The organism is Novosphingobium sp. BL-S-21 (genome assembly GCF_055521655.1).
The window spans coordinates 633,676-689,710 of the sequence record NZ_JBVFVP010000003.1; the positions used below are offsets into that span (position 1 = coordinate 633,676).

51 protein-coding genes (2 of these 51 running past the window's edge) are annotated in these 56,035 nt (G+C 64.8%); 24 read left to right on the plus strand and 27 right to left on the minus strand.

The window, feature by feature from the left end:
• The 3 genes in view from ACZ1J6_RS25240 to ACZ1J6_RS25250 are tightly spaced (at most 22 nt apart) and all read left to right on the plus strand, a layout consistent with a single transcriptional unit that may run on beyond the window.
• Positions 1 to 1,259 carry the 3' portion of a hydantoinase B/oxoprolinase family protein gene (locus ACZ1J6_RS25240; RefSeq protein WP_465128453.1) on the plus strand. The gene continues 631 nt to the left of window position 1, outside the view, so the window shows 1,259 of its 1,890 coding nt (coding positions 632-1,890); its start codon lies beyond the left edge, outside the window; the stop codon is at positions 1,257 to 1,259.
• Between the two features lie 22 nt (positions 1,260 to 1,281).
• Entirely contained in the window at positions 1,282 to 2,154 is an 873-nt protein-coding gene (locus ACZ1J6_RS25245; RefSeq protein ID WP_465128454.1) for an isocitrate lyase/PEP mutase family protein, read from the plus strand.
• 3 nt (positions 2,155 to 2,157) lie between these two features.
• On the plus strand, positions 2,158 to 3,276 hold the full coding sequence (locus ACZ1J6_RS25250; protein WP_465128455.1) for an alcohol dehydrogenase catalytic domain-containing protein: 1,119 nt from the start codon (positions 2,158 to 2,160) through the stop codon (positions 3,274 to 3,276).
• A gap of 68 nt (positions 3,277 to 3,344) precedes the next feature.
• On the opposite strand, the gene ACZ1J6_RS25255 is transcribed toward ACZ1J6_RS25250, so the two are convergent.
• Complete coding sequence (locus tag ACZ1J6_RS25255) at positions 3,345 to 3,596, minus strand: hypothetical protein (RefSeq protein ID WP_465128456.1); 252 nt, start codon at positions 3,594 to 3,596, stop codon at positions 3,345 to 3,347.
• On the opposite strand from ACZ1J6_RS25255, the gene ACZ1J6_RS25260 reads away from it, so the two are divergent.
• The gene (locus tag ACZ1J6_RS25260; protein WP_465128457.1) at positions 3,580 to 4,293 is read left to right on the plus strand and encodes an IclR family transcriptional regulator; all 714 of its coding nucleotides are present in this window, start codon (positions 3,580 to 3,582) and stop codon (positions 4,291 to 4,293) included. The two genes, ACZ1J6_RS25255 and ACZ1J6_RS25260, sit on opposite strands and share 17 nt — an antisense overlap.
• 82 nt (positions 4,294 to 4,375) lie before the next feature.
• Here the strand turns inward: ACZ1J6_RS25260 and ACZ1J6_RS25265 are convergent, their stop codons facing one another.
• The 5 genes from ACZ1J6_RS25265 to ACZ1J6_RS25285 form a co-directional block, all read right to left on the minus strand.
• The gene (locus ACZ1J6_RS25265; RefSeq protein ID WP_465128458.1) at positions 4,376 to 5,878 is read right to left on the minus strand and encodes an aldehyde dehydrogenase family protein; all 1,503 of its coding nucleotides are present in this window, start codon (positions 5,876 to 5,878) and stop codon (positions 4,376 to 4,378) included.
• On the minus strand, positions 5,875 to 7,041 hold the full coding sequence (locus ACZ1J6_RS25270) for an FAD-dependent oxidoreductase (RefSeq protein WP_465128459.1): 1,167 nt from the start codon (positions 7,039 to 7,041) through the stop codon (positions 5,875 to 5,877). The genes ACZ1J6_RS25265 and ACZ1J6_RS25270 overlap by 4 nt, the downstream gene beginning before the upstream one ends.
• A gap of 2 nt (positions 7,042 to 7,043) precedes the next feature.
• On the minus strand, positions 7,044 to 7,967 hold the full coding sequence (locus tag ACZ1J6_RS25275; protein WP_465128460.1) for a polysaccharide deacetylase family protein: 924 nt from the start codon (positions 7,965 to 7,967) through the stop codon (positions 7,044 to 7,046).
• Positions 7,968 to 8,107: 140 nt separating this feature from the next.
• Positions 8,108 to 9,574, minus strand: coding sequence for a flavin monoamine oxidase family protein (locus ACZ1J6_RS25280; protein ID WP_465128461.1), 1,467 nt, complete (start codon positions 9,572 to 9,574; stop codon positions 8,108 to 8,110).
• A gap of 152 nt (positions 9,575 to 9,726) precedes the next feature.
• Positions 9,727 to 10,233, minus strand: coding sequence for a VOC family protein (locus tag ACZ1J6_RS25285; protein WP_465128462.1), 507 nt, complete (start codon positions 10,231 to 10,233; stop codon positions 9,727 to 9,729).
• A gap of 169 nt (positions 10,234 to 10,402) precedes the next feature.
• Between ACZ1J6_RS25285 and ACZ1J6_RS25290 the strand changes: the two genes are divergently transcribed.
• The 7 genes from ACZ1J6_RS25290 to ACZ1J6_RS25320 all read left to right on the plus strand — a co-directional run bounded on the left by ACZ1J6_RS25290 (position 10,403) and on the right by ACZ1J6_RS25320 (position 19,573).
• Positions 10,403 to 11,080 carry a hypothetical protein gene (locus ACZ1J6_RS25290; RefSeq protein WP_465128463.1) on the plus strand — a complete coding sequence of 226 codons (678 nt, stop codon included), beginning with the start codon at positions 10,403 to 10,405 and terminating at the stop codon, positions 11,078 to 11,080.
• 109 nt (positions 11,081 to 11,189) lie between these two features.
• Entirely contained in the window at positions 11,190 to 12,047 is an 858-nt protein-coding gene (locus ACZ1J6_RS25295) for an alpha/beta fold hydrolase (protein WP_465128464.1), read from the plus strand.
• A gap of 79 nt (positions 12,048 to 12,126) precedes the next feature.
• Positions 12,127 to 13,128, plus strand: a complete 1,002-nt coding sequence (locus ACZ1J6_RS25300) for an alpha/beta fold hydrolase (protein ID WP_465128465.1) — start codon at positions 12,127 to 12,129, stop codon at positions 13,126 to 13,128.
• Positions 13,129 to 13,213: 85 nt separating this feature from the next.
• Positions 13,214 to 14,620: a 3-isopropylmalate dehydratase large subunit gene (leuC, locus tag ACZ1J6_RS25305; protein WP_465128466.1), complete on the plus strand. Its 1,407-nt coding sequence runs from the start codon at positions 13,214 to 13,216 to the stop codon at positions 14,618 to 14,620.
• On the plus strand, positions 14,620 to 15,249 hold the full coding sequence (leuD, locus tag ACZ1J6_RS25310; RefSeq protein WP_465128467.1) for a 3-isopropylmalate dehydratase small subunit: 630 nt from the start codon (positions 14,620 to 14,622) through the stop codon (positions 15,247 to 15,249). The genes leuC and leuD overlap by 1 nt, the downstream gene beginning before the upstream one ends.
• Entirely contained in the window at positions 15,246 to 15,881 is a 636-nt protein-coding gene (locus ACZ1J6_RS25315) for an isochorismatase family protein (protein WP_465128468.1), read from the plus strand. Before leuD ends, ACZ1J6_RS25315 begins: the two co-directional genes overlap by 4 nt.
• 1,205 nt (positions 15,882 to 17,086) lie before the next feature.
• Positions 17,087 to 19,573, plus strand: a complete 2,487-nt coding sequence (locus ACZ1J6_RS25320; protein ID WP_465128469.1) for a TonB-dependent receptor — start codon at positions 17,087 to 17,089, stop codon at positions 19,571 to 19,573.
• 111 nt (positions 19,574 to 19,684) lie between these two features.
• On the opposite strand, the gene ACZ1J6_RS25325 is transcribed toward ACZ1J6_RS25320, so the two are convergent.
• Positions 19,685 to 20,740, minus strand: a complete 1,056-nt coding sequence (locus ACZ1J6_RS25325) for a Gfo/Idh/MocA family protein (RefSeq protein ID WP_465128470.1) — start codon at positions 20,738 to 20,740, stop codon at positions 19,685 to 19,687.
• 159 nt (positions 20,741 to 20,899) lie between these two features.
• The gene (locus ACZ1J6_RS25330; protein ID WP_465128471.1) at positions 20,900 to 21,931 is read right to left on the minus strand and encodes a DUF1838 family protein; all 1,032 of its coding nucleotides are present in this window, start codon (positions 21,929 to 21,931) and stop codon (positions 20,900 to 20,902) included.
• A gap of 191 nt (positions 21,932 to 22,122) precedes the next feature.
• On the opposite strand from ACZ1J6_RS25330, the gene ACZ1J6_RS25335 reads away from it, so the two are divergent.
• On the plus strand, positions 22,123 to 23,352 hold the full coding sequence (locus ACZ1J6_RS25335) for a class I SAM-dependent methyltransferase (RefSeq protein ID WP_465128472.1): 1,230 nt from the start codon (positions 22,123 to 22,125) through the stop codon (positions 23,350 to 23,352).
• A 5-nt stretch (positions 23,353 to 23,357) separates the two neighbouring features.
• Entirely contained in the window at positions 23,358 to 23,732 is a 375-nt protein-coding gene (locus ACZ1J6_RS25340) for a hypothetical protein (protein ID WP_465128473.1), read from the plus strand.
• Positions 23,733 to 23,805: 73 nt separating this feature from the next.
• Here the strand turns inward: ACZ1J6_RS25340 and ACZ1J6_RS25345 are convergent, their stop codons facing one another.
• The 8 genes from ACZ1J6_RS25345 to ACZ1J6_RS25380 all read right to left on the minus strand — a co-directional run bounded on the left by ACZ1J6_RS25345 (position 23,806) and on the right by ACZ1J6_RS25380 (position 32,534).
• Complete coding sequence (locus ACZ1J6_RS25345) at positions 23,806 to 24,867, minus strand: LLM class flavin-dependent oxidoreductase (protein ID WP_465128474.1); 1,062 nt, start codon at positions 24,865 to 24,867, stop codon at positions 23,806 to 23,808.
• A gap of 30 nt (positions 24,868 to 24,897) precedes the next feature.
• Positions 24,898 to 26,361: an MFS transporter gene (locus ACZ1J6_RS25350; RefSeq protein ID WP_465128475.1), complete on the minus strand. Its 1,464-nt coding sequence runs from the start codon at positions 26,359 to 26,361 to the stop codon at positions 24,898 to 24,900.
• A 118-nt stretch (positions 26,362 to 26,479) separates the two neighbouring features.
• Positions 26,480 to 26,770, minus strand: coding sequence for a DUF1330 domain-containing protein (locus tag ACZ1J6_RS25355; RefSeq protein ID WP_465128476.1), 291 nt, complete (start codon positions 26,768 to 26,770; stop codon positions 26,480 to 26,482).
• Positions 26,771 to 26,820: 50 nt separating this feature from the next.
• Positions 26,821 to 28,029: an FAD-dependent oxidoreductase gene (locus tag ACZ1J6_RS25360; protein ID WP_465128477.1), complete on the minus strand. Its 1,209-nt coding sequence runs from the start codon at positions 28,027 to 28,029 to the stop codon at positions 26,821 to 26,823.
• Positions 28,030 to 28,169: 140 nt separating this feature from the next.
• Positions 28,170 to 29,165 carry an alpha/beta fold hydrolase gene (locus ACZ1J6_RS25365; RefSeq protein ID WP_465128478.1) on the minus strand — a complete coding sequence of 332 codons (996 nt, stop codon included), beginning with the start codon at positions 29,163 to 29,165 and terminating at the stop codon, positions 28,170 to 28,172.
• Positions 29,162 to 30,388 carry an LLM class flavin-dependent oxidoreductase gene (locus tag ACZ1J6_RS25370; RefSeq protein WP_465128479.1) on the minus strand — a complete coding sequence of 409 codons (1,227 nt, stop codon included), beginning with the start codon at positions 30,386 to 30,388 and terminating at the stop codon, positions 29,162 to 29,164. Before ACZ1J6_RS25370 ends, ACZ1J6_RS25365 begins: the two co-directional genes overlap by 4 nt.
• Positions 30,388 to 31,236 (minus strand): LLM class flavin-dependent oxidoreductase, encoded by an 849-nt coding sequence (locus ACZ1J6_RS25375; protein WP_465128480.1) that lies wholly within the window; start codon positions 31,234 to 31,236, stop codon positions 30,388 to 30,390. The genes ACZ1J6_RS25370 and ACZ1J6_RS25375 overlap by 1 nt, the downstream gene beginning before the upstream one ends.
• On the minus strand, positions 31,233 to 32,534 hold the full coding sequence (locus ACZ1J6_RS25380; protein WP_465128481.1) for a M24 family metallopeptidase: 1,302 nt from the start codon (positions 32,532 to 32,534) through the stop codon (positions 31,233 to 31,235). Before ACZ1J6_RS25380 ends, ACZ1J6_RS25375 begins: the two co-directional genes overlap by 4 nt.
• Positions 32,535 to 32,654: 120 nt before the next feature.
• On the opposite strand from ACZ1J6_RS25380, the gene ACZ1J6_RS25385 reads away from it, so the two are divergent.
• The 8 genes from ACZ1J6_RS25385 (at position 32,655) to ACZ1J6_RS25420 (ending at position 40,642) form a co-directional block, all read left to right on the plus strand.
• A complete protein-coding gene (locus ACZ1J6_RS25385) occupies positions 32,655 to 33,527 on the plus strand; it encodes an alpha/beta fold hydrolase (RefSeq protein WP_465128482.1) in 873 nt (290 codons plus the stop codon).
• Positions 33,524 to 34,924, plus strand: a complete 1,401-nt coding sequence (locus ACZ1J6_RS25390; RefSeq protein ID WP_465128483.1) for an MFS transporter — start codon at positions 33,524 to 33,526, stop codon at positions 34,922 to 34,924. The genes ACZ1J6_RS25385 and ACZ1J6_RS25390 overlap by 4 nt, the downstream gene beginning before the upstream one ends.
• 71 nt (positions 34,925 to 34,995) lie before the next feature.
• Positions 34,996 to 35,829, plus strand: a complete 834-nt coding sequence (locus tag ACZ1J6_RS25395) for an alpha/beta fold hydrolase (RefSeq protein WP_465128484.1) — start codon at positions 34,996 to 34,998, stop codon at positions 35,827 to 35,829.
• Positions 35,807 to 36,814, plus strand: coding sequence for a phosphotransferase enzyme family protein (locus tag ACZ1J6_RS25400; RefSeq protein WP_465128485.1), 1,008 nt, complete (start codon positions 35,807 to 35,809; stop codon positions 36,812 to 36,814). The genes ACZ1J6_RS25395 and ACZ1J6_RS25400 overlap by 23 nt, the downstream gene beginning before the upstream one ends.
• Positions 36,815 to 36,816: 2 nt before the next feature.
• Positions 36,817 to 38,232, plus strand: a complete 1,416-nt coding sequence (locus ACZ1J6_RS25405; RefSeq protein ID WP_465128486.1) for an MFS transporter — start codon at positions 36,817 to 36,819, stop codon at positions 38,230 to 38,232.
• A gap of 69 nt (positions 38,233 to 38,301) precedes the next feature.
• Positions 38,302 to 39,282 (plus strand): alpha/beta fold hydrolase, encoded by a 981-nt coding sequence (locus tag ACZ1J6_RS25410; protein WP_465128487.1) that lies wholly within the window; start codon positions 38,302 to 38,304, stop codon positions 39,280 to 39,282.
• Positions 39,279 to 39,680, plus strand: coding sequence for a Cap15 family cyclic dinucleotide receptor domain-containing protein (locus ACZ1J6_RS25415; protein WP_465128488.1), 402 nt, complete (start codon positions 39,279 to 39,281; stop codon positions 39,678 to 39,680). The genes ACZ1J6_RS25410 and ACZ1J6_RS25415 overlap by 4 nt, the downstream gene beginning before the upstream one ends.
• The gene (locus ACZ1J6_RS25420; RefSeq protein WP_465128489.1) at positions 39,677 to 40,642 is read left to right on the plus strand and encodes an alpha/beta fold hydrolase; all 966 of its coding nucleotides are present in this window, start codon (positions 39,677 to 39,679) and stop codon (positions 40,640 to 40,642) included. The genes ACZ1J6_RS25415 and ACZ1J6_RS25420 overlap by 4 nt, the downstream gene beginning before the upstream one ends.
• Positions 40,643 to 40,705: 63 nt before the next feature.
• On the opposite strand, the gene ACZ1J6_RS25425 is transcribed toward ACZ1J6_RS25420, so the two are convergent.
• The 4 genes from ACZ1J6_RS25425 to ACZ1J6_RS25440 all read right to left on the minus strand — a co-directional run bounded on the left by ACZ1J6_RS25425 (position 40,706) and on the right by ACZ1J6_RS25440 (position 44,148).
• Entirely contained in the window at positions 40,706 to 41,800 is a 1,095-nt protein-coding gene (locus ACZ1J6_RS25425; protein ID WP_465128490.1) for an LLM class flavin-dependent oxidoreductase, read from the minus strand.
• Positions 41,801 to 41,922: 122 nt separating this feature from the next.
• Positions 41,923 to 43,107 carry a class I SAM-dependent methyltransferase gene (locus tag ACZ1J6_RS25430; protein ID WP_465128491.1) on the minus strand — a complete coding sequence of 395 codons (1,185 nt, stop codon included), beginning with the start codon at positions 43,105 to 43,107 and terminating at the stop codon, positions 41,923 to 41,925.
• 86 nt (positions 43,108 to 43,193) lie between these two features.
• Entirely contained in the window at positions 43,194 to 43,550 is a 357-nt protein-coding gene (locus tag ACZ1J6_RS25435; protein ID WP_465128859.1) for a hypothetical protein, read from the minus strand.
• A 7-nt stretch (positions 43,551 to 43,557) separates the two neighbouring features.
• Positions 43,558 to 44,148: an ureidoglycolate lyase gene (locus tag ACZ1J6_RS25440; protein ID WP_465128492.1), complete on the minus strand. Its 591-nt coding sequence runs from the start codon at positions 44,146 to 44,148 to the stop codon at positions 43,558 to 43,560.
• Between the two features lie 180 nt (positions 44,149 to 44,328).
• On the opposite strand from ACZ1J6_RS25440, the gene ACZ1J6_RS25445 reads away from it, so the two are divergent.
• Complete coding sequence (locus ACZ1J6_RS25445; protein ID WP_465128493.1) at positions 44,329 to 45,888, plus strand: FAD-binding oxidoreductase; 1,560 nt, start codon at positions 44,329 to 44,331, stop codon at positions 45,886 to 45,888.
• 67 nt (positions 45,889 to 45,955) lie between these two features.
• On the opposite strand, the gene ACZ1J6_RS25450 is transcribed toward ACZ1J6_RS25445, so the two are convergent.
• From ACZ1J6_RS25450 to ACZ1J6_RS25465, 4 genes are all read right to left on the minus strand, one after another.
• Positions 45,956 to 46,852 (minus strand): alpha/beta hydrolase family protein, encoded by an 897-nt coding sequence (locus ACZ1J6_RS25450; protein ID WP_465128494.1) that lies wholly within the window; start codon positions 46,850 to 46,852, stop codon positions 45,956 to 45,958.
• Positions 46,853 to 46,884: 32 nt separating this feature from the next.
• Positions 46,885 to 47,286 (minus strand): c-type cytochrome, encoded by a 402-nt coding sequence (locus ACZ1J6_RS25455; RefSeq protein WP_465128495.1) that lies wholly within the window; start codon positions 47,284 to 47,286, stop codon positions 46,885 to 46,887.
• 188 nt (positions 47,287 to 47,474) lie between these two features.
• Entirely contained in the window at positions 47,475 to 48,524 is a 1,050-nt protein-coding gene (locus ACZ1J6_RS25460) for a DUF3089 domain-containing protein (RefSeq protein ID WP_465128496.1), read from the minus strand.
• 70 nt (positions 48,525 to 48,594) lie between these two features.
• A complete protein-coding gene (locus tag ACZ1J6_RS25465) occupies positions 48,595 to 49,986 on the minus strand; it encodes an MFS transporter (RefSeq protein ID WP_465128497.1) in 1,392 nt (463 codons plus the stop codon).
• Between the two features lie 235 nt (positions 49,987 to 50,221).
• Here ACZ1J6_RS25465 and ACZ1J6_RS25470 point away from each other — a divergent pair, with 235 nt between their 5' ends.
• Complete coding sequence (locus ACZ1J6_RS25470) at positions 50,222 to 52,435, plus strand: beta-glucosidase (RefSeq protein ID WP_465128498.1); 2,214 nt, start codon at positions 50,222 to 50,224, stop codon at positions 52,433 to 52,435.
• 52 nt (positions 52,436 to 52,487) lie between these two features.
• Here ACZ1J6_RS25470 and ACZ1J6_RS25475 read toward each other — a convergent pair whose 3' ends face one another.
• The 3 genes from ACZ1J6_RS25475 to ACZ1J6_RS25485 form a co-directional block, all read right to left on the minus strand.
• A complete protein-coding gene (locus ACZ1J6_RS25475; protein WP_465128499.1) occupies positions 52,488 to 53,708 on the minus strand; it encodes an alpha/beta hydrolase in 1,221 nt (406 codons plus the stop codon).
• Between the two features lie 141 nt (positions 53,709 to 53,849).
• On the minus strand, positions 53,850 to 54,401 hold the full coding sequence (locus ACZ1J6_RS25480; RefSeq protein WP_465128500.1) for a cupin domain-containing protein: 552 nt from the start codon (positions 54,399 to 54,401) through the stop codon (positions 53,850 to 53,852).
• Between the two features lie 15 nt (positions 54,402 to 54,416).
• Positions 54,417 to 55,604, minus strand: coding sequence for an LLM class flavin-dependent oxidoreductase (locus tag ACZ1J6_RS25485; RefSeq protein WP_465128501.1), 1,188 nt, complete (start codon positions 55,602 to 55,604; stop codon positions 54,417 to 54,419).
• Positions 55,605 to 55,768: 164 nt separating this feature from the next.
• Between ACZ1J6_RS25485 and ACZ1J6_RS25490 the strand changes: the two genes are divergently transcribed.
• Positions 55,769 to 56,035, plus strand: the 5' end (the start) of a protein-coding gene (locus ACZ1J6_RS25490; RefSeq protein WP_465128502.1) for a LysR family transcriptional regulator. The gene runs 696 nt beyond the window's last position; the window shows 267 of its 963 coding nt (coding positions 1-267); the start codon lies at positions 55,769 to 55,771; its stop codon lies beyond the right edge, outside the window.

The following is a 56,035-nucleotide window of genomic DNA, read 5'->3' on the forward strand; positions in this document are numbered from 1 at the left end:
GTTTCGGCGACGATGTGTTCGTCTCTGCCACCGACATGCTTCTCGAACGCAACCACCGCGCGATGAAGCACCTGATCGAAACCTCCATCGGCGAGGAAAAGGTCACGTTCGAGGACTACATCTGCGACGATGGCATGGGCTATGGCCCGTACCGAATCAAGTGCACCATGTGGCGCGAAAACGGCCGCGTCGTGCTCGATTTCGACGGCACCGATCCGCAGTCCAAAGCCTCGATCAACATGCTGCTGAACGAGAACATGATGCGCATGTTCTTCGGCATCTACATGATCATGATCTTCGATCCCCAGATCCTCTTCAATGACGGGTATTACGACCTGATCGACGTGCGCATCCCGGAAGGCTCGCTGCTCAAGCCGAAGTTCCCGGCCGCGCTTTCGGGCCGCACCCACGTGCTGGGCCGTCTGTTCGACATCCTGGGCGGCCTGCTCGGCCAGAAGACACCGGAGTTCCTGAACGCCGCCGGCTTCTCGTCGAGCCCGCACCTGTTCTATGCCGGCCATGACAAAGCCGGTAAGTGGTTCCAGCTCTTCCAGATTGGCTTTGGCGGCATCCCCGGCCGCCCGCTCGGCGATGGACCGGACGGACATTCGCTCTTCCCCGGCTTCACCAACGTCCCTAACGAGTTCCTGGAACGCTATTTCCCGCTGGAGATCGTCAAGTACGAAACGGTAGCGGATTCGGGCGGCGCCGGACTGCATCGCGGCGGCAACGGCATCAACATGGTCTACCGCTTCCTCGAAGCGGGCGTGATCGCCATCCATGACGACCGCTGGTTCGTGCCGCCCTGGGGCGTCAACGGCGGCCTTCCAGGCAAGCGGGCGCGCAAGATTCTCACCAAGGCGGACGGCACGCAGATCGTGGTCGGCAACAAGCTGGAAGACTATCCGGTCGAGGCGGGTGACGAGCTTCAGTTCATCACTTGGGGCGGCGGCGGCTGGGGCGATCCGCTCGACCGCGATCCTGCACTGCTGGCCAAGGAACTGAAGCAGGGCCTCGTCACCGTGCAAGGCGCGAAGGACTACGGCGTGGTGCTGGTAGACGGGGCAGTCGACGAAGCCGCCACACAGGCCATGCGCGCCGAAATGCGCAAGGCCCGCGGAGAAATTGGCGTGTTCAACTTCGGCCCCGACATCGAGACACTGCGCGCCAACTGCCTTGCCGAAACCGGCCTGCCCGCGCCCACCCCGCCGCAATGGGCGCATATGCCCGCCGAAGCGCTCGCCGAAGCCGCCGAATAAACAGAACGCAGGAGAGAACCACATGGCCAATCCGATTTTCCGCCAGAAGCTGGAGAGCGGCAAGTTCTTCGTCATACCCGGCATCCAGGACATGATCACCGCGGTGATCGCCAACAAGGTCGGCTTCGACCTTGTCTACGGCACCGGCTACTGGCTTACTGCCTCGGCCTGGGGCCTGCCGGACGCCGGCATCACCACCTATACCGAAATGAAGAACCGCATGGAAACGCTGGTGCGCACCAGCGATGCAGCGGTCATTGCCGATGGCGATACCGGCTACGGCGGGCTGCTCAACGTCCATCACACCGTGAAGGGCTATGAGGCCGCCGGCGTCACCGCAATCCAGCTTGAAGACCAGGAATTTCCCAAAAAGTGCGGTCACACGCCGTTCCGCCGGGTGATCCCGGTCGAGGACATGGTCGAGAAGATCAAGGTGGCGGTCGCCGCCCGCGAGAGCGAGGACTTCCTCGTCATCGCCCGCACTGATGCGCGCCAGAGCGAAGGACTCGACAGCGTGATGCGCCGCCTCGAGGCCTACGACAAGGCTGGCGCGCACGTCCTCTTCCCCGAAGCACTGGAAAGCGAAGAGGAGATGGCCAGGGCCTGTGCGGCCTTCGACAAGCCGTTGATGGCCAATATGGCGAACGGCGGATCGACCCCGATACCGCTCGCTCCGGTGCTGGAAGAGATCGGCTATGCCTATGCCATCTACCCCTCGCTCACTAGCCTCGTTGCCGCCACAGCCATCGAGAAGTGCCTGCGCGACTTAAAGGACCATGGCATCGGTGAGCCTGAGGGCATCTTCAACTTCAAGGAGTTCTGCTCGCTGATCGGCTTCGACGAAGTCTGGGATTTCGAAAAGCAGTGGGCGCCTGCTCCCTCTCAGGTGCAATAAGCGATGAAGCGCCGGATCGCCGCCGCCGTCCTTTCCCGCTCCGGGGACCATCCTCGCCCCTATGCCGAGAACGAGCCGCTGGCGATCCGCCCGCTCGATCTCGACGATCCGCTGCCGGGCGAAGTCCTGGTGCGGATCGACGCGGCCGGGATATGCCACTCGGACCTCTCGGTCATCAACGGCGATCGGCCCCGGCCGATGCCGATGGCACTGGGGCACGAAGCGGCGGCAACCGTCCTGGCACTCGGCGATCCAGACGAGCCGGACCTCGCGGTGGGGGACCGTGTGGTGCTCGTGTTCCTGCCGAGCTGTGGACAATGCGTGCAATGCCTTTCGGGCGAGGGCTATCTCTGCGCGAAAGGCGCCGCCGCCAACGGCAAGGGCGAATTGATACGCGGCGGCAGCCGGCTCTCCTGCGAAGCAGGGACGGTGCACCACCATCTCGGTGTCTCCGCCTTCGCGACGCAGGCCGTCGTTGACCGGCGCTCGCTGGTAAAGGTCGACGCCGACATCCCTTCCGAGACCGCCGCCCTGTTCGGCTGCGCCGTTCTGACCGGTGTAGGCGCGGTGATGAACACGGCAAAAGTTCAGCCGGGCGAGAGCGTGACCGTCATCGGCCTTGGCGGCGTCGGCCTTTCGGCCCTGCTCGGTGCCCTGGCGGCCGGCGCGCAGCCGGTCCATGCTGTCGACCCCTCCCCCGCAAAGCGGGCACTGGCGCTGGAACTTGGCGCCGCAACAGCCTCGCCACCCGGCGAGGACGAGGCGGCCATGGGCAGCGACGTCGTGGTGGAAACGGTGGGCAAGGCGGCCGTGCTCGCCCATGCTTATCGGTCAGCCCGGCGCGGCGGGAGGGTCGTGACGGTAGGCCTTCCCAACCCTTCCGAAGACCTTGCGATAAATGCGCTTTCACTGGTGGCGGACGGCAAGACACTGATGGGCAGCTACCTGGGCTCCTCCATCCCCGCCCGCGACATTCCCCGCTATATCAAGCTCTGGCGCGCGGGACGCTTGCCGGTGGAAAAACTTCTGACCTCGGTAGGCCCGCTCGAGGAGATCAACGAGGCCATGGACAAGCTCGCGTCCGGCGAAGCGATCCGCCAGGTCATCGTGCCAGGGTGGTGACGGCCGGACACTGATTCGCCGTTAGCCAACAAGGCAGCAGCATCAGCGGCAGATTTTTCGCACAACGATCAAAAGAAATGGCGCGAGGTGAAAACTTTGATCGCTCGCGACTCCCGCCTGTCGGCAAAAATATCCGACAGGCGGATATAACCTTGATTATTTCGAGCAAGCGTCATTCTCTTGTCACTCTTCCGATAACACAAAAACGGACGGGGTCTGACAATGGAAAAAGGGGTTCCAATTCGCTCTATCACGCGGTCCATCGCAGCGCTTAAGGCGATCAACCGGCATGGCTCGCTCTCCATGATGGAAATCGCCAAGGCTTCCGAAGTGCCTTATCCGACCGCGTGCCGCATCGTTCAAACTCTGCTATACGAAGGGCTGATCGAACAGGAACCCGCGCGCAAGCGCTACCGCGCGACTGCGATGGTCCAGACACTGGCAACGGGATTCCAGCATGACGACGAGCTCGTCCGGCTCGCCCGGCCGCACATCGTTGGCCTGACCAAGCGGGTCGGTTGGCCGGTCTCCATCGCCATCCGCGTCGGCCGCGAGATGATGCTACGAGACTCCACCCACTCCAACTCGTCGCTGACCTTCGAGCACTATTATCCCGGATTCACTCTGCCGATCCTCGACAGCGCCTCAGGCAAAGTGTCGATGGCCTATGCACCCGATGACGAGCGCGAGATGATCCTGCGTTTCATGCGCGTTTCCCAGGACATCGATCTCAACTACCTCGCCACTGCCGAAGTCAGCCTGGACGTCGACCGCATCCGCGCCGAAGGCTACGCCGTTCAGGGCCGCAATCACTTCAACCTGACGCCGGGCAAGACTTCCTCGGTCTCGGTGCCGATCTTCCGCAACGGGCATTTCGAAGCGGCGATGACCATGGTGTTCTTCGTGGCCGCCATGCGTCTGTCGCAGGCACTCGAACTCTATCTCGACGATCTCAAGGGCACCGCTGCGGCGATCAGCCACGATCTGTCGAACCCCGTGCCAATGGGACATGCCTGAAAAGACCGAGGCCTGAACATAAAACGGGAGGTCCGGCGGACCTCCTGTTAAAGGTCGTACCCACCACGAACATAAGCCAGTTTCAGAGCCGGGCGGTAACCGCCTTGGTCTCGAGGTAGCCGTCTAGTCCTTCCTTTCCGAACTCGCGCCCCCACCCCGACTGGCCATAGCCGCCGAAGGGAATGTTCGTCCCCACCGCGCCGTGGCAGTTGATCGAGACATGGCCCGAGCGGATACGCCGGACCAGCCGATGCGCCGTCGAGATATCCCTCGTCCAGACCGAACCCGAAAGGCCGTAAGGCGTATCGTTGGCCATGGCTGCCAGTTCGTCGAGATCGCTCGTCTCGACTTTCATCACCGCCATGACCGGACCAAAGATCTCCTCCTTCACCAGCGCCATCTCGGGCCGGCAATCGGTATAGATCGTCGGGCGCACGAAGTTGCCCGGACGGTCCAGCCTCTCGCCCCCCGTCACCAGGTTTGCCCCGGCCGCTTCGGCGCCTTCGATATAACTCATGACCTTGGCGGTATGAGCATCCGAAATCATCGGACCCTGCATGGTCGCGGGATCGAGCCCGTGACCGAGTGTCATCGATTCCGCGAAAGCCTTGAGCCCCGCCACCAGTTCGTCATGCACATCGGCATGGGCGAATATCCGGGTGCCGGCCATGCAGTTCTGGCCCTGAAGGAAAAACGTGGCCATTGCCGTGCCCGGCACCGCCAGCGTAAGGTCCGCGTCCGGCATGATCAGGACGGGGCTCTTGCCGCCCAGTTCCAGGCTTACTTTCTTGAGATTGCCCAGCGCTGCCGAGACGATCCGGCGACCGGTCGCCGTCGAGCCGGTAAAGGACACCTTGTCGATCCCCGGATGTGCTGCGATCGCCGCCCCGGCATCGCTGCCCAGACCATTGACGATATTCACCACGCCTGCCGGGAAGCCGGCGTCGAGCACCATCTGCCCCAGCGCCAGCACCGAAAGCGGTGTTTCTTCCGAAGGCTTGACCACGACCGTGCATCCCGCCGCCAGCGCCGGCGCGAGCTTGAGGATTGCGGTCGAGAGCGGCACGTTCCACGGCACGATCTGGCCGACCACGCCCACCGGCTCGCGTAAGGTATAGGTCAGCGCCTCAGTCTCGGCGGCAATGTGCCGTGGGGGGGCCGTGGTGGTGCCCTCGATCCGCATGATCGCGCCGGCATAGTAGTCGACCATCTCGACGCAGTTCGACGTGGTCAACCCGGCGATGAAGCCCGGCATCCCGTTGTCGAGAATGTCGAGTTGGGTAAGCAGCGTGGCATTCTGCTCCATGATCCGTGCCAAACGGTGCATGAGCGCTGTACGCTCGGCCACCGTCATGCGACCCCACGGCCCTTCGAAGGCACGGCGCGCCGCGGCCACCGCAATGTCGACTTCCGCCGCGCCGCCAGTCTGGACGCGGGTGAGTTCGAGGCCCGTCGCCGGGTCGCGGCTGACCAATTCTCCGCTGCCCTCTACCCATTCGCCGCCGATCAGAAGCTGGTGGGTGGCAGCAAGGAAAGCCTCGGTCTCGGGCGCAATGGCATGACCATCGAAACGAAGTGCGCTCATACCGGAACCGTCCTGCAATCGTAGTTGAACAGACCAAGCGATTCCTCGTCCTTGGTACCTTCGAGGCCGAAGAAGTCGGTGTTCTGGCCCTGCATCCGGTCGGCGTTGGCATTGCTTTCGGACTGGATGAAAGTCGCGCGTTCATGGCGCGCGGCTTCGTAACGCTTCAGGCCCTCGCCGATGCTCTCCGACGCCGCCAGCGCGCGGGCGAGAACGATGCCGTCCTCGATGCCGCAGGCCGCACCGTGGCCAAGAAACGGAGTCATCGCATGGGCGGCGTCGCCGATCAGGGTCACGTTGTCGTCGATGATCCAGCCGGGCAGCGCGGTGCGGGCATTGATCGCCCACTTGTACATCGGCTGCTCGCATGCAGCCGCGATGAGCTTCTGGGCATCGTCGCACCACCCTTCATAGGCCTTGCGGACTTCCTCGGGATCGGCGGGCGTGGTCCAGCCCTCCTCGTTCCAGCCGTCCTGACGCAAGAAAAACACCAGGTTCATCGCTGTCGAACCGCGGATGTTGTAGCGCGTGATCATCGCGCCGGGCCCGATGACAATGCCGGGAAAGTCGGAAAGGTCCTGTAATTCCGGCGTCACCGGCACCAGGCAGCGCCAGGCGATGTGGCCGGTGAAGTGCGGCGGCGTGGTCTCGAACCGCTCGCGGATCACCGATTTCACACCGTCGGCGCCGACGATGAGGTCGCCCGTGACCGTGGAACCATCGACCAGCGTCACGGTGTTGCCCTCGCTGGAAACCACGCCCGCTCTGGTGCGCAAGTCCACGCCGGCGCGCCGCGCGGCACCGAGGAGCACCTCATGTAGGTCGGCGCGGTGGATCGTCACGTAAGGCGCGCCGTACTTGTCACGCTGGTCCGAGCGGTCCTTTGCGACGATGGTGCGCCCGTCCTGCCAATGCTGAATGCGCTGGCGGCTGGGCTCCACGCCGGCGCTCGCGGCTTCCTCGCAAACGCCAATGAAATCGAGGCCTTTCATGGCATTCGGGGAAAGCGTAACGCCCGCCCCGATCTCGCCGAATTCGCGCGCGCTTTCGAGCAGGGTGACCTTGAAGCCCTCCTGCGCGAGCGCGGCGGCCGCGGTCATGCCCGCTATTCCGCCGCCCACAACGACGATCGTCTCGGGCCTAGTGGTTTCCCGGCGCACCACGATCAGCCTTTGGGCTCGAGCTGGCCGGGAATGTGGCTCTCATGGTTCTGGAGATACCACTCGGCAATCTCCTCGCGGGTGGCCCACCAGACGTCCGGGAGCGACTTGGCGTGCTCGATGAACTCGCGCAGTGCGCGCACCCTATGGGCGCGCCCCGAGACGTGCGGGTGCAGGCCCACGTTCATGATCCGCCCGGTCTTGGCCCCCTCGGCATAGAGCACGTCGAGTTCTTCGATCAGCGCATCGCGGAACTGGTCGGTGGTGAAGTTCTTGCGGGTGATGAAGGTGAAGTCGTTGATCTCGTTCGAATAGGGGACCGAGACGATAGGGCCGTTAGGCGTGCGCAGCAGGAACGGCTGGTCGTCGTTCATGATGTCGCAGTAGAACGTGCAGCCTTGCTCGGCGAGAATGTCGGCAGTCTGCATCGTGCCGCGCAGGCTCGAGGAAAGCCAGCCCTTCGACTTGCGCCCGGTGTACTTCTCGAACTGTTCAAGGCTGCGCAGGACGATGTCGCGCTCCTTTTCGGGGTGATGCGCGAAGTTGGTCAGCAGTTCACCCTGCTCCCAGTTGTGGGTCAGCAGTTCCCAGCCGCGTTCGAGCACGGCATCGGTCATCGCCTTGCGTCGCTCGAAAGTCACGGCATTGGTCGTGCAGCTTGCCGGTACGCCCAATTCGTCGAACAGGTCGAACAGGCGCCAGATGCCGACGCGTTGGCCGTATTCACGCCAGGTGAAGTTCGGGAAATCCGGCGTATTGCCTGGCAGAACGTCAGGCAGGATCGCAGGGCCGCCTGCGTAATAGGGCTTGTCGGTATCCTTGGTGAGATCCCAGGTTTCCAGGTTGAATGTCAGGATCAGAGCGACCCTCGCGCCGTTCGGCCACTTGAGAGGCTGGCGCTGCGGGAGGGGAACGTAATCATATTCCATGGGGCAATTCTCGCTTGCGACTTGTTACAGGACCCGAACCATAGTCCAGGCATCCATCCCCACCCCCGCGCCGCGAATCTCCGACTTGCGATCAATCACATGTCGGGTTCGGTTAAACCAGGGACGGCACTTCATGGCATTCACATACCAAGGACTTCAAGAGCGACACGCTCGGACGATTCCAAGGCCCCTTCCAGGCCGCGCGCGCCGGTCGCCGTGTGTTCCCCGCAGAAGAACAGGTTGCCGGCCGGTTTTGCCATCTGGTCCATCCAGCCGACCTGCCCCGGCGCGATGTAGGAAAAATCGCCTATGTTGAACTTTTCCTGCGACCAGCTGAAATACGAATGCGCAGCGAGCTTTCCCTTTGCGGCGGGCCTCAGTGTCTCGATCCGGGCGACTACCATCGCTTTGACAGCCTCGGCGCCCATGCGGTCCCAATAATTGGCAAGGTTGGCGCGCGCCTGGACGATGAAGCCAGTGACTTGCTGTGAATCTTCGCCGTAACGCTGGGGGATGACGTTGCCAAGCACACCATCGGTCCACATGCCCGGTGAGAGCCCGTCCTGTTCCCAGAACGGGCTTTCCGCCGTAACAAAGACCATCGAGATAGGCTGATAGCCAAGCTGCGCCACCGCCTGCGCTTGAATGCCTGACAGGCCGGGCTCGACGGTTACGTTGCGCAGGGCCGAGAACGGCAGCGAGCAGATCACCTTGGGCGCCGAGAACGCAGAACCATCGGCGCAGTGGACGGTCACCTTGCCGCTGTCCTGCCGGATCGCCACGATCTCGCGGCCGAGCAACAGGTCGCCTTTCATCTGCTTGGCCAGTGCCATCGGCATCAGCAGGTTGCCGCCCTTGACCGCAAATGACTTCGGCCCCGCAGCGATCTGGGCCTTTACGAAACCGTCGTTGTACTCGCTGAGCAGCGCCGAGACGTCGTAGGCGTTCATGCCGTAATAGGGCGCGATATCGTAAGCGAGGTGGATCGCTTGATCCGACAGTCCCTGCTGACGCAGAAACTCGTGGAGCGAAATGTCGAGCTTCGCATTGACCGGGTCATGCCACGAGTTCCAGTCCGCCAGCCGGGTTTTCTGTGCGACCAGCATCGGCACCAGTTCGCTGGGAAGCACCGACTTCAAAGCCTCGGGGAAAGGATTACCGGGAAACTTCGCCCATTCCTCACGGGTGAGCGCGGTATCGCCGATAAAGAGCAGGCTCGGCGGGCCGATCCGATAGCGCGCGCCCACTTCCTGCATGGCGACACCCGCGCGCGTTGCGATATCGAGACCTCGGCCGTAGCCCTCGCCCATCGAATTGAAGCCCATCTCGGGATAGCCGGGCTGATCCAACAGCGTCATGATCCGCCCGCCGACGCGATTGCGGCCTTCGATGACGGTCACCTTGAGGCCCTGTTCCTCCAGCAGCCACGCCGCCTGGAGCCCGGAAATGCCGGCGCCCAGGATCAGCACGTCTGGTTCACCGGCCCGTGCCGCACCGACCTTCCCGCTCGCCGGCTTCGCGGCGGCCCCCAGCGGCAGGCCGGATGCCATCGCTCCCAAACCGAACACCGCCGCACCCAGCGTGAACTTGCGCCTGTCGATCACCATGCGTGCCTGCTCCTCTTCGTCATCGGCCGGTCCCAGGGCAAGAAGCCGGAATCGGCCGGATCGGCGAACGCTTCATCGATACAGACGGCCACGAGCCTTCGCGACGGATCGGCAGGGATGCCCATCAGGCGGATAGTCCTGTCCGAAAACGCTCAACGTGGAGGCAGTTCGGGACCGGTGCGTTCCTGCTCGGCCGGGTCGGTCTCGACAAGATTGACGAAGACCCCGTCACAATCGCGAATGCAGACTTCAAGCTGCGCGCGGTGTTCCATCGTGAAAAGACTCGGCTCCGGCGCCCAGATCGCGCCCAGGTGCCGCAGTTCGCTCACTGTCGCGGCAATGTTGGCGACGTAGAATACCAGTGCCACCTCGCCGATTCGCGCCGGACCGCTCGCAAGCGGCACTTCTTCGGCCGCGATACCGTCCGCGAGTTGGAACAGGCCGATCATCCCGAAGTTCGGTCCCGGACGCTTGACGATGCGAATGTCGAAAGGGCGCGGATCGTCGAAGCCAAGGATTGCCATCGCCGAAGGATGATCGAGCCGTCCCTCGAAATAGGTCTCCGTCAGGCCGATCGCACGGTAGAACCGGGTCGCGCGGTCAAGATCACGGACGAACAAGGTTGCCCGGATGAGGGCGGAACCGGGATGATCCTGCATAACCGAAAAATCCTCTTTTGCTGGCTCCTCCCGGTCTGACGCGGACAAGTTCGCCGACACAGCCTGGGCAACGCGCATGGCCGACAGGTGGAGAGCAGGCTCACTCATGGCTTGAGTCCGGCATATCCTGCTGCGCAGAACACGTTCCAGGTTGAACGAGGAGTTTTCGATGGTTCGCCGGATAAAGGGCCGGATCTCCTACTTGCGCGAAGGCGTGGAGACAGGACGCGAATGGTTCGAGCGTATCGCGCATGCCGGCACCGATGCGGTGACCCTGCGGGCGTACTGCGAAATGGACGACGTCGGCCTCACCCGCGACGTCACTTATTTCCTCGACAGTGGCTTGCGACCGCTGGACGCCTTCTGCCGGGTCACCACCCATGGCACGGTAACCGGGACTGCCCTGTTCCTTTGCGATGACACGGCCGTCCACTGCGAAGCGCGCACCAATGCGCTTGGGCGCCTCTCCCAGACGTGGCCCTCTAACGGCCCGGCGTCCTATCTCGGCCTTCACCCGCTAGTGGGCGACGCCCTCGTCGCGCCGTGCCGGGGGGCCTCGCGCCACGGCGAATTCCTGCCGGTGCAGGGCGTGACCAATTCGATCTCGCCCAATGGCGATCAGGGGCTTCACGCCATGCCTGTGACGATCGACGCGGCCTGGCTCGGCCGAGAGAACGTGACCGTCCCGGCCGGCACGTTCGACGCGGATCGTTATGCCTTGCGCTGGCATCCCGACTGGCCGCCCGCGAACCTCTGGGTCTGCGGCCCGCAGGCGCTTTTTGTCCAGCTGAGCTGGGACATGGTGGGCGCCCGCTACGAACTCGTTGAGCTTTCCCAGGATACCTGACCGCAGGTCACCGGCAGGCGGACAAAGCCCGGCAATGCGGCAAGGATCTCGCTGGCCTTTGGCAGGCACATGACGCAAGACACGCCCTGCCCCCAAGAGGTGACGACCCATGACCCCCTGCCAGTTCCCCCCCAAGCCCGTGACCCGGCGCGGCTATGCCGACGGGCCGTTTGGGCAGGTGCATTTTCAGAGCTTCGGCGAAGGCATACCGCTACTGCTGCTCCACCAGGCACCGATGACGTCCTCGCAGTTCGATTACGTCTACGAACCGCTCGCCCGGCGGGGCTTGCGCGCCATCGGCGTCGACATGCCCGGCTTCGGCGGTTCCGATCCGACACCGGACACCCCCACTATCGCCGACTATGCGCAAGTGGTGCCGGCCGTGCTCGATGCTCTGGGACTGGAGAAGGCGGCGATCCTGGGCCACCACACCGGCGCGCTCGCCGCGACCGAAGCCGCCGTGCTGTTTCCCTCGCGTGTCAGCGCCCTCGTCATCAACGGTCCTTTGCTGGTCGACGAGGCCGGCCTGCGTGAATTCATGGAAGGCCTCCACAAAAGCGAGAAGGCTTTCCATGCCGAACCGGAAGCGCGCCATATCGTCCATATCTTCAAGGTGCGCGACTGGATGGCAAAAGGCGCGATCCCACCGGAGCGCCTCACCGACTATGCGGTACAGGCGCTGGCTGGCCGGGGTGCCTATTGGTGGGGCCACCACGCGGCTTTCACATACGATCAGGCCGCGCGACTGCCGCTAGTCACCCAGCCCGCGCTGATCCTCACGAATACCGGCGATGTGATCCACGACCACGCGCCTGCCGCCCATGCCCTTCGCCCGGACTTTGCTTACGCGGCCCTCGAAGGCAGCGGAGTGGATATTGTCGATGAGCAACCGGAAGTCTGGGCCGAGGCAGTGGCGGCGTTCCTCGCCTCGCTGGGAAATGGTCTCCTGGCGGATAGTCCGGCCTGATTTACGGACGCCCGAACCCGCGCTGTTACGAGGGAGCCTGGGCTGTCATGCCGCCCCCTGGTGAAAGGACCGAGAAGACGTGCCGTCACTGCGCCGCATTCGCCCCGCCGCTCTTGCAGCGACACTTATTCTCGCGGCGATACCAGCTGCCGCCGCTCAGCCCGCCGCTTCTCCTGCAGCGACCGCGCCGGCCCATCCCTGGCTGACGGTCGCTCAGCTGCGCAAACTCTATTCCGACAATCAGAGCCGCTTCACGACCGTGGGCGGCCTTTCCATCCACTACAAGGACGAAGGCCCGCGCGGCGCGCCGGTGCTGCTCATGGTCCACGGCTCCGAAAGCAGCCTGCGCACCTGGGACCGGATCACGCAAGCGCTCAAGGCCCGCTACCGCGTAATACGCTTCGACCTGCCGGGCTACGGCCTCTCTGATGGGGCCACCGATGCGGCGGCAAAGGCGCTTGTTCCCACCGACGTGCCAATCGCGCTGCTGGATAAGCTGGACATTAAGAAGGTCACTTTCATCGGCGTCTCCAGCGGCGGCACCATGGGCATGTACTTGGCGGCCCGGCGGCCGGATATGGTCGAGCGGCTAATTCTGTCCAACACGCCCTCCGACCCGGTCGACACCAGCCACCTCGTCATGCCCAAGGCTTTTCTCGACGCGCAGGCACGCGCCAAGGAGACCGGCTTTCGGGATCAAGACTTCTGGAACCAGTTCCTGAGCTACTTCGCAGGCGATGCCACCCGCATCTCCGCACAGACGCGCAAGGAATATTACGATTTCTATCGCCGCGTCCCCGAGAAGAACCTGATTGCGCTCATCGCCCGCATCGGCGACGGCAAGCAGGCCGCGATCGAAATGGCCAAGGTCGACAAGCCGACCTTTCTGATCTGGGGCGGCGCCGATCCGCTGCTGCCGGAATCGGCGGTTACCGCGATTACCCGCTATCTCTCGCACGCGCAGATTTCCAAGATCGTCATGCCGGACGTCGGCCATTATCCTCCGCTGGAAGTACCGGACCGCTTCGCCCGGCTCATCGCCGCCTACGTCGAGGCCGGAACACCGAAGCTGGCGCAGTAACCGAAACGGGTGTGCGAATGGCCGCTGTTCGGAGACTGTGCCGCCGCAGGACCTCGCCGCGCTCCATTCAGCCTAAGCGGTGACCATGACCGCACCGCGCACGCTTTACGAAAAGCTGTGGGACAGCCATGTCGTCGCCGAACTGCCCGGCGGCGACAGCCTGCTCTACATCGACCGCCACATCGTCCACGAAGTTTCCAGCCCGCAGGCTTTCGTCGCCATGCGAGAGAGCGGCCGCAAGCTGCGCCGCCCAGAAACCCATCTAGGTGTCGCCGACCACGCAGTGCCGACACGGATGCGCGGCGGCGAGATTCCCGATCCGCAGGCACGCGCGCAAGTGGCCGAGTTGGAAGACAACGTCACCGCGTTCGGCGTGCCTTATGCAGACCTCGATGGACCGGAACAGGGCATCGTCCACGTCATTGGGCCGGAAACCGGCTTCACCCTGCCCGGCACCACGGTGGTCTGCGGCGACAGTCACACGACCACCCACGGTGCCTTCGGCGCGCTCGCCTTCGGAATCGGCGCGAGCGAGCAAGGCACCGTCATGGCGGCTCAGGCCCTCCCGCAAGGCAAGGCGCGGACGATGAAAGTCGAGCTGGTGGGCGAGCGGCACCCGCTGATCGACGCCAAAGACATCGCGCTCGCGCTGATCGCGAAGATCGGAGCGCACGGGGCGGTCGGCCATGCAGTGGAATACGTCGGCCCCGCGATCGCCGGCATGGCCATGTCCGAGCGCATGACCTTGTGCAACATGACCATCGAGGCGGGTAGCCGCATGGGACTGGTGGCACCGGACCTCGTGACTTTCGGCTACCTCGAAGGCCGCCGCCTTGCGCCTAAAGGCGACGTCTGGCATGCCGCCACGGCCTATTGGCGCACACTCGCCAGCGATCCGGGTGCGACTTATGACGCCGTTGTCACGCTCGACCTCGCACGGATCGAACCACAGGTGAGCTGGGGCACCAGTCCCAATCAGACCCTGCCGATCGGCGCGCGTGTTCCCAGCCCTGCCACCATCGCCGACGCCTCCGAGCGGCGCGAGACCGAAAAGGCGCTTGCCTACATGGGCCTAGAGGCAGGCCAGCCGCTGTCCAGCATCGCCATCGATCATGTCTTCATAGGCTCCTGCACCAATGGCCGCATCGAAGACTTGCGCGCCGCCGCCCGCATCGCGCAGGGCCGCAAGGTGGCCGCCGGCGTGCGCGCCCTCGTCGTGCCCGGCTCCGCCGCCACCCGCACGCAAGCCGAAGCCGAAGGACTGGACAAGGTGTTCCGCGATGCCGGGTTCGAGTGGCGCTTCGCCGGCTGTTCGATGTGCGTGGCCATGAACGAGGACCGCCTCGCACCTGGTGAGCGCTGTGCCAGCACTTCCAACCGCAACTTCGAGGGACGGCAGGGCCCTGGCGGACGCACGCACCTGATGAGCCCGGCTATGGCCGCCGCCGCCGCCGTTTCCGGCCATCTTGCCGACGTGAGGGACTTCGCCTGATGCCCCAGCAACCTTTCGCGACCGTCTCGGGCCTTGCCGCCGCGATGCGCGAGGAAAACATCGACACCGACATCATCTTCCCCGCACGCTTCTTGCTGATCACGGCGCGCGCCGGACTCGGCGACTATGCTTTTCATGACCGCCGTTTCGATGCGAGCGGTGTCGAAGTGCCGGGCTACGTGCTCAATGCCGCGCCCTTCCGGGATGCGCCGGTGATTGTGGCAGGCGCCAACTTCGGCTCGGGCTCTAGCCGCGAACAGGCGGTCTGGGCACTCTTGGGGCGCGGCACCCGCGCGGTGATCTCGTCAAGCTTCGGCGAAATTTTCTACTCCAATTGCCTGCGCAACGGCGTGGTCCCGGTCCTGCTGCCCGAAGCGGATGTCTCCCCCCTGATGGACGCGGCGGAGAGTGGCGCCACCTTCACCGTCGACCTCGAAGCGCAGGAACTGCGCGTCGAGGGGCAGCCTCTCTATAGCTTCGAAGTCCCGCCCGAACGCCGCATGGCGATGCTGAAGGGCTGGGACGAGACCGACCAGATCGTCAACCAGTACGGCGCCGATATCGACGCCTTCGAACAGCGCCAGCGCAGCGCGCAACCGTGGCTTTACAAAGAGGAACCCAATCGATGAGCAGCGATGAAGATCTGCTGGCCAACTACCGCAAGGCATACGACAATCGGGTAGGCTTCGGATCCCGCCCCGCGCTCATCCTGATCGACTTCTGCCAGGCCTATTTCGAGCCCGGCAATGCGCTCTATTCCGAAGTGGACGCGGCTTTGGAATCGGCCCTGCGCCTGCGCGCCGCAGCCCGCGCGGCAGCTGTACCGGTGGTGCTCACCAATGTGGTCTACCATCCCACCGGTTTGGACGGCGGCAGGTTCTTCGAGAAGGCCATGCCGCTGAAGAACTTCCTCAAGGGCAGCCCGATGGGCGCCTTTGGGCCGGGGCTTGAACCGTTCGACGACGAACTGGTGGTTTCCAAGCAATATCCCAGCGCCTTCTTCGGCACCTCGCTCGCCTCCACGTTGACGGCGGCGGGGATCGACAGCGTCATCCTGACCGGCCTCACCACCTCCGGCTGCGTGCGGGCAAGCTGTGTCGATGCCATGAGCCATGGTTTCCGCACCGCCGTCGTCGCCGAAGCTTGCGGAGACCGCCATGCCGCCCCGCACGAGGCCAACCTGTTCGACATGAATGCCAAGTATGCCGATGTCGTCAGCGAGGAGGAAGCCCTGGTCTTCATCGACAGCCTGAAAGGCTGACAGGCTCTCCACCGGGTGGACAGAGCGCTGCCCGGCCTGCTCGCGCGGGGATGATTGCCCTTTAGCGTCGGGCCATGACCGAACTCTTTTGCAAGACAGACCGCCTTGCGGGCCGTACCGGCCACGTCACCGGTGCCGGGCTCGGCATCGGCCGCGCCTGCGCCATCCGCTTCGCCTAGGAAGGCGCGCGGCTTGTGCTCACTGACATCGACGCCGACCGCCTCGCCCGTACTCGCGCCATGATCGCGCCCCGCGTGTGAGGTCCGGCTTCATCCCGCCAACGTGACGGACGAGCCTGCCGTCACCACGCTCGCGGCTGCGGTCCATGCCTTCAGGCCGGTAGAAATTCTCGACCAAAATGTGGGCGGCGGGCGGGCGGGGCGGATATGAGCGCTTTCGGTCGAGGACAGGGGTCCCACCATGCGCCTCAGCCTGCGATTGATGTATCTGTGCACCCACGCTTTCCTGACCGGCAGATCGAGCGCGGCTATGGGCAGATCGCCTGCCTCTCGTCCGGCGCGCGCAACGGCGCGGTGTGGAACGCACTGCACATGCGCGCCTGCGCCTATTCCCCCGCTAAAGCCGGCGTCATAGGCTTCGTGCGCGATCTTGCCATCGAACTGGGGACATCGGCGTCACCAGACACGCGGTCGCGCCCGGCCCCATCGATACCGAACTGGCCGGCCCTTTCTTGCGCCGCATGGAGGCGAAGGGTCTTGATTACAGTCCATTTCGGACGGTTCCCATGCGCCGTCCAGGCCTGTGAGCGAGGGTGGCCGGGGCCTTGCCCCACCTCTGCTCGGACGAGGCCAGCTACGTCACCGGCACCACGCTCGACGTTGCGGGCGGCCGCTGAGGCACCCTCCCACATCCGACAGGCGAACACGCATCAAATTCGGCGTCATTCTGACGAGACTCAAGTAAATCTATCACTGACAAAAAAGTCGCAAACCGCCCAAGCGTATAAAAACAAACAAACAAGGGATGAGATTTTTTACGGAAGATTCGCCAAACAAGGGCGATTCAACCGAACACCTACAATATACACGAAATACAAGAAAATAAAATAAAGCGATTTCGGCATCTAATTATAACGAGACGCATACGCGCCTTCCCGATGCCTAAAAAATAACCGTTCAAAGCAGCAGGGACTCAATTTGAAGCGACGCGCCCCGCGCGTCCTTCGATCAGCATTGAGGGAAAACATGACTGGCAATTCTTCAACGATCCGTCTCGCTTCCACGCTTTCCACCATGGCGCTCGTCGCAGGCATGACCTGGGCGACACCGGCCCTCGCCGACGCGCCCGAAGGCGCCGGCGGCGACATCATCGTCACCGCCCGCAAGACCGGCGAGGACATCCTCAAGGTTCCCGTCACGGTGACCGCGATCACTTCGGAGACTCTCGATGCCAAAGGCATCGTCTCGGTCACCGACATGGCCGCCTCAACCCCTGGCATCAACGTCAATAACAGCTCTTCCGGCCACGCCGACCGCTCGTTCCAGCAGGTCGTGATGCGCGGCATGACGCCCTCGACGACACTGGCCACCACGACGTCGATGTTCATCGACGGTGTCGCCGTCTCCTCGCCCTCGCAGCTCAGCGCGATCAGCGATCCCGAGCGCGTCGAGATCATCAAGGGCCCGCAGAGCGCCTACTTCGGCCGCAACACTTTCGCCGGCGCGATCAACGTCGTGACCAAGGTGCCCGGCAACGAGTGGGGCGGCGAAATGCTTGGCATGCTCGGCACACGCGACAACTGGCGTCTGCGCGGATCGATCGAAGGGCCGATCATCGAAGACCTGATCTCGTTCCGGGTAAGCGGCGAGAAATATTCCAAGAACGGCTCGTGGAAGAACCAGGACGGCGTGACGCTGGGTGACCAGTCGACCAAGAGCGGTTCGATCCTCTTTGCGATCACTCCCTCGCCGGACGTCACGATCAAGTTGTTCGGCATGCTTAGCGAGGACAAGGACGGCCCGGCCGCCCAGACCCGCCTCTATGCCTATGACGTGAAGGCAGCCGATGGGTCCACCGTCGTGCAAAGCCAGTCGAACTGCACATTAACCGGCGACACGCGCGGCGTGCTCAACCCCGCGACCGGCCTGCCCGCCGGAGCGCCGGTGCAGAACCCGTACTTCTGCGGCACCATCCCGACCATGGCCAACCCGGTCACAGCAAACGTCACCAACACCGACTTCATTCGCCAGTTCCTCAACATCGGCACCAACCGCATCGTCGATCCGTCCGAGGGCGTCCAGGGCTACGGCCTGCTCCGCCGCACCAAACATGCCCATGCCACGCTGGACTGGGACATCACCGATGGCCTGACCGCCTCCGCGCTCGCCGGCTACAACCGCGAAGTCTGGACCACGCTGATCGATCTGGACGGATACGACGGCACAGCGCTGACCGGCCCTTACGGCCAGGGTTACTTCGACTATCCCTACCTGATCGAGCGCAAGATCGACGACTTTTCCGTCGAAGGGCGCCTGTCCTACACCTCGGGTCGGTTCCGCGGCGTCGCGGGCGTAAGCTACCTCAGCGCCGACCAGCTCCAGGGTCTGGGTGGCGGTACCGGAGCTCTCACTGCGGCAAGTCTGTCGCCGGGTGGCCTCAGCCGCAACAAGACCACGGGGTTCTTCTTCGGTGCGACCTACGACCTTACCGATACGATCTCGGCCAGCTTCGAAGGCCGCTATCAGATCGACCAGCTACAGGCTTTCGCCCGTCCTGCCGGTTTGAACGTGCTTTCCAGCGCCTTCATCCCCTCCGGCTTCTATACCGGCGGCTCCTTGGTCGCGAGCGCGAAGTACAAGAACTTCACTCCGCGCGCGATCGTCAACTGGCAGATCAATCCCGACACGATGGTCTACGCATCCTGGGCCAAGGGTGTGAACCCGGCACAGTTCAACACCAATATCCTGTCGCAGGCCGCATCCGTTCAGCAGGCCGCGGCCGATGCCGGCGGGCAGCTGGCTATCGAGCCGGAAAAGATCACGAACTACGAGATCGGTCTCAAGGGCCGCATCGGATCGACCGTGCGCTACTCCTTCGCTGCCTACTATGCCCAGTGGCGCAACCAGATCAATTCGACCATCATCGTTGCACCCGATGCGACGCAACCGACCGGCTTCAGCTTCGTCACCGCTTCGATGAATGCGGGTTCGGTAAATCTGCGTGGTATCGAGGGTGAAGTGTCCTGGCGCCCAACCGATTTCGTGACGATCGACGCCGCCGGTGCGATCAACGACTCGGACATCAAGTCGTTCGCCAGTTCCACAGTCAGCTCTCTGTCCGGCATCTACGACTATTCCGGCAAGGAGATGAAAAACACCTCCAAGTACTCGGCCAATGTCGGCATCCAGGTCGGTACCGAAATCTCCGGGTGGGACGACGGTAGCTGGTTCGTCCGGGGCGACTGGAACTTCAAGTCGGGCGTCTGGTCGAACGAGGCGAACCTGGCGCGTACGCCCGACCTTCACCTGTTCAACGGTCGCGCAGGCATCAAGCACGGCAACATCTCGCTCGAGGTGTTCGTGAACAACATTTTCAACAACAAGACACCCCTTACGGTTTCGGACAACTACGTCCTTTCGCCCGGCTTCCCTTACTCGGCGCGGACTTCGGCGCTGATGCTGGGTCTGGGTGAGCTGCGCACCGCAGGCGTGCAGGCCAAGATCAGGTTCTGATCCCGAAAAGGGCTGAATGAAAGGAAAAGAGCCGGGTGCGAAAGCACCCGGCTCTTTCTCGTTCGTTCGTAATACGGTGCAAACAACCGGCGGTGACTGTGCAATCCCCGTTCAGGCGGGCGGGGGTGGATCGATCGCATCGGTCGCCGAATTGGCACGGGCGGAGGCCTTGACCCGGTCGATCAGCGCTATCAGCCGGGCCGCGTCGTGCCCGGTCGGGCAGCGATGGGTCTCCCCGCGCACGGCCCGCACGAATTCTACGAGCTGATCCGTGAAATAGTGCCCCAGCGCCCGCCCGCCCATCGCGCGCGGATTGACCAGTACGCCTGCCGGCGGGGTCACGAGCACCTCCCCGTTCCAGCTGAGGATCTCGCCGTGCTCGATCTCCAGCACGCCCTTATCGAAATGGAGCACCTTGCGATCGAGCAGCGAAGGCTGATTGTAAGAAATGTGGACGCTCGCCATGCGGCGGCCAGGATAGGCCATGAGAATCATCGCCTCATCCTCGCCCTGCCAGCTGGACTGGTGACGCGCAGCCTCGGCATGGACACGAACGGGATCATCGTCCCCCATGACAAGCTGAACGAAGTCGAGCGAATGCGGCGCGAAGAGCGAAAGGATCAAGCCTTCCTCGGGCTTGCGCTCTGCCCACCAGGGCGCCTGCGGGCCGTCCCACTTCACGCAGGAAGACACTTCCACTGCGCGCAGGCGGCCGAAGCGCTCGCGGTTGTCAGTGATATGGCGAACGGCAGCGTTATGGCGGAAGGTATGCCCGGCCGCCAGCACCAGCCCCCGCGCCTCGGCCTCGCGCGCCAGCATGGCGGCCTCGTCGCCGGTTTCGGCCACGGGCTTCTCGACGAGGACATGGCGCCCTGCCCACAGCGCCGCAAGCGACTGCTCGGCGTGGAGTGCGTTGGGTGTGGCGATCAGCACCGCGTCCACCTCAGGCAATGCCAAAGCCTGCTCCAGAGAGCGGAGCGCCAATGCGCCAAGCGGCGCAGCAGCGACCTGCGCGGCGGCAAGATCGGCATCCACGGTTGCGACAAGGCGAAGCTGCCCCGGCAGCGCAGCGACAGCGGCAAGATGTGCGCTGGAAATGCGACCACAGCCGATCACGGCGATCCCCAGCGGGGGGAAGTCTCGGGCTGAATTCATCAGGTCGGTCATGCACGCGTTCCGTCGTTTTTTGATGATCCCGCCAGGAGTCCGCCGCAGCTCTCACGATGACACGTGTTGCGAGCATCTGTCCGAAGGTCGGATAAGAAAACGGCCGGCGGGTCATCCCCGCCAGCCGCTTTACGAGCTAGAACGGTCTTGCGCGAACGCCTAGCTTCCTCGCACCAACGCCTTCGGTGCCGGTGGCGGCTTGGGCGGCGTCCAGCCTGCCGGAACCGGCGAGGGCTTCTCTTCACGGGCGTAGTTTTCGAGGCTCGACAGCGAGGGGCCGTAATCCTCGGTCGGGGCATGGAGCCACTTCTCGTCCATCGCACGGGCGGCCGCCACGAGATCGGCAGGGAGCCCCTTCACACCGTCCTCGATGGTCTGGAAATGGGTGAAGTAGTCGACGTGGCCTTCTGCCTGGCCCATCAGCATCCACGGCAGCCAGGGCGTGATACGGCTCCAGGCGCCGATGTGCGGAATATGAGTGAGGCGCGGATTTTCGACATCCTCGCGCTTCACCGTATAGATGAAATGCTCGGACACGCGGTTCATCGGCCCTGAAGATTCGCGCACCCATTTCGCCGGATCGAGCGCATTGGGATATTGCATGTCGATGTCGGTGCGCAGGATCAGCGTGCCGTTGGGGCCTTCCTGCCAGTCTTGAAGGAAAGGCTTGCGCGCCGGTTTATCCTTGTTGAGACCGCCATAGGACGGGGGCTCCGGCGCCCATTGGCCGATCGTGAAGTTGAACGGATCGTTTGCGATCGGCACGACCTTGACGGTCTCGCCGGTATAGGGATTGTTCCAGGTCTTGAGAATTTCCCCGGTTTCCAGATCGCGATAGAACACGATCTCCCGCAGCATGCGGCGGTAGGACCCATCCTCGAGGCGCTTGGTGCGCGTAAAGCTGAAGCCTTCGACGCCGAAAAGCTGTCGCACCGGTTCATTCGGGCGCACGCCATAGGCCTTGCCTTTCAGCCAGCCGCACTTTTCCTTGGTCGGATCAATGTCGGCGTCGATGCGGACGTAGACGTCGCGGTTCCACTCAGGGTCCTTGAAATCGATTTTGGTCTTGAACGCCGGCGTGGCAGCACTGGGAGCGGCCGCGGCCTGGGCCAGCGAGGGCGCGGCCGCCATGCCGGCCGCGAGCCCCGCAAGCCCAAGGCTTTCGCGGCGGGAGAACTTCATGTCGTCCATTCGATGGTCCCCTGTTGGATTCGAATATCCCGGTCGATCCGGCTGATCGGTTTTTTGCGCTTTCGAAAGCCAGCGGCATCGCGCTAGGGTGCGGTGTTCGCCACGCGGATAGCCGGCGGCGCCCGAGTGCCATCGAGGCCCAGACGCCGCAGAAACAAACCCGCGCACAGGATCAAGCCGGAGTTGCACCCATGCTCAACACTTTCCAGCAATCGGCGCATGCCGCCTTGCCCAAGGCCACGGCCGACGAAGCGTCACGCCAGGAATTCGCCAAAAGCTTCAAGGGCTTCATTCAGTCGGGCCTGCTGCCCGGCCTCAGCCCGGTCTTTCAGACCCGTGTCTCGCAGACCTTCGAGAAACAGCACGGCCGCGTTCCTGCCGACCGGCGCGACATTCGCACCGGCATGGTGGGCGACCTCTACTTCCAGCACTATGCCGCCGCGAACCGGATCGCGCAGGAACTGCTGTGGGAATCGGTGAACGGCTCGGTGGACCGCCAACTTCCCGAACTGCTCGAAAAGGCGAAGGAACTTTCCGCATCCACCCCGGCAAAGCTCCAGATTCCCGACGATTTCGTCCCGCCCCGCTATGTCACCGCACTCGACATCCACTGCATGCCCGGCGGCTACTGCTCGGAAGTCTGCGCGCAGGACATTTCGGTGGGCGCGCTCTACGACCGGGGCGTCTACCTCTATGCGATGGGCTACACCGGCCCCGACAACGACGACATGGGCCGCTCGGTGGTCAACTACCTCAAGCGCAACCGGCCTGATTTCAAGCCCCGCCGCATCCTCGACATGGGCTGTACGGTCGGCCATTCGACCCTACCTTACAAGGAACTGTTCCCCGAGGCCGAAGTCTGGGGCATCGACGTCGGCGCGCCAGTTGTGCGCTATGCCCATGCCCGCGCCGCCGCGATGGGACAGGAAGTCAACTTCGCGCAGATGAGCGCCGAGCAGACTACCTTCCCCGATGGCCACTTCGACCTCGTGGTCAGCCATATCTTGCTGCACGAGACCAGCGGCAAGGCCATGCCCAAGATCTTCCAGGAAGCGCACCGCGTGCTCGCTCCAGGCGGGTTGATGATCCACGCGGACCTTCCTCCCTTCGACCTCATGGACCCGTTCACCCAGTTCATTCTCGATAACGAGACCTGGTATAACAACGAGCCGTTCTGGGGCGCCATGCGCGATATGGACCAGATCGCGCTGGCCGAGAAGGCAGGGTTCGACCGCGCAGATGTGCGTTTCGATACCGCGCCGATGGCCGTGATGGAGTTCGCGGCCGCCGCCGAGGGCTACAGCCAGGAAGCCTCCGAGCATGTTGCCGAGCGTGACTTCACTGCCGGCGAATTCGCACCCGGCGGTGGCTGGGAAGTTCTCATTGCCCGCAAGCCCGAAGCAAAGGCCCTCGCCGCGTGAACGACATGACCATGACTGAAGAAACCACCGCCGAACGGCCGCACGTCATCCGCCACGCCACGGGCAAGCGCCCGCAGTTCTACGACACGCCCGGTCTGGATGCGGCCATGTCGATGATAATGGTGCTCGCCAACGAGATGTGCGTCCTGCGCGACCGGTTGGATTCCGCCGAGCGTGTCGCCAAGGCCTCGGGGCTTGACCTTGCCGCCGGGATCGAGGCGCTCCAGTTTGACCAGGATGCCCTGGAAGAGCGTGAGCAGCGCCGCCAGGATTTCCTCCAGCGGTTGTTCTATCTTCAGCTCAAGGATGCCGACGAAGCGGCCAAGGCCCAGACCGAGGCCGCCTATAACCAGACCATCGCCGATATCGCGCAGCAGTAGGGCGCTGTCGGGAGGCACGAAAAAGCCGCCGGTGCCTCACGCATCGGCGGCTTTTTGGTGCCTCCCGTCTGCCTCAATCCGCCAGGCGCCGCAGTTCCGGGCCGATTTCGGTTCCAACGCGGTGTGTGTCGGCCAGCCAATCGAACCCGGTGACGAGGAAATTGTCGATCCCCGCCTCGCGGTAGCGCATCAGGGCCCTCACTAGGGTTCCGGGCGATCCGACAAGGCACATGACCTGAAGGCGACCTTGCGTCGCTTTGGTGAGCCCGGTCCACAGGCATGGGTCCAGCGCGGCATCGTCCGCCTCCACTGCGCGCTCCGCCGCATCCTGTGCCGCACGGCCAAGATCGCGGCCCAGCGCCCCGTACTCGGCCTGCCGCGCCTCGACGCCGCGCAGCAGGTCGCGGGCGCGATCCCATGCCGCCTCGTCGCTGTCCGCCACCACCAGGCGCATCGACATCGAGAAGCGCGGATCGCGGCCGTGGACGTCAGCCTCCCGCTTTATCTTGCCGACCAGTTCGCCGACTTGCGCCACACTGCCCGGCCCGAGCGCGTAGACATCCGCCAGTTCGGCGCCGTAGCGCAAGCCCAGTTCCGAAGTTCCGGCCCAGAACACCGGTACGCCGCCGTTCACCGGGCGCACTTCGCTGCCCGCCTGTTCGAACTGATACCAGTCTCCCTCATGATCGACGGGGTGCTCTCCTGCCCATATCCGGCGCATGACCTGCACATATTCCCGGCTGCGGTTATAGCGCTCCTGCTTGGAGTGGTAATCGCCGTCACAGCGGGTTTCGATGTCGGAAAACGCGGTGATGATGTGGACGCCCGCTCTTCCGCCGGAGAATTGATCAAGCGTCGCGAACGCGCGTGCGGCCATAGTCGGGGCGATGAAACCGGGACGATGCGCGACCATCAGCTTGAGGCGGCTTGTCGCCGCCGCCACCCACGTCGCGGTGACGAGGCTGTCGGCCGACTTTGCGTTCTGGCCGATCAGTACCCGGTCGTAGCCCGCAGCCTCATAGGCGCGCGCGCATTGGGCAACGAAGGCAGGGTCGTAAACGGCGGGTTCGACGCTCGCCTCGCAGCCCCGATAGGGCGAGACGAGGCCGACGAGTTCGATGGGTTTGCGTGACATGGCATGAGTTCCCGGAATGGGGCCTGAAGTTCAGGCTTGCGAATGCTGCCCGTTCTCCAGCGCCTGAAGCTGCGCGGGATCGAGGCGGTAGAAACACAGGGCGACCATGGCACAGAGCATGGCCGCCGCGGGGATCGCGGATTCGCACAGCATGATTGCCAGAATCGCCCGCTCGCCCTGAACGGCCGCCTGTCCGCTGCTCGAAGGAACGTAGTCCATCGCCCCCAGGAACGCCCCCATCGCAGCCAGCGCCGCGGCGGAGGAGAGCTTGTCGAACAGCGTCGTGAAGCCCGCGAACGCGCCCTCCCGCCGCTCGCCGCTCTGCACGTAGTCATAGCGCACGGCATCGGACAGCAGGGCATAGGCGCACAGGATCATGCCGCCGCCCGCAAAGCCGCTGACAAGGCCGCGCGCAGAGACCAGCACCATGCTCTCGCCTGGCGCGGCGGCGAGCCAGCTTAATTGCACCAGTCCGAACAGTGCCAGCGAGGCCATGTAGCAGGCCTTCTTGCCAACCCGGCCGGAAAGCCAGACCCATACGGTCATGCCCAGCACCATCATCACGGTCGCCATCATGAAGTAAGTACCCAGCACTTCATCGCCCAGCCCGAGCACGACACGGGTGAAATAGGCAAGCGCAGCCGACCCGATCGCGGTGCCGAACAGCAGGAAGACATGCGCGATGGCCAGAATGCGGAAAGGTCGGTTGTCCCAGGCGAGCCTGACCTGCCGGCCGAGTGCAACCAGCGGATTGCGACGCACGATCCCAGTGGCGGCACGCGCCTGTGTCCGCGGGGCGTCGCGCAGCAGACGGACCGCCACCACTGTTGCCAGCAGGACCACTAGTCCCACGACCATCGCCAGCAGCAGATGCCCGCCGCGCGTCGGCCCGGTCAGGCCGAGCAGCCACGCAGGAAGCGTCGATCCGATCAAGGTGCCGATGGCATTTCCGTACGTGCGCCAGGCCATGAGCCGGGTACGTTCGTGCGGGTCGGACGAGCTTTCCACCACCATCGCGAAGCCCGGGATCGTCAGCAAGGTATAGCCGGTGGCGTGAATCGCCAGCGCCAGCGTGACGAAGACTTGCGCTAGCAGGATAGAGCCCATGTCCGGCGCCCCGAACAATAGCGCGAGGCCCAGCGGCATGGCGATGCCACCCGCGAAGAGGAACGGCAGGCGGCGCCCCCAGGGCGTCACCGCGCGGTCGCTCCAGGCACCGACCGCCGGATCGAGGAAACCGTCGTAGATCTTGACCAGCGCGAAGATGAGGCCCGCCGCCCCTGCCGAGATGGCAAGGCTGTCGGTCATGAAGCGCAGGCCCAGCACGGTGACGACGTTCTGCCCCGCAGCATGTGCCAGCGGGATCATAAGCGAGCCGAACCGGATGCGCCATGTCCTCGAGCCTGATGGCTTGGAACCGGCAGGCGGAGCGATGGTCTGTGGAATATCGATGGCGCGCGAAATCGTTCCCGCGCCGGTTGGTTCGCTGGTCAAGCCTGCTGCCCTCCTGCCGTGCATCCCAGTCGATGCCGTCCCTTGCGAAGGTGCCTGCGGGCAGCCGCCTGCCGCGCCGTTTCTGCGCAGTCTCCGCAGAGCGGAGAGCCGAGCGGGATCACCCTTCGACGAGTGTCACGCTGACCTCGGCAATGCCATCGCGCAGCTTCTTCACCTCGGCGTATTCGGCCGATTCCCAGAAAGCCATGGCGGTTACGGCATCGGGCCACTCCATGACGACCGCACCGCCGCCCTCATGGCCCTCGCCTTCAAGCACCCGGCCGTTCCGTCCGCGCAGCACATAGCGCGCACCCCATTCCTCGGCGAGCCGGGCAACTGCCGGAGAATAGCCCGACATGAACGCCTCGCGGTCGTGGACTTTCGTAGTGATGACGAACCAGGCAGGCATGTTCTGTCTCCGAAATGAGAACCGGACCGGAAAGTCCGGTTCCACGCCGATCAGCGGATCAAAGCCGCGTCCTCCAGGCTCTGGAACATCGCCTGGCGCATGAGGTAGGCACGCCGGCGTTCATCGTCCTGCTTGATCGCCAGGAACTCGCGCCGGCGCGCATCGTGTGCCGATCCGCGACCACCGCTGATGAAGGCCATGTTCTGCTTGGTCTGGGCCTGGGTGAAGCTATGCGTCACTTCGCGGCGCTGGCGGTCGTAGAGTGCCAGGTTGGGCTCGATCGCCGCCTGTCCCTTCAGCACCGGCAGCAGCTTCTCGAACAAGTTGAAGGCATCGTGGATGCCCGAATTCATGCCGAAGCCGCCGAGCGGATTGTTGAGATGGGCAGCGTCGCCTACCAGCATGACGCGGCCCTCGCGGAATGACTGGGCCACGCGCTGGTGGACCCGGTAAAGCGTGCGGTGATGCGTGACGACCGAGGCGCCGTCGCCCATGAGACGCTCGAAGATCGCCGTCTTGTTGACTTCGGAAGTCAGTTCCGCCTCGTCCACCGCGCCGTTCACCGGCACCAGCACGCGCCAGACGGACGGCACCTTCAGCAGCACCAGCCATTCCTGCGGGTCGGAAACGTAGTTCACCAGCGAAAGGTTGGGAAAGAACTGGCAGAGGTCGGTTTCCGTCGAAAGGGTCAAAAACCGCTCGGGATAAGTGAACCCGTCGAATTGAGTGCCGAGCCACTTGCGCACGATCGAATTCGCGCCGTCCGCGCCGATCAGGAAGTCGGCGCGGATGCGCTCGATACCCATCATCGTCTCAACGGCAAGGTCCACGCCCCTCTCTTCCTGCACGAACGAAAGCAGGCGATTGCCGAAGCGAACATCGGCATTGGAATGATTGTCCAGCCCCGAGGCCAGCGCACGGGAAAGGTGGTACTGCTCGCACTGGATGCGGAAGGGATAGCGGGTGACGTCGTGCAACTCGCTGAGATCGAATTCGATCACTTCACCCGAAGCGCGGTCGCGCCACTGGTACACCGGAGCCTTGAGGCCGGTTTCCAGCAGCATCGGTGTGATGCCGATATCGTCCAGCATTTCGAGCGTCGGCGGGTGGAAGGTCGAAGCGCGCAAATCCTGCGCACAGTCCTGTCCGGCTTCGAGCAGGATCACCGAGATACCCTGCTGCGCCAGCAACGTCGCCATGACCGTGCCGACAGGGCCGGCACCGGCAATCGCTACCTGGCAACGATCTTTCACTGACATTTGCGATGAAACTCCATTCAACGGGGCCGACAGGCCTAAAAGCTGCCGTCCGGGCTTGCGGCGCCGACCGTGACTCTATCCGAGGCACGGTGAGCTGGATCGGGGCTGCGATGTTTAGGGAGACGTTTGGGTGGACCTGTTCAGGACTTCGCGGCCGGAACGGCAGCAGGCGTGACTTTGTCCAGCCAGCGCTTGAGGTCGCGAGTGAACTTCTGCGGATTCTCCCACATCGGGAAATGGCCAAGGTCGGGATATTCGATGAGTTCGACGGGCGCATGCGTAAAGCGGGCGACAGAGGCCTTTGCCCCTTGCGAGATCACGTCGTCATAGCTGCACCATTGCAGCAACACCGGCACGCGCACCGTTTCCGCCACTGCTCCGACATCCGAAGTCGTGAACGCCTTGACGTTGGCCTGGATGTACTGCGCCTGGCGGCCCAGCGCGCCCGGCAGGTTGTTCATGTCGTAAATCTGATCGACCATGCGATCGGTCGGCACGAAGCCAGGAGGAGTAGTGTCCTCCAGCATCAGCTTCCAGAACCAGTGCGAGCGCCAGTTTGGAAGCACTGCCTTGTGGAACGAGAGCATCCACGCCAGTCGCGGATCGACCTTGCGGGTCTGGCTCGGCCGTTCCAGAGGCAGCATCGAGAACGCCATGGCCGTAGCGTGTCCCGGATAGGCGCGGTTGTACTCAAGCGCGACGTTCGATCCGTTGGACGTCGCGACGACCGCGAAGCTGTCATGCCCAAGCTGCTTCATCAGCCCGTCCATCAGCTGAGCGGAGCGCGGCGTGGAATAGACGCCCGAAGGATCGGGGCCGGTCAGCCCGTAAGGCGACCAGTCGAAGCGGACCACCCGGTAGCTGTCCTTGAGCCGCTCGGCGACGCCGTCCCATTCGTGGAGGTTGACGATCGAACCGTGAAGCAGGACCACGACCGGCGCTCGCACCGGGCCTTCCTCGCGTACGTGCACCCGCACACCGTCCACGATGACGAAACGCGAGGGGCCGTCGGCCCAGCGCTTTTCGAGTTTCGCCCGGTCGCTCTCACCGGCTCCTGCCCGCAGGGCCAGTACGCTTCCACCGCCAATCAGTACCAGCGCGCCAAGCGCGCCCAGAAGGATATGGCGCTTTTTCATGCCGCCACCGGCTCTCGTACGGGCAGGCCCAGCGTCTCGCGCAAGGTACTGCCGGGATATTCGGTCCGAAGACGCCCGCGCTGCTGGAGCAGCGGCACGACCTGTTCCACGAAGTCCTCAAGCCCGCCCGGCATATAGCTGGGCTGAAGGGTGAAACCGTCGCAGGCACCGGCATCGCGCCAGGCGATCATCATGTCCGCCATCTGATCGGGCGTGCCGAGGAACACGTTATGACCGCGCGGATGGCGCATGAAATTGGCCGCGAAAGCGCCGAGCGGGGTGCCCTTTTCCTGCGCAGGCGTGATGGCGCGGGCGATGTCGGCCTTGGGCAGGATCGTTCGGTCGAGGATCGTGTCCACCGGGATCGCGCCGGCAGGATCGAAGGCGGTCAGGTCGCAGCCCAGCGATTCCGAGAGATATTCGATGGCCAGTGCATCGTCGGCAAGGTCGAGGATGGCGAGATGGGCGGCGCGCGCCTCTTCCTCGGTGCCGCCCAGTACGCAGGACAGGCCCGGCATGATCCGCACGCCGTCGGGATCGCGGCCCACAGCGGCGATGCGGGTGCGCAAGTCGCTACGGAAATCCACGCCGGCCTCGATATTGGCGGCCGGACAGAAGATCGCCTCGGCCGTGCGCGCCGCGAAATCGCGCCCGTCGGGCGACTGGCCCGCCTGGACGAGGACCGGGCGCCCCTGGGGGAGCATCGGCCCTTCGCGGTCCATCGCCGACCAGAGTTCGCAGGCCTTGGCGACGACTTCCTTGGCGTGGCGATAACGTTCATCCTTCGGCGGGAGGTCGTCTTCGCCGAAATTAGGGGCGGTGTCGGGATGCGCGGTGGTGACGATGTTCCAGCCCGCACGGCCGCCGGAAATACGCTCCATCGTACCGAAGCGCTCGGCGAGCATTTGCGGGGTGTTATATGTCGTTGAAACCGTGGCGACGAGGCCAACATGCTTCGTCACCGCCGCCATCGCGGTCAGCAGGCTGACGGGATCGAGCGTCGGCATTGCCATGCGCTCCGGCGTGCGACCACCCGCCCCGCGCGACTGGAGCTGATCGCCGAAGACGATCGCGTCGAACATGCCCTGTTCGGCTAGTTTCGCAACGCCGGCGTAGTAGTCCATCGAGAACACGCCCGCCGGGTTCGCGCGTTCATGCATCCATCCGCTCGGGAAGAAGCCGATGCCCTGGAGAAAGGCCCAGAGGTGAATTTGCTTGTCCATCATGCGTTCTCCGGGATCACGGCGCCGTCGGGCTGGTTGGATGCGGTGGAAGGGATTGGCAGGCCAAGCCGCGCACGCAGGTCGCCGCTCTCGGCCAAGCGCGCCGAAACGAGAGCGCCGAAACGCGCGCCGATCAGGGGAAGCTGCGACAGGGCCTGGGTAAGGGTAAAGTGCAGGCCGTCGATCTCACCGGCCTCGAAACGGGCTACCGTTTCTGCAAGATCGGCATCCGGCGCAACCTTGAGCAAGCGCTTGCTTGCCGAAGGCACTGGCTGTCCATCGGCAAACAGCGCGATATCGGCATCGGCTACGGCGAGTGGCGCGTCTCCGTCCACCACCAGCAGCGGATGGCCAAGCGGCGGGCGCATGGCGTTGACGGGACCGGCCACCTTAAAGAACGCGCCTGCGTAGTTCGAGGCGGTGACTTTCGACGCATCGAGATAGCGCCCGCTTGCCTTGTCGAGGATCAGCGTATCGCTGCCCCAACCATCCCACAGCGCGCGGGCGGCGGCGACCATGTCCTCGCCCATGCCTTGCGGCGCGCCTTCGGATACCACCGACCAGCCGGTGCGTCCCGCGCTCAGGAAATCGATGGCTGAAAGCGCCCGGGCAACGTGGAAGGGGTGCGCGTTCGACGCTGGAACCGTGGCGACCAGGCCGAGCCGCGAGGTCAGCGGCGCCGCCCATGCCAGCATCACTTGCGCATCGAAGGGACGCGCGCCGGAGCGACCCATGACCAGCAGGTCGAGACCGGCCGCTTCGGCTGCGCGCAGGATCGGCGCGGCGCTTTCGGGAATGGCGAAGGCGGCCTCGGCGATCGAGGCGGAGAGGATGAAAGGTCTGGTCATACGATGATCACCGGTTCATGAAGGGGATGGATGGGTTCGCAACCGGTCTCGGTAATGCGCACGAGGTCTTCGCAATGGGCCGAGCCGCCGATGCCGATATCCAGCGTCGGGCAGTCGACCGAGAGGATCATGCCCGGCTCCAGCACGATGTCCGGCTTGCGCCAGAAACCGCCGTGGACTTCGCCCGGCTCGTCGGTATGGGCCAAGCCGACGCTGTGCGGACCGAAGCCTATGACAGCCTCGTATCCGGCCTTGCGGATGGCCGCTTCGCCCAGCATCGCGATCTCGGAATAGCGCAGGCCCGGCCGCAGCTTCTCACGTACCGCTTGCCAGCCGAAGGCGGCCGCTTGAGCCGCGCGGGCAGCGGCGCGGGTCGGCTCGCCGACGAAGACGGTGCGGGCGAAATCGCCGTGGTAACCAAGGTATTGGCTGACACCGTCAAGCATCAGCGTCTGCCCATCTGCTACCTCGATCCGCGACAGGTCCGAGGAGACGCGGTCGACATTGAGGAAGACCGCCGTATTGCCTCGCGCGGCGGTTTCCATGCGAAACAGGGCCTGCAACTCAGCATGGCCGGCACCGGCACGGATCGCGCGGCCCACGGCATTGAGCGCATCGACATTGGACTTCGCCGCGCGGGCCATCAAGGCGTGCTCCAGGGGCGATTTCACGAGGCGGATCTCGCGCAGGATATTGTCGGCCTGCACCAGTTTGCCGGGATGCTCGCGGCGCAGGGCGACTTCGGCAATGACTGCGTGGTCATAGCCGATCCGTCCCTGCCACAAGCCAAGACCGCGCATGGCCACCGCGATAGCCGCCCCGGCATCCCCGTGCGCCGTCATGGCCCCGGCCTCACGCGCGGAAATTGCCTCGCGATGAGCCTCAGCGCCAGTCAGCGGACTGCTGGTTCGGCGCGGCAGGACGGACGTGTCCGGCACTTGCGCCGGGGTGTCGTCGCCCGCGTCTCCGAGCGCGTCGTAGAGCCAGACGGCCACGTCGCTGCGGGAGCGTCCATCGGCCCAGCTATAGTGATGGAGGAAACGGCTGGTAACGAGGCCCCATTGTCCGGGCCGCTCGCGCGCTAGCAGTGCGAAAGTCCCCGGAGGTTGTCCGGGCCGGGTCCGTCCTATCTGCGGCCAGTGCCCCAACGCGTGGAACACGTTCACCGGATCGCCCAGCACCAGGCCCGCCAGATCGTGTCGTTCCATCACAGCGATCGCACGGGCCAGATTGATCGGCCCCTCGTGCTCGAGCGCCGCCAGAAGCGCGCCGTCGTCAGGAAGGAAGGATGTGTCCATGACGGCGATTATGAACCTGGCCGCTTAGCAATCCGGGGTGGGGGGATAAAACTATTCGCCTGCCGATCAAGTTTGCATGGAGGGGCGGCGCGTGTCCGGCCTGCGATAGCCTCGGCCCTCATGAACGAACCCGAGATTCCCGATACCCTTCAGATCGAGCGTGCCTTCGTCCGGCTCGATGAGGGGCAGGTTCACTTGCGCCGCCTGCCGGCGGCCGACGCCGCGCACCGGCCCTTGCTCCTGCTTCACGCCTCGCCCGCATCTTCATGGTTCATGCAGGACCTGATGACGGCCCTTCGCGCGGCGGGATTCCTTGGCGAGATCGTCGCGCCGGATACGCTCGGCAACGGCGATTCCGCCGCCCCTGGGCCTGCCGAGCCCGACATCGCCTATTTCGCGGATTCCATGGACCGCCTCTGCAACGCGCTGGGCTTCGGGGCGGTCGATGCGTACGGCACTCACACCGGCGCCCGCATCGCCTGCGAGCTTGCCGCCGGCTATCCCGCCCGCGTGCGCTGCCTCGTGCTGGATGGCATTACCGAATACGAGGACGAGCTGCGCGAAACGGTGATCGCCAATTACGCCCCGGTGGTCGAGCCGGACGAGTATGGCCGCCACTTGGTCTGGGCGTTCAACTTTTGCCGCGACCAGGCGCTGTTCTTTCCGCATTTCCTGAAAGACGCCGAGCACCGGCTTTCCGTGCCGATGCCGCCGCCGCAGGTGCTGCACCGGATCACGCTGGACGTACTCAAGGCGCTCGACACTTATCCCAAGCCCTACATCGCCGCGTTCCGCTACCGCGCTTTCGAGCGCATGGCCCTGATCACCGCGCCCACGCTGCTGCTCAAGCCCGAGACCGAACTCGCCCTGCTCAATGCTTCGGTGAAGACCGCACTCGGCCTGCTGGCCAACGGGCACGAGGCGGTTACCGGTGGATCGCCCGCAGCCAAGGCCGCCGCCATGGCCAAATTCCTCAAGAGGCAGATAGCATGAAAATGTCGGTTTCGAAGGATGGCCGGGCCGATGCCCGGTTGAGCGTCAGGACCTGCCTCGGCTTCGGGATCGGTACGGTGGGCGTGTCGATCATGCTCAACACCGTCACGACATATTTTCCCGCGCTGATGTCCACGGTGCTGGGCCAGTCGCCCGAGATCGCCGGTTACCTGCTGATGATCTCCAAGCTGGCCGACGCGGTGATCGACGTCGCCATCGGCAGCCTGTCCGACCGCGCCCGCACCCGCTGGGGCCGGCGCAAGCCGTTCCTCATGGGAGGAGCGCTGCTTTCGGCCGTCTCGTTCGTGATGCTGTTCGCGCCGCCGGTCCTGTCCGAAGGAGCGCTGCTGCTCTGGATGATCGCGGGGCTGGTGATCTACTCCACCGCCTATTCGCTGTTCAACGTGCCTTACATGGCCCTGCCCGCCGAACTGACCGACGGCTTCCACGAACGCACGCGCCTGATCTCGTTCCGCACCGTGTTCGTCTCGATCGGCCAGCTCCTGGCGATGGCGGGCACCGCGTGGCTGATCCAGAGCGGCGGCGCCGGCCGTTCCGGCTTCGCCACCATGGGCGTGGTCATGGCGCTCATCATCGGCGGATCAATGACGGCGACGGCGCTCGCCGTCCCGGTGAACCACGGCACCGCGCCGGGTTCCGGCAAGCACCTGCCCGGTCCGGCACAGCTTCGCGCAATCGCCCGCAACCGGCCTTTCATGATGCTGCTCGGCGCAAAGGTGTTCCAGTTCCTGTCATTCGCCTCGGTTGCCTCGACGATGCTGTTGTTCATGCTCAACGTCGTGGGCGTGGGCTACAGCGGCCAGATCGCCTTTGCCGTGACGCAGAACGTCGTCACCGCGCTGGTCATGCCGCTGTGGGTCTGGACCGGAAAGCGCTTCGGGAAGCGCCGCACGTATCTGGCGGGCGTCGTGCTGTTCTGCCTGACCACGCTGAGCTGGCTCTTGGCCGACCACTCAATCACCACGACCGGTATCGTCCTGCGCGGCATCGGCGGCGGCCTTGGCTCAGGCGCCATCATTCTGATGTCGATTTCGATGCTGGGCGATACCCAGGCCTATGACCGCCTGCTGACCGGCGAGGCACGCGAGGGGCTTCTCTCCAGCGCCATCGCCGTGATCGAGAAAGTCAGCTTCGCCCTCGGCGTCGCAGTGCTGGGCGTGTTCCTCCACGCGCTGGGCTACGTTCCGACCACCGGCGGCGCCATCGTTGCTCAGCCCGCTAGCGCCATGCTGGCGCTCAAGCTCGGATTCTCGGTGATCCCGGCGGTCATGTTCGCAATCAACGGCCTGTTCCTCTGGGCCTACGACCTTGACGAGGACAAGCTCGCCGCCGCTCGCCTGGAAACCGCCGAAGGCCTCGGGCACGCAGTGGCATGAACCGATCCCCGAACAGCGGAGATTCCGCTTTGGACGTGCAAGGTGCGCAAAGCAGCGAGCATTCTGCCTTCATGACCGATACATCCTCGATCCGCCGCGCCTATACCACCTGCCGCCACGGTCAGATGCACTACCGCACCGCCGGATCTGCACAGGCCGGACGCACGCCCATCGTGCTGTTGCACCAGAACCCTTCGTCCTCCTACGAGTACGAGGCCCTGATCCGCGAATTGGCGACCGACCGTCTCGTCGTCTCCCTCGACACGCCGGGCTACGGCATGTCCGACGCGCCGCCCGCGCCGCCGGGGATGGCAGGCTATGCCGCCGCCTTCTCGGACGCTCTCGACGCGCTTGATTCCGAGGGCGTGCTGACCGGCAAGGTCGATCTCTACGGCTTCCACACCGGCACGCTGCTGTCCTGCGAACTGGCCATCGCCCGTCCGGACAAGGTCCGCGCGCTCGGGCTGACCGGCATTCCGATGTTCGATCCAGCCACGCTTGCGGCCAAGCTTGAAGAGGCGCGCAACTTCCCGGAGCCGGACGAAAGCGGCGAAGTTATTCTGGGCCTGCTCGGCAGGCTCTGGAGCTACATCGTCACCAACCGCAACCCTGCGCAGCCGCTCGACAAGGCGGTTTGGAACTTCGCCGACAAGTCGCGCGTGCTCCACCGGTTTACCTGGGCCTACAGCGGCGTCTGGTCGTGGGATTTCTCGCGCCTCGGTCTCGTCACCCAACCGGCCGTGCTCGTGCAGACGGGGGAAGACCTTCTCGAAGTGTCTCTCCAGGCCGCCGCGCGCATGCCGGACTGCCGCACGGTCCAGCTTCTCGATCTCAACAAAGACATTTTCGATCTTGCCTCGGAGCGTATTGCCCATGAATTGCGTGACTTCCTTGACCGCCTCTGACCTACCGGTAGCCGAGGTTTCGCACTCGGTCCTCCATCCCGAGTTCATCGCCGCCGAAGTGGCGCGCCGCTATCCCGTCAAGGGCGAGCTTACCTGTTTCCTGCTCTACCGGGGCATGAACGACGTCTACCTCGTCCAGGACGAGGAAGCTAAGTACGCCCTGCGCGTCTGGCGCAAGACCTACCGCCACGTTGACGACGTAGCCTACGAACTCGATTTCCTCGATTACCTGCGCGAGCAGGGCTTCCCCGCCTCGGTCGGCGTGCCTCAGCATGATGGCAAGCTCTATTTCAAGGTGCTCTCCCCCGAGGGCGAACGCGCCATTGCGCTCTACGACTGGGCGCCGGGCGTGAAGTTCGGCGACCGTCTGTCTGAGGAGACCGCCTTCCGCATCGGCGCCGCCATGGCCCGGATGCACCTGCTTGGCGATGCTTGGGCCGGGCCGGAGCACCGGTTCTCGACCGAAACGGCCAAGGACTACAACATCTGCATGCCGGCCCTTATAGACTTCGTTTACGACCGGCCGGATGACTTGCGCGACTATCCGGTGATCGCCGCCAACCTCGACAAGCGGCTCGACGAACTTGCCGCCTCCGGAAAAGTACCGCTGGGCGTGTGCCATCGCGATTTTCACCCCAGCAACGTCCACGTCGCCGAGGACGGCGGCATCACCTTGCTGGACTTCGACGCCGCGGGCGAAGACTTCCTTATGCAGGACGTGCAGAACTTCGTCTGGGGCAACCTGTTCTACGGCTTCGACCCGAAGATCGGCGAGGCTTTCGAGGACGGCTACCAGTCGGTGCGGCCCTTCACCAAGGAAGAGACCGAGAATTCCGAGCTGTTTCTGATGGCGAAGGCTCTTCGCCTGATCGCGGGCATGGCCCATAGCTCGACGGCGGTAGGGCGCGGCACCCTGCGCTTCCGCAATCTCGACTGGCTGGGCGATTATGTGAAGACCCGCGCCCGCGCCTGCGGCCTGCTCTGACCATGAACGGCCCGATCGCGCTCGACAGGGCGGAGGCTGCGGCGATGTCATCGTCCGGCCCCCGCCCGGTGGCGGAAGGCTCGTGGCCGGGCGGCAAGTCCGCGTGGATCATGGTCTTCATGCTGTTCCTGGCAGGGGTTCTCTCGGTCATCGACCGGGCGGCGCTCAACATCCTGGTCGACCCGGTGCGCGCTGACATCGGCATCGGGGACGAGCAGATCGGGCTATTGCAGGGCCTCGCCTTCGGGCTGTTCTATGCCTTCATGGGACTGCCGATGGGCCTGCTCGCCGATCGCATCTCTCGCCGCAACCTGATCGTCGCGGGGATCGCGCTGTGGAGCGTGGCGACGATCGGCAGCGGGCTGGCCCAGACTTTCGGCTCGCTGTTCACCGCCCGTCTGCTGGTGGGTCTGGGTGAGGCCGCGCTGGGACCGGCCGCGATCTCGCTGATCGCGGACCTGTTCTCACCGGCGCGCCGCGGACGGCCGATCTCGTTCTACATGATGGGACAGGGGCTCGCGAACGGCGTGGCCATCTCGCTGACCGGCCTGCTGGTGACGGCCGCCGGTGCAGGCGCTTTCCTCGGCCTGCCACTGATCGGCCACCTCGTGCCCTGGCGGATCGTCTTCGTGGTGTTCGGCGCCAGCGGGCTGTTGGTAGCCTTGGGGCTGCTTGCCTTCACGCGAGAGCCCGCCCGGCAGGTCCAGGCCGCCGCCGGATCCGTGCCGCGCTTGCCCGGCGCAGCCGAAGCGGCCTATTTCTGGCGCAATCGCAGCGTGCTCCTGCCGCTCTACTTCGGCTTCGCGACCTGCTTCACGGTGGCCTACGGCGGTTCCGCCTGGGCGCCGACGATGCTTCTGCGCGGCTACGGCGCCGATGCCGCCTTCCTCGGCAAGTGGCTTGGGCCGCTTTCGATCCTGTTCTCCGCCATCGGCCCGCTGATCGGCGGGACCATGCTGGACCGCTCGATGCGCTCGGGCCGGACGATGGCGCGCTTCGCGATCCTGGCGTTCGCGCCTTTGTTCGCCCTACCCTCGGTCCTGGCGGTGCTGGCAGGCGAACTTCACCTGGCCACGGTGCTGGTAGCCTCGTCGAATGCCGTGTTCTCGGTGATCGGCACGGTGATGTTCGCTACCTTGCAGTCCCTCGTCCCTCCCCGCATGCGCGGCTGCGCGATCTCGCTCACTCTCGTGCTCAACACCATCATCGGCGCAAGCCTGGGCCCGCTTATGGTTGCCAGCGTGACCGAGCGCGTGTTGCACGACCCGGCGCAAGTGGGCTGGTCGATTGCCATGGTCTGCACGCCGTTCCTGCTGCTGGGCGCCGCACTCTACGCCGGAGCCGGGCGCGCGATGCGCCGCGCCGCCGCGCGGGGCGACAGCGAATGCGCCGGCCTGCTGTCCAGCGGCGCCAATTGATCCGAACACACATGCCGTAGGCCGGACGCGATCGCCCGGCCATGGCGGAGTACCCAGGGGGAAACAGGGATGACGGTTGGTCGAATTCTCAAGGCGGCGGGAGGCGCGGTCCTCGCTCTGGTCGTGCTGCTGGCGCTCGTGCTGCTGACGATGCGACTGGGTTGGTGGAACCCGTCCTACGAAAGCGTGAAGGCCGCGCAGGCCACGGCGCCCTCAACGTTCGAACGCATCGGCACTGCCAATCTCCACATCCGCGACGAAGGTCCGCACGACGGCCCGGTCGTGGTAATGCTCCACAGCTCGATGACGAACCTGCGCGAATGGGACGGCTGGACCGACGCGCTTAAGGACAAATATCGGGTGATCCGGTTCGACTGGCCGCCCTACGGCCTCTCTACGGACAGCGCCCCCTCCACCGGGATGCCCGGCGTGGTGACGCTGCTGGAAAAGCTGGTGGAGAAGAAGGGTGTCACGCGCTTCGCCCTTGTCGGCACATCCAGCGGGGCCACCGTCTCGACGCTCTACGCTGCGAAGTATCCCCGGAAAGTCACGGCGCTGGCGCTCTCCGCTCTGCCGCTGAAAGCCCCGCCGCCCAGTGATTTCAGCCGCCTGATGTGGGCGATGGTCTGGACCCACGAGACGCTGGTGCCTAATTACTACCCCCGCTTCTACTATCGCCGCGCACTTTCCGAGCTCTACGGAAAACCCGAACGCCTCACGGACGCAACGGTGGACTGGTACTACCAGACCAACACCCTGCCCGGCGGCTTCGCCCGTGTGAAGGACTACTACGAAACCAACAAGAAGGCGGTCTGGGCCAAGGGCGCAGGCGACGACGCCGCGCAGGTCAAGGCGCCCATCCTGCTGCAATGGGGAGACGCCGATCCGGTCCTACCGAAATACCTCGCAGCCGATGCGGTAAAGGAGTTCTCCGGCACGAAAGTGGACGTGATCCACTATCCCGATCTCGGCCACTACCCGATGCTCGAACTGCCCAGGGAAACCGCAAAGGACCTGCGCGCCTGGCTCGACCGGACGGTGACCCAATGATCGGTCCCGATCGGACCGCGCCCGATCTGGCCGGCACTTGGGCACTCCACGGCGCCACACTCGGTCCCGACGGCAATACGCTTTACGAATGGGACGGCAGGATGACGCTCGTTCGCGGCGGTCATGCCTTCACCGTCACCATCGAAACCTGCGGCTTTAAGACTTCCCGCTCAGTGAGCTTCGCCGAGAAGCTCACGTCCCTACCCTCGGGCGAGTGGCACCTGCGCTACGGTTACGAGGCCGACCCGGAGCATTTGGCCACCGCAAGCCATAACTTTTTCGGCCTTTCGCAGCTCACCTTCGCGCCGGACCTTGCAAGCGCGCGGGGCACTTCATGCAATTACAACGGCCGATACGTCGTCATGGAACTGCAGGCCAAGCGGGAGGAACGGACGTGAGGCCGCCCCTGTTCAGGCGACTGCGTATCTGCGCTTTTTCGCTGAGCGCCCTGGCGCTGTCCCCCGCTGCCGCGCAGACCGAGCCTCCCCGACTCGACGATGCCGCCCTGCGCAGCCGTTATGCGCTGCCCGGCTCGCAGTTCGCCAAGATCGACGGGGAAAGCGTCCATTACATGGTGGAGGGCAAGGGTCCGGCGATCCTGCTGATCCACGGCTCCTACGCCAGCCTGCGCCAGTGGGACAATTGGGCCGCGAAGCTCTCGCGCCATTACCGGGTAATCCGGTACGACCAGTCTCCCGCCGGACTCTCAGGCCCTAGCCCCGCCGGCGACTATACGATCGAGCACCGTATCCGCGTGATCGACGGACTGATGGACCGGCTCAAGACAGACCGCTTCGTAATGGTCGCGACCTCCAGCGGCGGACTGCCTGCCGCCGCCTATGCCGCTGCCCAGACAAAACGGGTGCAGGCGCTGGTGCTGAACAACATCGCGGTGGGGCCGGTGAAGTTCGACCTCGACGGCCTGCCCCCCACGCTCAAGGCAACGCTGGCCGAGGACCGACTGCACCCCGGCTGGCATGCACCGGAATACTGGCGACAGATCCTGCTCGCCAACGTCGTCGATCCCGCGCGGATAACTCCCGCGCTGGTGGCGCAATGGACCGATCTCAACAGCCGCCCCTTGCGTGATCCCGCCATCGGCAAGGCGGTGGCAGCGTCCACTTCCTTCGCAAGAACGCCGGACGACTTACGGCGGATCACCGCGCCCACGCTGCTGCTCTGGTCCGCCGACGACCACGAAACCACGCTGGAGAGGGACGGGAAACAGGCGCTCGCGCTGCTTGGCAGCGCCGACAAGTCGCTCGAAGTCGTCGACAGCTGCGGCCACATGATGCCGTTCGACTGCCCGGACCGGGCTCTCGAACGCATGATGCCCTTCCTCCGCCGCACCGTCAGGTGATAGGAGAAGACCGCGTTCCCGTGAAAGGGCGCGGCCTTCAATACCTCAGTTCAAAGGCGCCGGTCAGACCAGCACGGGTTCCGCCGCCGCAAGTTCGGCATCGCGCGTGGCCACTTTTGCACGCAGCAACGGGATAAGGTCGCGCCCGATGGCGATCACGTCTTCCACCGGATCGAAACCGCGCAGGATGAACGCCGAAACCCCGGCATCGTAATAGTCCATCAACGCGTCGGCGAGCTGGGCAGGCGTGCCGACCAAGGTGCCCGAATTGCTCTGCCCGCCGCGAAGCTGGTTAATGCCGTTCCAGAAGCACTTCTCCAACCTGTCGCCGCGCGCGGCGAGTTCGGCAGTGCGCTTGAACCCGTCGGCCTTCACGGCGGCAGTATTCGGCGCCAGCTTGCCCATGTTGGCGGCCACCGCCTCGCGGATCGCGTCGGCCCGCGCCCAGGCCGCTTCCTCGCTATCGGCAATGACGATGCGGATCGACATCAGGAAGCGCGGGGAGCGGCCATGCGGCGCGGCAGCCTCGCGCACCTTGGCGACCACTTCGGTCATCCCTGCAACCGTATCGGAGAGCGTGGCGAAAGTATCGCAATACTCGCCCGCCACTTCGAGCGCCGCCGGGCTCATGCCGCCGAAATAGACCGGCACCGTGCCCTGCGTCGGCTTGATCGCGGCAAAACCGCCATTGAAGTGAAACCACTTGCCCTCATGATCGACCGGCTTTTCGCTGGTCCATATCCGGCGCAGCACCGAGATATATTCCTTCGCGCGGTCGTAGCGCTCCACCTTGGTCCGATAGTCGCCGTCGGCCTGCGTTTCCTCGTCGCTGGCAGCGGTAATGATATGGACGCCGACGCGGCCCGGCATCAACCGGTCGAGCGTCGCCAGCATCCGCGCGGCCATGGTCGGCGGAATGAAGCCCGGCCGGTGCGCAAGCATAACGCCGAGCCGGCTCGTGTTTGCGGCGACATATCCAGCGATGGTGAAATTGTCGGGCATGATCGCGGCATTTGCGACCAACACCTTGTCATAGCCCCATGCATCATGGAGCCGCGCCATTCGCGCGATGCCTTCGGGATCGAAAGTCTCGAAGGAAACGGGATGGGTTTCGCTCGAAATGTTGTGGTTGAGCAGACCGTTGATCTCGACCGGCATGAGGCTCGAGGCCCTCCCTGATAGTGCTGAAGGCGGAAGTCTATGCCCGGCGGTATCGGCCGAAAGTCGCCTTTTTTGTTATCCGGCAGGTGGCACGAAGCTGTCTCACCTGCCGGAAACGGTCACTTGGTAGCCGAGCAAGCGTACCAGCTGCCGATCATCGCCCGGCCCTCGGGATGGCCTTCGGTGAAGAAGTCCCCCCGATCGGGCTTGAGGAAGAACGTGCCCTTGCGATACCCGACCAGCACGTCCGCGGCATCGAACCCAGCGTCCAGGGCAACCTTCAGCCAGTCGGTACGAGCGAGCGACGTCATGAAGGGTTCGTTGTTGTAGTGACTCTCGAAGTCGCAGCGCATCTGGTCCCAGAGCGACAGATGCTCATGGCGGGGCGGCACGTCCACGTGGCACATGATTCCGCCCTTGCGCAACAGGCGGTGGCTCTCCTTGAAGATGCCCCGCATCCCCTTGGCCGAGGTCTCATGGAGCACAGCGGAGGAGCAGACGAGATCGAAGCTCTCATCCTCAAAGTCGGTATGCTCAGCGTCCTGCTGGCTGAAGTGGATCGCCGTGCCCATCGCCTCGGCGCGGGCATGGCCGTAGCGCAGCATCGGCGCACCCACGTCGAGGGCATAGACTTCCGCGTCTGGGAAAGCCTGCGCGATCGCCACCGTCGAGTGGCCGACCGAGCAGCCGAGGTCGAGGATGCGCCGGGGCTTGAAGTCAGGATAGAAGTCCTGGAGATGGCTGGCGAGCGTGTGTCCGCGCCCGTCGTTCTTCCAGCCGCCGTTGAGGTTGCGCAAGTAGGTGGAAGCGAAGCGGTCGTAGAGCGCGCCGGCCCGGAAATCGCCTTCTGCGGTATCGACCGTGTAGCTGCCCGGCATACGGTGATGATCGAAGGACGAGATGTAGCGCGGAATGACAAGATCCGGGTTCAGGCGCAGGCTGCCCTTGGGGTCTGCCACTTGCGCCTCGACCTTTGCCGAAAGCTCGTCGAACTGGCGGTCGATTGCACCGTCGAGCGAAAGCCAGATGCGGTCCTGGTAGAAAAGCGAGAGCGTCAGCCAGTACTGGTGCAGCGGATGGGCTTCCAGCGCTCCGCGAACCTGGGTGCTGGAGGTTGGCTTGCTGCCGGTCTTCTTCTCGATCTCGGGAACGATAACTTCGTCCAGCAGACGACGATCGAGCGGGTCCATGTTCTGGCTGGTCCAGGCGCGCATGGCGAGGAAGTGGTCTTCCATTGCCTGCTCGTCATGGTTGGACTGCGGCATGACCGCATGACCGAAATGTTCCTGGCGGTACTGTTCCATGTCTTCGGGCTCCCCTTCCGGGTCAAAGTTTCTGGTTTGTCGCATTTTCCGGGTCATCAGGTGATTCCACCTGATTAGAAAACGCTCTAATCGCGGGTCACGGCGTCAAGGACGCCTTCATAGTCGTGCTGGTCGGCCAGCGCCTCTGGCATCAGCTTGTCGCGGGCAGTGCCCAGCACGCGTTCGTAGATCCCTTGCCGATAGGCGCCGCGATAGGCGCGCGCTTCGGCGTCCGGGGCGAATGTGTCGATGTCTGCGGGGCCGTGCAAGCCTGCAGCCTTCAGCAGGCGCTCGTTCGCGTCGAGCCGGTCCTTGAGCACGACGACCTCGCCCAACAGCGCAAGCACTAGCCCCGCGAGGGCGTCTACCGTCTCGCTTTCGAAAACCACCGGCTGGCTGCCCTTCGACCGCGCCTTGCGGTCAAGGTTCATGCGCTCTGCCATCGTCACGTCACTCCATCAGTTCGAAACGGAACACCTTGCCGGTACGGGCAACGATGTCCTTCTTGTCGAGATCGGGGCCATGGGCCTCTTCGGTCGCAGCGTCCTTTGCCTTGAGGTCGTAACCGGTCTGGCTGGAGAGGACCACGACGAGGTCGGTCCCGTCTTCCACCGCGAAGGGAAACTCGTGCCAAGTGCCAAGGTGCATGGCGAATCCTGCCGTCCCGTCGAAACGGAAGGCGCGGACTTGCGAAAGGTCGGGCAGCTCGCCATCGCTCGGTGGTGCCATGACCGCCACGAAAGGTTTGCCGCCAAGCGGCAGGAAAGCCTGCGTGTGCTGGAAATGCCGCTCCAGGTAGCGCACTTCGCCGGGGCGCCGATCCATCTGCGCCAGCGTGACTTCCACCGGATGTTCGCAGTGGAAGCGGGCCGGATAACTCATTTTCACCGCGCCCTTGTAGAAATCGACCGAAACCGGCTTTACCGGCGCATCCCGGCCGATCACCGCGCCGAACAGCGCCAGCGCCTGGGGCGTGGCGGGTTCGACCGCAAGCTCGATCACGGTGCATTCCCGCGTGGAAAAGCCGGTTTGCGTGGTCATGGATACCTCTGCCGCCGTTGTCCGCCAGATCATGCATGCCGGGAAGGGGATTCGAGCGGGGATCGAACTGTTTGATCGCTGGCCGGATAGCCGCAGGGTGGATAGGCTGGTGCCGGCCGGTCGCGAGGCTGGCGGGAATGGTCAAGTCTAGCGGACTATGTGGAAAATTCGGGTATTCTGATGAGCAGCGCGATTGTCGAGGAACAAGTGGTTTCGGCCTTGGTGAAGGCACTGGGAGCCGATGCCGTGATCCATGAGGGCGAAGCGCTCGCCTACTTCTCGAACGACGTCTATCGCGGCGGTGCCGCGCCCAAGGCGATTGTCCGCCCAGCCGATGTGAAAGCGCTTCAAGAAACCGTGCGCATCTGTGCGGCAGCCGGGACCGCCATGGTTCCGCGCGGTGGCGGCGCCTCCTATACCGATGCCTATCTCCTGCCCGAGGGCGGCCATGTCTTGATCGACACCGGCGCGCTCGACACGATCGAGATCGACGAACGCAACGCCGTGGTCACTGTCGGCGCGGGGGTCACGTGGATGGCGCTCAAGACCGCGCTGGACGCCAAAGGTCTGCGCACGCCGTTCTGGGGGCCTTTTTCCGGCATCGCCGCCACCGTGGGCGGCAGCATGAGCCAGAACACGCTGAGCCACGGCAGCACTGCGCACGGCATCTCGGCACAGTCGGTCCTATCGATGGACGTGGTGTTGGCGAGCGGGGAAATGCTCTCGACCAGCGCCAGTTCTGCCATGCGCTTCTACGGGCCGGACCTCACCGGCCTGTTCACGGGCGACTGCGGGATTTTCGGCATCAAAGCGCGCATTCGCCTGCCGCTGCTGCCGGTCCTGCCGCATTTCGAATGCCTGAGCTTCGCGTTCGAAAGCTTCGCGGACTATCACGCCGCCTCGCGCGAGGCGGCCATGGCGCGGCTGGACGATTCGCACTTCGGCCTCGATCTTGCCCTGTCGCAAGGGCAGATCGGCCGCCAGGAAGGCATGGGCGCGCGCCTTAAGATCGCCGCCGAAGTTATGCGCAAAGCGCCGGACAAGATGAAGGGACTTGCCCAGCTCGTTCGGATGGCGCTGGCGGGCGAGAACCCGATGCGCGCGGGCGCTTACATGTGCCACTTCATCATTGAGGGGTTCGACGCCGATGAGGCGGCGCATAAGGCGAAGATCCTGCGCCGGATGCTGGCCCGGCACGGCCGCGAGATCGCAAATTCGATCCCGACTTTCGTCCACTCGGTGCCCTTCGCGCCGCTGTTCAACGTGCTGGGCCCGGGCGGCGAGCGCTGGGTGCCGATCCACGGCGTGCTCGCCCACGACCAGGCCGTGCCATTCGACGCCGCGTTCAAGGAACTGATCGGCGGACGCAAGGCGGAAATGGACCGCCTCGGCATCTGGACCGGCACGATGTTCTCCCCGGTCGGCGCCGCCGGCTTTCTTTACGAAGTGGCGCTGTACTGGCCCGACGACCGCACCGCCTATCACCACACTTTATTGGGCGAGGAATACCTCTCCCGGCAACCGCAGTTCCCCGCCAACGCGGAATCGCGCGCTTATGCGGACGATCTCAAGCAGGCGATCGTCGCTCTGATGCAGGAATACGGCGCCGGGCACTTCCAGCTCGGCCGGGCCTATCCCTATCGTCAGCGGTTATCTCCCCAGGCGCTCTCCCTATTGAGCGCGGTAAAGAGGGAACTTGATCCGAAGGGACTGATGAACCCCGGCGCGCTAGGGTTCTAAAAGGGCTGAAATTACGAAAACGCCCCGGAAAGCGCTTTCCGGGGCGTTCAAGAAATGGGAACGGGCCTCAGCGCTTCATGAGGCGCGCCGGCAAAGCTTGCGTCACCAGCCTGTCGAGACGGCGGCGTGCCCTTGCGCTACCTGCGCCGAAGCCTTCGAGAAACAGCGCGGCATGCTCGACCGCCAGCTTCAGGGCTACAAGTTGCGGCGGTCCCGGCTGCGAGAAATCGCAAATGGCGCCGCCGAAGTAATGGTTGGCCCCTTCGAGCACGAGGCCATAGCGATCGCCCCCCGCCGCGGCGGCAGTGAACGGCGCGAGGTGGGCCTTCCAGCCATCGGCGGCCATGCCCTGCATCAGGTCCAGCGTACCCGTCTGGACCAGCGCGGGCACCGACAGCGCACCGTACCCCGACTCGGTCACGAGAACCGGGATCGGCGGCGGGGGCGAGAAGGCGATCACCGCCCTTGCAAGGCGCGGCACCAGCGGTGCTTGCAGCCCTTCCGGCAAGACCGGCTGCGCACCGCCCAGCATCGTGGCAACGAGGCCGCCGTAGGAATGTCCCGCCGCCACGAACGGTGCTTCGCCGATATGGGAAACGAGCGCGCGCATGTCCTCGACCCGCGCCTTCCAGCTTGCCAGCCCGGGGTACTGTGCGGTTTGCGGATGCTCGCGCGAATCGACGTGAAGCGGAGCGAGCACCCGCCACCCTGCTGCGACCCAGGGACCTATGATCGGATCGTAGTATGCAGGGGCCGATCCTGCCCCGTGCGAGAACAGGATCACCCCGCGCGAAGTGCCCTGCGGCCGCCATTCGCTGATCGAAACCGCGCGGCCTTCCGGCGTCTTCAGCTCGATGACCGCAGGCTGCGGCATTGGCCTTGGCGGCAAGGCCGCCAGCGCGCGTCCGGCCACGGCCAGTCCGGCCGCCGCGACGCAACCCGCCAGCAGCGACCTACGCGACATTGCAAGGCCGGTCCCCACGATCCGCGTCACGATCAGGGCGCCGGCTTTTTGAGGTAGGCGATCACGGCCTTGCGGTCTTCGGGCTTGGGAAGGCCGGCAAAGACCATCGAGGTGCCGGGAACCACACTGGCCGGACGGGTCAGCCACTTGTCGAGCGTGGCATCGTTCCAGGTCACGCCGGACTTGGACATGGCCGCCGAATAGCGGAAGCCCTTCACCGCGCCGGACTTCTTGCCGACCACGCCCGACAGATTCGGCCCCACTTTGTTCGCGCCGCCGGCATTCACTGTGTGGCATGCCATGCAGCGCATGAAGATGCGCTTGCCGGCTGCGGCATCGGTCGCCGGCGACCCGGCCGAAACGCTTGCCGGAACCGCCGCCATGGCAGCGAAGGCGGCCGCGGCCAATGCCGGATGGATGATCTGTCTGGTCATGTCTAACTGCCTACCCTTTGGAATGCGTCATTGTCGCTCCGGCCAGGATATCCGGACGCCATCTCTGCTTGGAAGGCTGCCCATCGGGTCCGCCGGGGCCCGTTTTTTCCAGTCATCCCCGAGCCTAGTCTTAAACGCGAACTCTACCCGATCCGCGGCGCCGATTATCCGCCTTGCGGACAGGCCGTTCAGCGATGCGCCTTGAGCCAAGCCGACGCACGAAGGGCCGCATTGGCGCGAATGTCCGCATAGAAAAGTGCAAAATCGTAATAGTGAAGGCTTCCCCCTGCCATTGGCCTGATATCGAGCCCCGGCGCCGGATAAGTCACGGCAAGCCCCTGTTCGCACCGCACGGCTACCGCGCCGGGTCGCAGCGGCTTCATCGCGCCCAAACCGGGCTCGCCCGGAACCGCGCCGCGTGCCTGCGCTGAAAGCGCGGCGGGGCGGGACCGGTCGAAAGTCACTGGGTTGATGCAAAGCGGGCGCTTGCCCGGAACGTCGCCATATCTGTCGACGAAGGACTTTTCGTATGCGGCGATGATAGGCGCAAGGTTCGAGCCCGCGGCGACCGCGTTCCATTGCAACGCGCATCCGGTCTGCGCAGGCCTATCGCAAACGGGGACGTGCCTGTACCGCAGGCCGAACTCGCCTTCCGAAAGATTGATGCCCACGATGTAAGCCGCCACCATACGCTGCTGCAGGGGCGTGCCGTCGATCCGCCGTTCCAGCAGGTCCGCGATGTGCTTGGCGCCCTGGCTGTGCCCGGCGATGATGAAGGGCCGCCCCTGGCTGACATGGGCGAGGAACCAGTCGAACGCCCGCTCTACGTCGGAATAGGCTAGTGCGAAGGCGGCATCCCGGTGGGCAGGCTCCATCAGCGCCTTGTAGCTGGCCGCCCGGTATCGCGGCGCCCAGATCCGGCAGCAGGCCCCGAACGCGCTGGCTTGCCGGGCCACCGCGCTCTCGTCCGTCCAAGTGCTGGCCGCGGCGTCGGCAGGGTCTTGGTTCCAAGCAGTCTGGCTGCGAAAGGTAGTGGGATGCACATAGAAGACATCCACCTCCGCAGACTGTGCGACCGGCGCGGCGCCCTCGGGCAAGGCCGCCGCCGGGCCGGGACCAGCGGGACCGGCGGCCCAGGCCCCGGCGACAGCGTAATCGGGTGCGGTGGGCGCAAGTGCGGCGATGTCATCCTGCGGTGCGGCCCGGGCCGGACCTGACCAGCACATCACCACCGCCATGAGGCCTGCTGCGGTTTTTGCCGCCGACTTTGCCGCCAGCTTTCTCCGCGGCGCTGCCGCCCGGCCGCGCTCACCCATCGGCGGGCAGCCGGTAGCGCGAGAACACCAGAAGGCTGACGAGCTGGGTTCCGGCCGGGATCAGGCTGTAAAGCAGGACGATGCCGGTAATCGCATGGGGCGTCTGCGTCACTGCTCCCCCGGTCGAGGATACGAAGCCGAACGCACTCATCACAAGGCCTGCGACGACCGGCCCTAGCGCGAAGGAAAGCTTTTCCATGGCCGAGAACAGTCCGGCGAAGACGCCTTCGTTGGCAATGCCCTTGCGGCGGCGTTCATAATCGATCGTATCGGTGAGCATCGAGAGCGAGAGCATGACGAACGCCGAGTTCACCACGCCGATCACCGCGCCGCGCACTAGCACCAGGACGTGCTGCGTGCCCAACGGGCCGACGCCGGGAATGTTCACCAGCACGTCGGTGGCCGGATGGACGAAGAACCAGGTAACCGTTACCATCGCCCATGCGGCTGAAGCGACGATGTAAGTGCGCTCCTTGCCCCAGCTGCGCGACAGCGTGAGCCAGAAAGGCTGCGCAAGAATGCCTGCGATCGCCATGACGAGGATGAACAGCGGCACGATCCAGATCGCCTGGATCGCATAGAGATAGATGAAGCCGATCACGGTATAGCCCGAAGCCTGCCCGATATTCTGGATCAGGCAGGTTGCCAGCAGCACAAGATAGGGGCGGTTGCCCTTGATCGCGCCAAGCTGGCTCAGGAGGCTGCCGGGCGCGGCATCGTCGCGGATCATCGGCACGCGGGCGAGACCCAGCGCAGTCACAAGCATCGTGCCGAGGCACACCGCGCCCAGCACCAGCGCCATGACCGTCCAGCCATGCGCGCCGCCGCCCAGCGCATAGATCAGCGGCTGCGCCACGCCCACGCCCACCAGAACGCCGAGCGTCGAGAAGATCATGCGCCATACCATGATGCGGGTGCGCTCGTGCGGATCATGCGACAGCGCCGCCGCAATCGCGAGATAGGGCACGGAGAACATCGAGAAAGCTGTGGACGCGAGGAAGAACAGGAAGCAGGTGATCGCCGCCGAGAGCAGCGGGCTGGAACTCTGGGTCAGCGTGAACAGCGCCACGAAGCCAAGGCTCGTAAGAACGGCTCCGGCGACGAGGAAGGGCGCGCGCCCGTGCTTCCCGCGCAGCCGATCCGACCAAGCACCGACCAGCGGATCGCAGACGATCAGCCAGAGCTTGGGGATGAGCACGACCAGCCCCGCCAGCCAGGCCTCAACGCCGAGCATGGTGGTCAGGAACAGCGGCAGCAGCACCGCCGGAGTATCGCGGAATATCTGCGCCCCGAGCTGGCCGGTGCCGTAGCGCAACAGGACGGAGGTGCCGACCCTGTCGTCGTGCCCCGCGGATGCATGCGGGAGGATTGTCTGCTCGATCATGGTGGCCATGCGCTTCCCGAATCTTGTTATTGCTGCACTGCAACATGCGACAGAGCGCGGGCTCCGTCCATGGCATATTGATGCCATTGAGCTTTGCCGCATCGCGGCAATTGCGCGGTTTATCCACCAGACGGACGTAGCGGTCCGCTGCGTGGACACCCTTCGGCGGCGAACCATGCTGGCCGCGAAGCCCCGAACTTCGGGGCGACCGGCCCTCTTCTGGAGAACTTTCGCGATGATTTCCCGTTTGCTCGCCTGTACAGCCGTCTCACTGGTTATTGCCGCGCCTGCACCCGCCGCCGAACGCGACAGCCGCGCCATCCACCTTGCGGCCGCACGGAAGCGCGCGGCCGAAACGGTCTCCCGGATGTCCGCTCAGGAAAAGGTGGTCATCACGCACGGCATCATGCCCCTGCCCGGCGGCGGCCCGAAAGTGGATATCCCGCCCGAAGCGATCATTGGCGCGGGCTACATTCCCGGCGTCGGCCGGCTCGGCATTCCGCCCTTGCGGGAAACCGACGCCAGCCTCGGCGTGAGCTGGGTGATGGGCGCGCGCAAGGACTGGTCCACCGCCCTGCCCTCGGCCGTGGCGCAGGCGGCAAGCTGGAACCCTGCACTGGTCGAGCGCGGCGGCGCGATGATCGGCGCGGAAGCGCGGGCCAAGGGCTTCAACGTCCTCCTTGCCGGCGGCGTGAACCTTGTCCGCGATCCGCGCAACGGCCGGACTTTCGAATACTTCTCGGAAGACCCGCTCCTGTCCGGCGTGCTGGCGGGCGCGGCGATCCGGGGCGTGCAATCCAACCATATCATCTCCACCATCAAACACTTCGCGCTCAATGGGCAGGAAACCGGCCGCAAGTACGTGGACGTGAAGATCGCGCCCGCTGCCGCACATGAAAGCGACCTGCTGGCCTTCCAGATCGGCATCGAACAGGGCCAGCCGGGCTCAGTCATGTGCGCCTACAACCGCGTTCACGGGGCGCAGGCCTGCGCCAGCGATTGGCTGCTTAACAATGTGCTGAAGCAAGAATGGGGCTACAAGGGCTTCGTCATGTCGGACTGGGGGGCCGTGCCCTCGATCGACGCGGCGATAAACGGGCTCGACCAGCAGTCAGGCGACCAACTCGATCCAGGCGTCTTCTTTGGCGCGAAGCTGGCCGAAAAGGCCGCATCTGAGCCGGCATGGGCCGCACGGCTCGACGACATGAACACCCGTATCCTGACCGCCGTCTACGCCACCGGGCTGGACAGCCATCCCGCCGAGCCCGGGGGCGCGATAGATTGGGCCGCACATGCCGCGATCGCCGAGGACGTGGCGAAGCAGGGCATCGTCCTGCTGAAAAACGAGGGTCATGTGCTGCCGCTGGCCAGGAACGCGAAGTCCATCGCGGTCATCGGCGGCTATGCCGACGGCGGCGTGCTTTCCGGCGCCGGGTCGAGCCAAGTCATGGGCGAAGGCGGCCCGGCCGTGAAGCTGCCCGTGGCGGGTTCCGGCGTCTGGGCCGGGTTCATCTCGGAATCCTACCATCGCTCCAGCCCAATGGCGGCGATTAAGGCACAGGCGCCGGGCGCCACCGTGCTCTACCGCCAGGGCCAGTACATCAAGGATGCGGCCGAACTTGCCGCTCGCTCGGAAGTGGCCATCGTGTTCGCCACCCAGTGGATGACCGAAGGGCTGGATGTACCTGACCTGTCGTTGCCGCGCGGACAGGATGCGCTGATCGAGGCGGTCGCCGCCGCCAATCCAAATACCATCGTCGTACTTGAAACCGGCGGCCCGGTGAAGATGCCCTGGCTGAGCAAGGTCAGCGGCGTGATCGAGGCCTGGTATCCCGGCGCGCGCGGCGGCGAGGCGATCGCTTCGGTGCTGTTCGGCGAAACCAACCCCTCGGGCCGCCTGCCAATCACTTTCCCGTCCGACGAGAGCCAGCTTCCCCGCCCCCGCCTGGACGGCAGCGACTGGGTGGAACCGGACTTCGGCGGAAATCCCAAGAGCGGCAAGGACAAGCTGCCGGCAGACTACGACATCGAAGGTTCGGACCTCGGCTATCGCTGGTTCGCGCGCAAGGCGGAGAGGCCGCTGTTCCCCTTCGGCCACGGCCTCAGCTATACCTCGTTCGCGCAAGGCAAGCCGGTTATCAGGGGTTCCGCTGTGCGCGTGACCGTGACCAATACCGGCGCGAGGGCCGGCGCGGATGTGGTCCAGCTCTACCTGACCGACCGCGCGGGAGAGATAAAAAGCCGCCTCGTCGGCTTCGGCCGCGTGGAACTGGCGCCGGGCGCCGCGGGCGAAGTGGCGATGACAATCGACCCGCGCCTGCTGGCGGACTGGAAGGATGGCAGCTGGACGATCCCGGCGGGCCGCTACGCTTTTGCGGTGGGCACGGATGCCGAGCACCTGGGTGCGCCGGTGACGGTGATGATGAAGGCACGCCGTTGGAAGGACTGAAGGTTTTGGCCCGAAGGCGGGCTCTGTCGCGAAAAGGCGTCGGGGCTGGCCTTTAGCGGAACAGGCGCGGGGCGAAATCGGCAAGATAGCGCCGCCAGTTCACCCATTCGTGGCCGCCGCCGGTTTCGTGATAGACGTGCGCGATGTGGTACCGAACAAACAGCGCGCGCGTCGGCGCGACTGTTTCGTGAAGGAAATCCTCTCTGCCCATCGCAAAGTAAACAAGCTTGAGTTCCTTCGCGCTGCGTTTCAGTTCGGCATCGTATTTGGCAGCGAAAGTCTCCGCGCCGTTGAAGGCGCCGCCCTTGCTCAGCCCCATTGAAAATATGCCGATCCAGCGGAACTGGTCCGGGTGCGTCAGCCCGTTTCGCAGGGTATGCGATCCGCCCATCGACAGACCCGCCATGGCCCGCGCCTCGGGACGGGCGTCGCTGCGGTAACCGGAATCGACATAGGGGATCAGGTCGCCCATCAGGTCGGCGCCGAAGTCGGGGTTGTCGAGCGTCATCACCCCTTCGCGCAGCGGGGTATGCCCGTCCGGCATGACGACGATCATCGGCACGACTTTTCCGGCGGCGATCAGGTTGTCCAGGATCGCGTTGGCCCGGCCCACGCTGGTCCAGCTGTCGTCACTGTCGCCCGCACCGTGAACAAGATAGAGTACGGGATACTTGCGGCCGTTCTTCATGTAGCCGGGCGGCGTATAGACATGGGCGCGGCGGGCAATTCCCAGCGATTTCGACCAGTATTCGATCGTTGATACCGCGCCATGCGCGATTTGCGGGTTCGTCGTCTGGAAATCGCCTTCGGGGCCGCGCACCTCAAAAGTCGAATTGATGCCCTTGAGCTCCTCGGAGAAGGTCCTGCCGAGAGGATCGACGATCTTTACTCCGTCCACGCGGAACGCGAAGCGATAAGTGTCCGCTGGCACCGGCCCGGGGGTGGTGACGGTCCAAAGGCCGGTCGCTTCTCTCGCCATGGCAAGACCCTGCGGCGTACCGGTCGGGAAGCCAATGGGAATGACCGTCGCGATATCGGTGCTGGTCAACAGCACTTCCGACGCATTTGGCGCGCAGAGGCGGAAGGTCACGCGCCGATCGGGAAGCTGCTCCACCGACTTGTAGGGCGCGGGGCCGGAGTAGAACGGCGGCATCACACAAGTGGAGGGATCGAGCCTGGGCGACTGCATCTGCGCCGTCGCCGGCAGCGCCGCCGCGAAGGCGGCTAAGACCGCCAGCAGCGCAGCGGAGGAGGCTATCTTGCGGCGAAGCATGCAGAAATCCTTTCGCGGACACAGCGAGCGCTGCTGCCACGAAAGGTCGTTGTTGCCGGTCGGGGAACGAACGCCGCCATCGCGTCTATCCGACTGGCGGAGCGGTGAGCACGCTCTTACCGGAACTGCCCGGGGCCGCTTTCACTTGCGCGCTTCGACCTGCTTACCCAGCCGCGCCGCTACGCACTGGTCGGCGGGCATGCCATCGGGGCAGCTCTCGGTCTTGGGCACGAGAGCGCTGTCCTTCGGCAGACGAACGGTAAGGATGCGCACCGCCTCGGTGCCGATCATGCGCGAGGTATGGCCGCGCCCGGTCACGTCGTCCGCCAGAACGATGTCACCCTTGGAAAGGATGTGCTTCGAACCGTCGCCCAGCCCCACTTCGAGCTGGCCGGACAGGACGATCAGGAAACGCGGGGTGGAAACGCCGTGGAAATCGATGAAGCCGCCGGGCAGCGTATCGCCGATTTCCACATCGGTGGCGCGCAGCCGCGACTGAACCGAACGCCCGTCCCCCCCGCCCGTGAGCGGCAGGTCGATGATCTCGAGATGGGATTCGCCGTCCTCCCCGCCGTACATGTGCATCATCCGCATGGCCTTGCCGGCAGCCGAAAGCGGGGTGACGGGCACCGGATCGGCCAGCGAGGGCGCCGCAAAAGCCAGCACGGCGGCGAACGAAACAAACAGTCTCATGCCCCTTGTTCTCCTTCAGGCACTGACGTGGGAACCGGCGGCGGCGAAGACGGCGCCGGACTTCTGGTCATGACGGGCGGACAGTTCGCGCAGGCGAGGGATCAGTTCGCGCCCGTGGACCGCGATATCGCCCAGCAGGTCGAACCCGCGCAGCAGGAACCCTCCGATGCCCATGGCATAATAGTCCATTAACGCATCCGCCACCTGCTCGGCCGTACCCACCAGCGCAGGCGGCAGCATCGGCGTCGAGAAATCGATCGAGGCGCGGGTTATCCCGGTCCAGAGGCGCTTGTCGATCAGTTCGCTGCCGCCGGCCAGCGCCTCAAGTTCCTTGCGCCCCGAGCTGCCGCGCGTGGTGGCCAGCCTGGGGTCGAGCCGCATGGCCGTGCCGGTCGCATCCCCCTTTCCGGCATCGGCCTCGGAGATTTTCGCCTGCTGGATCGCTGCAGTCTCGCGAAGCTGCTCGATCACTGCGCGCGCCGCCTGCCAGGCCTGTTCCTCGGTATCGCCGAGGATGACCCGCGCCGATGTCTGCAGACGCAGAGGACGGCCGGTCGCCGCCCAGGCCGCCTTGACCTGCGCCGCTGTCTCCTTCATCTGCGCCAGCGGCTTGAGACCTCCGATCGCGTAGACATCCGCCACTTGCGCGCCCACGTCCAGCGCCAGCGGCGATGCCCCGCCCCAATAGACCGGGATGGCGCCGCCTTCCGGTCGAATTTCCGCCAGCGCCCGGTCGAACCGATACCAGTCGCCCACATGGCTCACCGGTTCGCGCGCAGCCCAGACCCTGCGCATGATCTTCACATATTCGCCGCTGCGCCGGTAGCGCTCGTCCTTGGTGTGGTAATCCCCGTCGCACGCCAGTTCGAGGTCGTTGGCGCCGGTTATGACATGGACCCCGGCACGCCCGCCGCTCAGCCGGTCGAGCGTGGCGAACATGCGCGCGGCCATGGTCGGCGCGACGAAGCCAGGCCGATGCGCCACCATGAAGGATAGCCGCCGGGTGATCGCGGCCGCGTAACTGGCGATGGCGAAAGGGTCCGGCGCGTAGGAGTTCTGGAGGATCAGCACCCGGTCGAAGCCGTTCTCGTCGAAGGCGCGGGCCAGCGTGCCGATCGTCTCCACATCGAAGCTCGGCCCGTCCGGCGGCGACACTTCCGAAGCATTGCGGTGGAGCAGGACTCCCAGGATTTCGAGCGTCATGACGGCCCTCCCCAAGGCCGGACCACGATGCGTGCCGGCTACAATTCTGACCCCGAAAAACTGGCAGGTGACCGAGAGGCGAATAATCCAAGAAATCTATTACCCTGCGAGAGAAGCTTGATCGAACTTTCGCGGGCAACGGCAACCAGGAAGGCCCCCTGCCGATGAACATCGTCAAGCTCGAACGCATGATCGCCGTCTACGAGGCAGGCAGCTTCCGCAAGGCGGCGCGCCGTTTCGGCATGTCGCAGCCCGCGCTCACCTGGAGCATCCGGCAGCTGGAGGAGAGCCTCGGCCTCTCGCTGTTTGTACGCGGACCTTCCGGCATCCGCCCTACCGAGGCCTGCGAGACGCTGATCGTGCGCGCACGTCTGATCGTCAGCGAACATGCCCGCCTGCTCGCCGAAGTGGAGCGCAAGAATCGCCAGCAG

What these genes read in the sequence shown, in the direction of transcription:
- ACZ1J6_RS25340 (WP_465128473.1), top strand. Translation starts at nt 23,358, where the DNA reads ATGACCATGACTGAAGAAACCACCGCCGAACGGCCGCACGTCATCCGC.
- ACZ1J6_RS25480 (WP_465128500.1), bottom strand. Translation starts at nt 54,401, where the DNA reads ATGAGACTGTTTGTTTCGTTCGCCGCCGTGCTGGCTTTTGCGGCGCCC.
- ACZ1J6_RS25425 (WP_465128490.1), bottom strand. Translation starts at nt 41,800, where the DNA reads ATGCCGGTCGAGATCAACGGTCTGCTCAACCACAACATTTCGAGCGAA.
- ACZ1J6_RS25410 (WP_465128487.1), top strand. Translation starts at nt 38,302, where the DNA reads ATGACGGTTGGTCGAATTCTCAAGGCGGCGGGAGGCGCGGTCCTCGCT.
- ACZ1J6_RS25315 (WP_465128468.1), top strand. Translation starts at nt 15,246, where the DNA reads ATGAGCAGCGATGAAGATCTGCTGGCCAACTACCGCAAGGCATACGAC.
- ACZ1J6_RS25475 (WP_465128499.1), bottom strand. Translation starts at nt 53,708, where the DNA reads ATGCTTCGCCGCAAGATAGCCTCCTCCGCTGCGCTGCTGGCGGTCTTA.
- ACZ1J6_RS25330 (WP_465128471.1), bottom strand. Translation starts at nt 21,931, where the DNA reads ATGGACGACATGAAGTTCTCCCGCCGCGAAAGCCTTGGGCTTGCGGGG.
- ACZ1J6_RS25335 (WP_465128472.1), top strand. Translation starts at nt 22,123, where the DNA reads ATGCTCAACACTTTCCAGCAATCGGCGCATGCCGCCTTGCCCAAGGCC.
- ACZ1J6_RS25375 (WP_465128480.1), bottom strand. Translation starts at nt 31,236, where the DNA reads ATGACCAGACCTTTCATCCTCTCCGCCTCGATCGCCGAGGCCGCCTTC.
- ACZ1J6_RS25465 (WP_465128497.1), bottom strand. Translation starts at nt 49,986, where the DNA reads ATGATCGAGCAGACAATCCTCCCGCATGCATCCGCGGGGCACGACGAC.
- ACZ1J6_RS25380 (WP_465128481.1), bottom strand. Translation starts at nt 32,534, where the DNA reads ATGGACACATCCTTCCTTCCTGACGACGGCGCGCTTCTGGCGGCGCTC.
- ACZ1J6_RS25250 (WP_465128455.1), top strand. Translation starts at nt 2,158, where the DNA reads ATGAAGCGCCGGATCGCCGCCGCCGTCCTTTCCCGCTCCGGGGACCAT.
- ACZ1J6_RS25440 (WP_465128492.1), bottom strand. Translation starts at nt 44,148, where the DNA reads ATGACCACGCAAACCGGCTTTTCCACGCGGGAATGCACCGTGATCGAG.
- ACZ1J6_RS25265 (WP_465128458.1), bottom strand. Translation starts at nt 5,878, where the DNA reads ATGAGCGCACTTCGTTTCGATGGTCATGCCATTGCGCCCGAGACCGAG.
- ACZ1J6_RS25470 (WP_465128498.1), top strand. Translation starts at nt 50,222, where the DNA reads ATGATTTCCCGTTTGCTCGCCTGTACAGCCGTCTCACTGGTTATTGCC.
- ACZ1J6_RS25295 (WP_465128464.1), top strand. Translation starts at nt 11,190, where the DNA reads ATGACCCCCTGCCAGTTCCCCCCCAAGCCCGTGACCCGGCGCGGCTAT.
- ACZ1J6_RS25320 (WP_465128469.1), top strand. Translation starts at nt 17,087, where the DNA reads ATGACTGGCAATTCTTCAACGATCCGTCTCGCTTCCACGCTTTCCACC.
- ACZ1J6_RS25445 (WP_465128493.1), top strand. Translation starts at nt 44,329, where the DNA reads ATGAGCAGCGCGATTGTCGAGGAACAAGTGGTTTCGGCCTTGGTGAAG.
- leuD (WP_465128467.1), top strand. Translation starts at nt 14,620, where the DNA reads ATGCCCCAGCAACCTTTCGCGACCGTCTCGGGCCTTGCCGCCGCGATG.
- ACZ1J6_RS25365 (WP_465128478.1), bottom strand. Translation starts at nt 29,165, where the DNA reads ATGAAAAAGCGCCATATCCTTCTGGGCGCGCTTGGCGCGCTGGTACTG.
- ACZ1J6_RS25325 (WP_465128470.1), bottom strand. Translation starts at nt 20,740, where the DNA reads ATGACCGACCTGATGAATTCAGCCCGAGACTTCCCCCCGCTGGGGATC.
- ACZ1J6_RS25385 (WP_465128482.1), top strand. Translation starts at nt 32,655, where the DNA reads ATGAACGAACCCGAGATTCCCGATACCCTTCAGATCGAGCGTGCCTTC.
- ACZ1J6_RS25450 (WP_465128494.1), bottom strand. Translation starts at nt 46,852, where the DNA reads ATGTCGCGTAGGTCGCTGCTGGCGGGTTGCGTCGCGGCGGCCGGACTG.
- ACZ1J6_RS25290 (WP_465128463.1), top strand. Translation starts at nt 10,403, where the DNA reads ATGGTTCGCCGGATAAAGGGCCGGATCTCCTACTTGCGCGAAGGCGTG.
- ACZ1J6_RS25485 (WP_465128501.1), bottom strand. Translation starts at nt 55,604, where the DNA reads ATGACGCTCGAAATCCTGGGAGTCCTGCTCCACCGCAATGCTTCGGAA.
- ACZ1J6_RS25280 (WP_465128461.1), bottom strand. Translation starts at nt 9,574, where the DNA reads ATGGTGATCGACAGGCGCAAGTTCACGCTGGGTGCGGCGGTGTTCGGT.
- ACZ1J6_RS25345 (WP_465128474.1), bottom strand. Translation starts at nt 24,867, where the DNA reads ATGTCACGCAAACCCATCGAACTCGTCGGCCTCGTCTCGCCCTATCGG.
- ACZ1J6_RS25430 (WP_465128491.1), bottom strand. Translation starts at nt 43,107, where the DNA reads ATGGAACAGTACCGCCAGGAACATTTCGGTCATGCGGTCATGCCGCAG.
- ACZ1J6_RS25245 (WP_465128454.1), top strand. Translation starts at nt 1,282, where the DNA reads ATGGCCAATCCGATTTTCCGCCAGAAGCTGGAGAGCGGCAAGTTCTTC.
- ACZ1J6_RS25285 (WP_465128462.1), bottom strand. Translation starts at nt 10,233, where the DNA reads ATGCAGGATCATCCCGGTTCCGCCCTCATCCGGGCAACCTTGTTCGTC.
- ACZ1J6_RS25275 (WP_465128460.1), bottom strand. Translation starts at nt 7,967, where the DNA reads ATGGAATATGATTACGTTCCCCTCCCGCAGCGCCAGCCTCTCAAGTGG.
- ACZ1J6_RS25355 (WP_465128476.1), bottom strand. Translation starts at nt 26,770, where the DNA reads ATGCCTGCCTGGTTCGTCATCACTACGAAAGTCCACGACCGCGAGGCG.
- ACZ1J6_RS25460 (WP_465128496.1), bottom strand. Translation starts at nt 48,524, where the DNA reads ATGGCGGTGGTGATGTGCTGGTCAGGTCCGGCCCGGGCCGCACCGCAG.
- ACZ1J6_RS25360 (WP_465128477.1), bottom strand. Translation starts at nt 28,029, where the DNA reads ATGTCAGTGAAAGATCGTTGCCAGGTAGCGATTGCCGGTGCCGGCCCT.
- leuC (WP_465128466.1), top strand. Translation starts at nt 13,214, where the DNA reads ATGACCGCACCGCGCACGCTTTACGAAAAGCTGTGGGACAGCCATGTC.
- ACZ1J6_RS25370 (WP_465128479.1), bottom strand. Translation starts at nt 30,388, where the DNA reads ATGGACAAGCAAATTCACCTCTGGGCCTTTCTCCAGGGCATCGGCTTC.
- ACZ1J6_RS25260 (WP_465128457.1), top strand. Translation starts at nt 3,580, where the DNA reads ATGATGGAAATCGCCAAGGCTTCCGAAGTGCCTTATCCGACCGCGTGC.
- ACZ1J6_RS25390 (WP_465128483.1), top strand. Translation starts at nt 33,524, where the DNA reads ATGAAAATGTCGGTTTCGAAGGATGGCCGGGCCGATGCCCGGTTGAGC.
- ACZ1J6_RS25455 (WP_465128495.1), bottom strand. Translation starts at nt 47,286, where the DNA reads ATGACCAGACAGATCATCCATCCGGCATTGGCCGCGGCCGCCTTCGCT.
- ACZ1J6_RS25435 (WP_465128859.1), bottom strand. Translation starts at nt 43,550, where the DNA reads ATGGCAGAGCGCATGAACCTTGACCGCAAGGCGCGGTCGAAGGGCAGC.
- ACZ1J6_RS25395 (WP_465128484.1), top strand. Translation starts at nt 34,996, where the DNA reads ATGACCGATACATCCTCGATCCGCCGCGCCTATACCACCTGCCGCCAC.
- ACZ1J6_RS25405 (WP_465128486.1), top strand. Translation starts at nt 36,817, where the DNA reads ATGAACGGCCCGATCGCGCTCGACAGGGCGGAGGCTGCGGCGATGTCA.
- ACZ1J6_RS25415 (WP_465128488.1), top strand. Translation starts at nt 39,279, where the DNA reads ATGATCGGTCCCGATCGGACCGCGCCCGATCTGGCCGGCACTTGGGCA.